This window comes from Microbacterium sp. NPDC078814 (assembly GCF_040702645.1).
Taxonomy (GTDB): Bacteria; Actinomycetota; Actinomycetes; order Actinomycetales; family Microbacteriaceae; genus Microbacterium.
This window is the reverse complement of record NZ_JBFBLT010000003.1, coordinates 1-56173: the sequence shown is the minus strand read 5'-3', so window position 1 is coordinate 56173 and position 56173 is coordinate 1. Positions and strand designations below refer to the sequence as shown.

General features: G+C 71.4%; 53 protein-coding genes and 1 riboswitch (1 of these 54 cut by a window edge). Of the genes, 37 read left to right on the top strand and 16 right to left on the bottom strand.

All coding sequences use genetic code 11. The features are described from left to right. Positions 1–942: the 5' portion of an Nramp family divalent metal transporter gene (locus AB0300_RS06460; protein ID WP_366215687.1), read on the bottom strand. The gene continues 342 nt to the left of window position 1, outside the view; 942 of the gene's 1284 nt are visible here — the first part of the coding sequence; it begins with the start codon at positions 940–942; its stop codon lies off the left edge, out of view. A gap of 128 nt (positions 943–1070) precedes the next feature. On the opposite strand from AB0300_RS06460, the gene AB0300_RS06455 reads away from it, so the two are divergent. Next, positions 1071–1736 carry a TrmH family RNA methyltransferase gene (locus tag AB0300_RS06455; protein ID WP_366215686.1) on the top strand — a complete coding sequence of 222 codons (666 nt, stop codon included), beginning with the start codon at positions 1071–1073 and terminating at the stop codon, positions 1734–1736. Positions 1737–1763: 27 nt separating this feature from the next. Here AB0300_RS06455 and AB0300_RS06450 read toward each other — a convergent pair whose 3' ends face one another. Both AB0300_RS06450 and AB0300_RS06445 read right to left on the bottom strand, forming a co-directional pair. After that, positions 1764–2123 (bottom strand): hypothetical protein, encoded by a 360-nt coding sequence (locus AB0300_RS06450; RefSeq protein WP_313622526.1) that lies wholly within the window; start codon positions 2121–2123, stop codon positions 1764–1766. A gap of 119 nt (positions 2124–2242) precedes the next feature. Beyond that, positions 2243–3565, bottom strand: coding sequence for an MATE family efflux transporter (locus AB0300_RS06445; protein ID WP_303709185.1), 1323 nt, complete (start codon positions 3563–3565; stop codon positions 2243–2245). 94 nt (positions 3566–3659) lie between these two features. Between AB0300_RS06445 and AB0300_RS06440 the strand changes: the two genes are divergently transcribed. The 4 genes from AB0300_RS06440 to AB0300_RS06425 all read left to right on the top strand — a co-directional run bounded on the left by AB0300_RS06440 (position 3660) and on the right by AB0300_RS06425 (position 7937). Further along, entirely contained in the window at positions 3660–4208 is a 549-nt protein-coding gene (locus AB0300_RS06440) for a DUF1992 domain-containing protein (protein WP_126894240.1), read from the top strand. A gap of 45 nt (positions 4209–4253) precedes the next feature. Beyond that, on the top strand, positions 4254–6239 hold the full coding sequence (locus tag AB0300_RS06435; protein WP_025104890.1) for a M13-type metalloendopeptidase: 1986 nt from the start codon (positions 4254–4256) through the stop codon (positions 6237–6239). A 111-nt stretch (positions 6240–6350) separates the two neighbouring features. Next, positions 6351–7316 carry a serine hydrolase gene (locus AB0300_RS06430; RefSeq protein WP_366215685.1) on the top strand — a complete coding sequence of 322 codons (966 nt, stop codon included), beginning with the start codon at positions 6351–6353 and terminating at the stop codon, positions 7314–7316. Between the two features lie 222 nt (positions 7317–7538). Beyond that, complete coding sequence (locus AB0300_RS06425) at positions 7539–7937, top strand: hypothetical protein (protein WP_366215684.1); 399 nt, start codon at positions 7539–7541, stop codon at positions 7935–7937. Between the two features lie 89 nt (positions 7938–8026). On the opposite strand, the gene AB0300_RS06420 is transcribed toward AB0300_RS06425, so the two are convergent. Then, a complete protein-coding gene (locus AB0300_RS06420) occupies positions 8027–9466 on the bottom strand; it encodes an MFS transporter (RefSeq protein ID WP_366215683.1) in 1440 nt (479 codons plus the stop codon). 56 nt (positions 9467–9522) lie between these two features. Between AB0300_RS06420 and AB0300_RS06415 the strand changes: the two genes are divergently transcribed. Both AB0300_RS06415 and AB0300_RS06410 read left to right on the top strand, forming a co-directional pair. Further along, complete coding sequence (locus tag AB0300_RS06415; protein ID WP_366215682.1) at positions 9523–10143, top strand: hypothetical protein; 621 nt, start codon at positions 9523–9525, stop codon at positions 10141–10143. 48 nt (positions 10144–10191) lie between these two features. Continuing rightward, a complete protein-coding gene (locus tag AB0300_RS06410) occupies positions 10192–10881 on the top strand; it encodes a GNAT family N-acetyltransferase (RefSeq protein ID WP_025104885.1) in 690 nt (229 codons plus the stop codon). A 12-nt stretch (positions 10882–10893) separates the two neighbouring features. On the opposite strand, the gene AB0300_RS06405 is transcribed toward AB0300_RS06410, so the two are convergent. After that, positions 10894–12363 carry an oligopeptide:H+ symporter gene (locus AB0300_RS06405; protein ID WP_025104884.1) on the bottom strand — a complete coding sequence of 490 codons (1470 nt, stop codon included), beginning with the start codon at positions 12361–12363 and terminating at the stop codon, positions 10894–10896. 116 nt (positions 12364–12479) lie between these two features. On the opposite strand from AB0300_RS06405, the gene AB0300_RS06400 reads away from it, so the two are divergent. The 3 genes from AB0300_RS06400 to AB0300_RS06390 all read left to right on the top strand — a co-directional run bounded on the left by AB0300_RS06400 (position 12480) and on the right by AB0300_RS06390 (position 16553). Continuing rightward, complete coding sequence (locus AB0300_RS06400) at positions 12480–13865, top strand: glycine--tRNA ligase (RefSeq protein WP_025104883.1); 1386 nt, start codon at positions 12480–12482, stop codon at positions 13863–13865. A 46-nt stretch (positions 13866–13911) separates the two neighbouring features. Continuing rightward, positions 13912–14595 carry a hypothetical protein gene (locus AB0300_RS06395; protein ID WP_366215681.1) on the top strand — a complete coding sequence of 228 codons (684 nt, stop codon included), beginning with the start codon at positions 13912–13914 and terminating at the stop codon, positions 14593–14595. Between the two features lie 278 nt (positions 14596–14873). Further along, positions 14874–16553: an ABC-F family ATP-binding cassette domain-containing protein gene (locus AB0300_RS06390; protein WP_366215680.1), complete on the top strand. Its 1680-nt coding sequence runs from the start codon at positions 14874–14876 to the stop codon at positions 16551–16553. A gap of 90 nt (positions 16554–16643) precedes the next feature. Here the strand turns inward: AB0300_RS06390 and AB0300_RS06385 are convergent, their stop codons facing one another. From AB0300_RS06385 to AB0300_RS06375, 3 genes are read right to left on the bottom strand one after another with little or no spacing between them, the layout of a single operon-like run. Continuing rightward, on the bottom strand, positions 16644–17069 hold the full coding sequence (locus AB0300_RS06385; RefSeq protein WP_217584635.1) for a DUF1801 domain-containing protein: 426 nt from the start codon (positions 17067–17069) through the stop codon (positions 16644–16646). Next, on the bottom strand, positions 17069–17659 hold the full coding sequence (locus AB0300_RS06380) for an HhH-GPD-type base excision DNA repair protein (protein ID WP_366215679.1): 591 nt from the start codon (positions 17657–17659) through the stop codon (positions 17069–17071). Before AB0300_RS06380 ends, AB0300_RS06385 begins: the two co-directional genes overlap by 1 nt. A gap of 25 nt (positions 17660–17684) precedes the next feature. After that, positions 17685–19001: a glutamyl-tRNA reductase gene (locus AB0300_RS06375; protein WP_366215678.1), complete on the bottom strand. Its 1317-nt coding sequence runs from the start codon at positions 18999–19001 to the stop codon at positions 17685–17687. A gap of 72 nt (positions 19002–19073) precedes the next feature. Between AB0300_RS06375 and hemE the strand changes: the two genes are divergently transcribed. Further along, on the top strand, positions 19074–20096 hold the full coding sequence (hemE, locus tag AB0300_RS06370; protein WP_085605597.1) for a uroporphyrinogen decarboxylase: 1023 nt from the start codon (positions 19074–19076) through the stop codon (positions 20094–20096). Positions 20097–20147: 51 nt separating this feature from the next. On the opposite strand, the gene AB0300_RS06365 is transcribed toward hemE, so the two are convergent. After that, positions 20148–21041: an NAD(P)H-binding protein gene (locus tag AB0300_RS06365; RefSeq protein ID WP_366215677.1), complete on the bottom strand. Its 894-nt coding sequence runs from the start codon at positions 21039–21041 to the stop codon at positions 20148–20150. Positions 21042–21107: 66 nt separating this feature from the next. Here AB0300_RS06365 and AB0300_RS06360 point away from each other — a divergent pair, with 66 nt between their 5' ends. The 11 genes from AB0300_RS06360 to AB0300_RS06310 all read left to right on the top strand — a co-directional run bounded on the left by AB0300_RS06360 (position 21108) and on the right by AB0300_RS06310 (position 29969). Further along, positions 21108–21419: a metalloregulator ArsR/SmtB family transcription factor gene (locus tag AB0300_RS06360; protein ID WP_029989796.1), complete on the top strand. Its 312-nt coding sequence runs from the start codon at positions 21108–21110 to the stop codon at positions 21417–21419. 92 nt (positions 21420–21511) lie between these two features. Next, positions 21512–23020 (top strand): FAD-dependent oxidoreductase, encoded by a 1509-nt coding sequence (locus tag AB0300_RS06355; RefSeq protein ID WP_085605593.1) that lies wholly within the window; start codon positions 21512–21514, stop codon positions 23018–23020. Between the two features lie 169 nt (positions 23021–23189). Then, positions 23190–23603, top strand: coding sequence for a hypothetical protein (locus AB0300_RS06350; RefSeq protein WP_025104874.1), 414 nt, complete (start codon positions 23190–23192; stop codon positions 23601–23603). Position 23604: 1 nt separating this feature from the next. Next, entirely contained in the window at positions 23605–24012 is a 408-nt protein-coding gene (locus AB0300_RS06345; protein ID WP_025104873.1) for a phage holin family protein, read from the top strand. Continuing rightward, on the top strand, positions 23999–24271 hold the full coding sequence (locus AB0300_RS06340; protein WP_025104872.1) for a hypothetical protein: 273 nt from the start codon (positions 23999–24001) through the stop codon (positions 24269–24271). Before AB0300_RS06345 ends, AB0300_RS06340 begins: the two co-directional genes overlap by 14 nt. Before the next feature lie 80 nt (positions 24272–24351). Then, on the top strand, positions 24352–25029 hold the full coding sequence (hemQ, locus tag AB0300_RS06335) for a hydrogen peroxide-dependent heme synthase (protein WP_174235391.1): 678 nt from the start codon (positions 24352–24354) through the stop codon (positions 25027–25029). Positions 25030–25034: 5 nt separating this feature from the next. Beyond that, positions 25035–26036 (top strand): hydroxymethylbilane synthase, encoded by a 1002-nt coding sequence (gene hemC, locus AB0300_RS06330; RefSeq protein WP_062765555.1) that lies wholly within the window; start codon positions 25035–25037, stop codon positions 26034–26036. Continuing rightward, a complete protein-coding gene (locus AB0300_RS06325; RefSeq protein WP_025104869.1) occupies positions 26033–26830 on the top strand; it encodes a uroporphyrinogen-III synthase in 798 nt (265 codons plus the stop codon). Before hemC ends, AB0300_RS06325 begins: the two co-directional genes overlap by 4 nt. Beyond that, complete coding sequence (hemB, locus tag AB0300_RS06320; protein ID WP_126894230.1) at positions 26827–27804, top strand: porphobilinogen synthase; 978 nt, start codon at positions 26827–26829, stop codon at positions 27802–27804. The genes AB0300_RS06325 and hemB overlap by 4 nt, the downstream gene beginning before the upstream one ends. A 91-nt stretch (positions 27805–27895) precedes the next feature. Further along, positions 27896–29218: a glutamate-1-semialdehyde 2,1-aminomutase gene (locus AB0300_RS06315; RefSeq protein WP_366215676.1), complete on the top strand. Its 1323-nt coding sequence runs from the start codon at positions 27896–27898 to the stop codon at positions 29216–29218. Positions 29219–29519: 301 nt separating this feature from the next. Then, positions 29520–29969, top strand: coding sequence for a hypothetical protein (locus AB0300_RS06310; protein WP_025104866.1), 450 nt, complete (start codon positions 29520–29522; stop codon positions 29967–29969). Positions 29970–30024: 55 nt separating this feature from the next. Here AB0300_RS06310 and AB0300_RS06305 read toward each other — a convergent pair whose 3' ends face one another. Beyond that, positions 30025–31974, bottom strand: coding sequence for an ATP-binding cassette domain-containing protein (locus tag AB0300_RS06305; protein WP_366215675.1), 1950 nt, complete (start codon positions 31972–31974; stop codon positions 30025–30027). A gap of 110 nt (positions 31975–32084) precedes the next feature. On the opposite strand from AB0300_RS06305, the gene AB0300_RS06300 reads away from it, so the two are divergent. The 3 genes from AB0300_RS06300 (at position 32085) to AB0300_RS06290 (ending at position 37355) form a co-directional block, all read left to right on the top strand. Then, a complete protein-coding gene (locus AB0300_RS06300) occupies positions 32085–33146 on the top strand; it encodes an enoyl-CoA hydratase/isomerase family protein (protein ID WP_366215674.1) in 1062 nt (353 codons plus the stop codon). A gap of 208 nt (positions 33147–33354) precedes the next feature. Further along, positions 33355–35082, top strand: coding sequence for an ABC transporter ATP-binding protein (locus AB0300_RS06295; RefSeq protein WP_025104863.1), 1728 nt, complete (start codon positions 33355–33357; stop codon positions 35080–35082). Then, positions 35079–37355, top strand: coding sequence for an ABC transporter ATP-binding protein (locus AB0300_RS06290; protein ID WP_366215673.1), 2277 nt, complete (start codon positions 35079–35081; stop codon positions 37353–37355). Before AB0300_RS06295 ends, AB0300_RS06290 begins: the two co-directional genes overlap by 4 nt. A 50-nt stretch (positions 37356–37405) precedes the next feature. Here the strand turns inward: AB0300_RS06290 and AB0300_RS06285 are convergent, their stop codons facing one another. Beyond that, positions 37406–38896 carry a D-alanyl-D-alanine carboxypeptidase gene (locus tag AB0300_RS06285; protein WP_126894227.1) on the bottom strand — a complete coding sequence of 497 codons (1491 nt, stop codon included), beginning with the start codon at positions 38894–38896 and terminating at the stop codon, positions 37406–37408. 77 nt (positions 38897–38973) lie between these two features. Continuing rightward, positions 38974–39083: riboswitch (TPP riboswitch) on the top strand. Between AB0300_RS06285 and AB0300_RS06280 the strand changes: the two genes are divergently transcribed. The 5 genes from AB0300_RS06280 to AB0300_RS06260 all read left to right on the top strand — a co-directional run bounded on the left by AB0300_RS06280 (position 39076) and on the right by AB0300_RS06260 (position 44912). Then, positions 39076–39717, top strand: a complete 642-nt coding sequence (locus AB0300_RS06280) for an ECF transporter S component (RefSeq protein ID WP_025104860.1) — start codon at positions 39076–39078, stop codon at positions 39715–39717. It overlaps the preceding riboswitch by 8 nt. Continuing rightward, positions 39717–41171, top strand: coding sequence for an ABC transporter ATP-binding protein (locus AB0300_RS06275; protein WP_172400087.1), 1455 nt, complete (start codon positions 39717–39719; stop codon positions 41169–41171). The genes AB0300_RS06280 and AB0300_RS06275 overlap by 1 nt, the downstream gene beginning before the upstream one ends. Then, positions 41168–41959 (top strand): energy-coupling factor transporter transmembrane component T, encoded by a 792-nt coding sequence (locus AB0300_RS06270; RefSeq protein WP_025104858.1) that lies wholly within the window; start codon positions 41168–41170, stop codon positions 41957–41959. The genes AB0300_RS06275 and AB0300_RS06270 overlap by 4 nt, the downstream gene beginning before the upstream one ends. A gap of 100 nt (positions 41960–42059) precedes the next feature. Then, positions 42060–43430, top strand: coding sequence for a glutamate decarboxylase (locus AB0300_RS06265; protein WP_126894582.1), 1371 nt, complete (start codon positions 42060–42062; stop codon positions 43428–43430). Positions 43431–43439: 9 nt separating this feature from the next. Continuing rightward, entirely contained in the window at positions 43440–44912 is a 1473-nt protein-coding gene (locus AB0300_RS06260) for an amino acid permease (RefSeq protein ID WP_366215672.1), read from the top strand. Positions 44913–44919: 7 nt separating this feature from the next. Here AB0300_RS06260 and AB0300_RS06255 read toward each other — a convergent pair whose 3' ends face one another. After that, positions 44920–45645 (bottom strand): aminoglycoside 3'-phosphotransferase, encoded by a 726-nt coding sequence (locus AB0300_RS06255; RefSeq protein ID WP_366215671.1) that lies wholly within the window; start codon positions 45643–45645, stop codon positions 44920–44922. Positions 45646–45778: 133 nt separating this feature from the next. Between AB0300_RS06255 and AB0300_RS06250 the strand changes: the two genes are divergently transcribed. Together AB0300_RS06250 and AB0300_RS06245 are read left to right on the top strand one after the other, a co-directional pair. Further along, entirely contained in the window at positions 45779–46537 is a 759-nt protein-coding gene (locus AB0300_RS06250; RefSeq protein WP_062637106.1) for an SDR family NAD(P)-dependent oxidoreductase, read from the top strand. Positions 46538–46616: 79 nt separating this feature from the next. After that, on the top strand, positions 46617–47450 hold the full coding sequence (locus AB0300_RS06245) for an NAD(P)-dependent oxidoreductase (RefSeq protein WP_025104853.1): 834 nt from the start codon (positions 46617–46619) through the stop codon (positions 47448–47450). Positions 47451–47521: 71 nt separating this feature from the next. Here the strand turns inward: AB0300_RS06245 and AB0300_RS06240 are convergent, their stop codons facing one another. The 3 genes from AB0300_RS06240 to AB0300_RS06230 all read right to left on the bottom strand — a co-directional run bounded on the left by AB0300_RS06240 (position 47522) and on the right by AB0300_RS06230 (position 49645). Next, positions 47522–48271, bottom strand: a complete 750-nt coding sequence (locus tag AB0300_RS06240; protein ID WP_025104852.1) for a sulfite exporter TauE/SafE family protein — start codon at positions 48269–48271, stop codon at positions 47522–47524. Further along, complete coding sequence (locus tag AB0300_RS06235) at positions 48268–48855, bottom strand: ankyrin repeat domain-containing protein (RefSeq protein ID WP_366215670.1); 588 nt, start codon at positions 48853–48855, stop codon at positions 48268–48270. Before AB0300_RS06235 ends, AB0300_RS06240 begins: the two co-directional genes overlap by 4 nt. 151 nt (positions 48856–49006) lie before the next feature. Continuing rightward, on the bottom strand, positions 49007–49645 hold the full coding sequence (locus AB0300_RS06230; RefSeq protein ID WP_085605563.1) for a bifunctional 4-hydroxy-2-oxoglutarate aldolase/2-dehydro-3-deoxy-phosphogluconate aldolase: 639 nt from the start codon (positions 49643–49645) through the stop codon (positions 49007–49009). 132 nt (positions 49646–49777) lie between these two features. On the opposite strand from AB0300_RS06230, the gene rlmN reads away from it, so the two are divergent. Both rlmN and AB0300_RS06220 read left to right on the top strand, forming a co-directional pair. Continuing rightward, complete coding sequence (gene rlmN, locus AB0300_RS06225; protein ID WP_366215669.1) at positions 49778–51067, top strand: 23S rRNA (adenine(2503)-C(2))-methyltransferase RlmN; 1290 nt, start codon at positions 49778–49780, stop codon at positions 51065–51067. 122 nt (positions 51068–51189) lie between these two features. After that, a complete protein-coding gene (locus tag AB0300_RS06220) occupies positions 51190–52680 on the top strand; it encodes a DUF4407 domain-containing protein (RefSeq protein ID WP_366215668.1) in 1491 nt (496 codons plus the stop codon). On the opposite strand, the gene AB0300_RS06215 is transcribed toward AB0300_RS06220, so the two are convergent. Beyond that, positions 52668–52982: a hypothetical protein gene (locus AB0300_RS06215; protein WP_366215667.1), complete on the bottom strand. Its 315-nt coding sequence runs from the start codon at positions 52980–52982 to the stop codon at positions 52668–52670. The genes AB0300_RS06220 and AB0300_RS06215 overlap by 13 nt on opposite strands. Before the next feature lie 19 nt (positions 52983–53001). Here AB0300_RS06215 and AB0300_RS06210 point away from each other — a divergent pair, with 19 nt between their 5' ends. The 3 genes from AB0300_RS06210 to AB0300_RS06200 are packed head-to-tail and all read left to right on the top strand — an operon-like array spanning position 53002 to position 56068. Then, positions 53002–54495 (top strand): PLP-dependent aminotransferase family protein, encoded by a 1494-nt coding sequence (locus tag AB0300_RS06210; protein ID WP_249521078.1) that lies wholly within the window; start codon positions 53002–53004, stop codon positions 54493–54495. Positions 54496–54504: 9 nt separating this feature from the next. Then, positions 54505–55002: a hypothetical protein gene (locus AB0300_RS06205; RefSeq protein WP_366215666.1), complete on the top strand. Its 498-nt coding sequence runs from the start codon at positions 54505–54507 to the stop codon at positions 55000–55002. Between the two features lie 52 nt (positions 55003–55054). Further along, complete coding sequence (locus AB0300_RS06200) at positions 55055–56068, top strand: aldo/keto reductase family protein (protein WP_366215665.1); 1014 nt, start codon at positions 55055–55057, stop codon at positions 56066–56068. Positions 56069–56173 lie beyond the last annotated feature (105 nt).

Here is a 56173-nt window from a genome sequence, read left to right as displayed (position 1 = left end):
ACCCGAGGCGAGCAGCCCCACGGCGAAGAAGGTCGCCACGACCGGGCCGAGGCCTGCGGCGAGGGCGGCGTGCGCCCCCTCCAGCGAGTCGGTGCCCGCGACGCCCGCGAGGTTCGCCGCCGCGAGCAGGAGGATTCCGAGGTTCACCGAGCCCGCGATGACCATCGCGATCGTCACATCCCAGCGCGTCGCCGTGAGCAGGCGGCGGATCCGCGAGGTCTCGATCCGGGCCGCCTCCTCGGTCGTCTCGGCACTCGTCGCACCGAACCGGTCGCGGGCCAGAGAGGAGTGCGCGTAGATCGCGTGCGGCATGATCGTCGCGCCGAGGATCGAGGCGGCGAGGAGCACGGACCCCGTGTCCTCGAAGCGCGGCACGAGGCCGCTCACGACGCCGGCCGGGTCGGGTGGCGCGAGGAACAGGCCGGCCATGAAGCCGATCGTGATCACGAACATGAGGCCGATGATCACGAACTCGAACGGTCGGGCGCCGCGACGGTTCTGCACCGCGAGCAGGACCATGGACACGGCCCCGGTGATGAGGCCGCCCCACAGCAGCGGCACGCCGAAGAGAAGGTTCAGGGCGACGGCGCCGCCGATGACCTCGGCGAGGTCCGTCGCCATCGCGACCAGCTCCGCCTGGAGCCAGTAGGCGCGGCGGGCCCAGGGGCGGCGCAGCCGCTGGCCCAGCACCTCCGGGAGGCTCTGGCCGGTGACGACGCCGAGCTTCGCGGACAGGTACTGGATCAGCCAGGCCATCACGTTGCCGGCGACGACCACCCACACGAGCAGATAGCCGTACTGCGCCCCCGCTGTCATGTTGCTGGCGACGTTGCCCGGGTCGAGATAGGCCACACCCGCCACCAGCGCCGGTCCCAGCAGCCACAGCAGGCGCGGCGAAGCGGTGCGAGCAGGGATCACGGAGGCGGCGGAATTTTTAGGCACACCGAAACCGTAGCGTATTTTTCGGCACACCTAAATATCGTGTCGTGATGGCCGGGACTCCTTCGACGATGGGGTGCCGGCTCCTCCGCCCGACGGCGACCAGGCGGAGGCGGCGATAGCCTGGCGGGATGGAAGCGCAGCGCCCCGAGAGCACGGAACCGACCGCCCCCGGGGGGTCCTCGGCGCAGCCCGGATACGGCGTCGGCCCCTGGCCCGGAGGGCTGTCGGCCTGGCCTGAGGGAGAGCAGTACGATCCCGAGCTCCTCGCGCACGGCGACACGCGAAACGTCATCGACCGCTATCGCTACTGGCGCATGGAGGCGATCGTCGCTGATCTCGATACGCGGCGTCATCCGTTCCACGTCGCGATCGAGAACTGGCAGCACGACATGAACATCGGTTCCATCGTGCGCAGCGCCAACGCGTTCCTCGCCGATACGGTGCACATCATCGGCCGCCGTCGCTGGAACAAGCGCGGCGCCATGGTGACCGACCGCTACCAGCACGTCGTGCACCACGAGGACATCGCGACCTTCGCCGCCTGGGCGGCCGCAGAGGGTCTGCCCGTCATCGCGATCGACAACGTCGACGGGGCCGTGCCGGTGGACCGCGCCGACCTGCCGCGCTCGTGCGTGCTCCTCTTCGGTCAGGAGGGGCCGGGCCTGTCGCCGGAGGCACTGGCTGCCGCCTCCGGTCACATCGAGATCACGCAGTACGGCTCGACCCGATCGATCAACGCGAGTGCCGCCGCCGCCGTCATCATGTACGAGTGGTGTCGTCGCCACGCGGAGTGAGCACGACGAGCGGTCGTACCTGCTTCGTCAGGCCGGATCGATGCCGAAAAGGTGCCGCGAGATCGCGCTGACGTCGCGGTCGAGGCCGTCCATGCGCCGGCTCAGACCGTGCACCTCCTTCCGGAGATCCCCGATCTCGGCTTTCACGCCGACGATCTCGCCCCTGATCCCGCCGATCTCGCCCTTGATCCCGCCGATCTCGCCCTTGATCCCGCCGATCTCGCCCTTGATCCCGCCGATCTCCGTGTGGATCCCGCCGATCTCCGTGCGGACCGTGCCGATCTCCGTCTTGATGATCCTCACGAACATCGTCGCCATGAGCGTGATCGTGGCGTACATGCCCGAGGCGAGAACCCCGATCGTCGTCCATACCTGCGCGTCGTTCATCCCCAGCAGCCCTTCAGTGTCGCTCCATGCTGGACCGGAGCGACAGAGTGGCGGGGCGCTGTATTCCGCTGTGCCCGGCGGCAAGGGATAAGTCGTTCTTCGGGTCGCCTGTGGAGGAGCTACGCCGGCGCGGCGAGCCACCGGCCGGAGCGCACTCGCCACCCCAGCGTCGCCAGCCGTGCGAGCAGGTACACCCCGAAGAACGCGACGGCGAGCCACACGAGGCCGGCGGTGCCGTCGACCCCCGTCGCGGCGATGATCGCCAGGGTGGGCAGGAACGGCACGAGGTTCAGACCGCCCGCGATCGCCAGGTACCGGGCGTCGTTCGCTCCCATGAGCACTCCGTCGAGCACGAACACCACGCCCGCGACCGGCTGCGCCACCGCGAGCACGATCAGGGCCGGCTGCACCACCTCTGCCACGCCCTGATCGCCGGTGAAGACGATGCCGAGCACCCCGGAGAGGGCGGCGATGACGGCGCCGACCACGACGCCGAACCACGCTCCCCACGCGACCGTCCGCGCCAGCACTCGCCGCACCTGCTCCTCGTCACCGGCGCCCAGCTCCTTGCCGATCAGCGCCTGCGCGGCGATCGCGAGCGCGTCGAGGGCGAAGGCCGCCGCGGAGAAGATGGTGAACACGATCTGCCACCCGGCGAGCTCCTCGGTGCCGATCCCGGTCGCCACGGCCACGGTCGCGAGCAGGGCGATGCGCAGGCTCACGGTGCGGAGGAACAGCCAGCCGCCCGACGTCGCGGTGTGGCGCAGGCCCTCCCGCTGGGCACGCAACGAGGCGCTGTGCCGGGTCGCGAGGCGCCGGACCACGAGCGCGTACGCCGCGACCATGCCCCACTGCGCCGTCACGGTGCCCGCCGCGGAGCCGGCGATGCCCCAGCCGAGTCCGTAGATGAAGAGCCAGTTCAGCAGGGCATTCGCCGCGAAGCCGAGCCCCGCGATCCACAGCGGCGTCATGGTGTCCTGCATCCCGCGCAGGAGACCGGTGGCGGCGAACACGATGAGCATCGCGGGGAGACCCCACATCGAGATCACGAGGTACTCGTTCGCCTGCGCCGCGACCTCGGCGCTCGCGCCGAACAGGGAGACGAGCCAGGGGGACGAGACGGCGCCGACGACGGCGAGCACGGCACCCAGGCCGAGCGCGAGCCACATGCCGTTGATCCCGACGGAGACCGCCTCTCCCGGACGCCCGGCCCCGAATCGTCGCGCGACCGCGGGGGTCGTGGAGTACGCGAGGAACACCATGAGGCCGACGATCGTCTGCAGCACGGCTCCGGCGATGCCGAGCCCGGCGAGGGGGACAGTGCCGAGATGGCCGACGAGGGCGGCGTCGACGATGAGGAAGGCCGGCTCCGCGATGAGCGCGCCGAGGGCGGGGACCGCCAGGCGCAGGATCTCGCGGTTCAGGGAGGTGCGGGCGGCCATCCTCCGAGCCTATGACCTGTCGTCGACGCCCGAGACCGCCGGCCTCGACCGGACGTAGGGTGAAGGAGGAGCTCCCAGCGGACGGAGGCGCACCATGACGGATCCCCGGGAGGCGGCCGCGCGCTATCGAGCGCGGCAGCAGCAGGGCGATGCTGTCCCCGACGAGGCGGACACCGCCGCGCCGCCCGGTGCCGCGGCCGCGGTGGACCGCGCCGCCTTCGTCGAATCCGCCATCCAGGTCGCCATCCGTCGCGGCGACTTCGACGATCTGCCGGGAGCCGGGAAGCCGCTCGAAGGTCTCGGCGACCACCACGACCCGGACTGGTGGATCCGCCGGAAGATCGAGACCGAGGGCCTGACCGGGCTCGGCCCTCCCGCCATCCTCCTGCGCACGGAGGACCGCGAGCTCGACGGGCAGCTCGACCTCCTCGGTCGCGAGTCCGACGTGCGCGAGGTGCTCGAGGACTTCAACCGGCGTGTGCGCGAGGCCCGACGCCAGCTCCAGGGCGGACCTCCCGTCGTGACCCCGCTGCGCGACGTCGACGCCGAGGTCGTCGCGTGGGCGGAACGCCGGGCCGCGCGGACACCGCTGCCCGAGACGTCGCCGCGGCGCCGACGCTTCGGGCGCCGACGCCGGGACTGAGGTCTTCTGGACACCGTGGGGGACCCCGGCCATAGGCTGGAGCGCATGACCGACGTGCTTCCCGCGGGCCTCGCGCTCGACGACCTCAGCCCCGACATCCGCCCGCAGGACGACCTGTATCGCCACGTGAACGGCGCCTGGATCGCTCGCACCGAGATCCCCGGGGACAAGGCGCGCTGGGGCTCCTTCCATCTGCTGGCCGAGCAGGCCGAGAAGGACGTCCGTGCGATCGTCGAGGAGTCGCAGGAGGCGGAGGAGGGCACCCTCGCCCGCAAGATCGGCGACCTCTTCGCGAGCTTCATGGACACCGACCGCATCGCCGCCGCCGGCGTGACCCCGCTGGCCGAGACGTTCGCCGAGATCGACGCGATCGACGGCATCCCGGCCTTCCTGCGCACCGTGGGCACCTACGACCGGGAGGGCCGGGCGGCGGTGATCGGCCTCTACGTCGACGGCGACCCCGGGAACCCGGAGCGCTACCTCCCGGTGCTCGTGCAGGCCGGGCTCTCGCTGCCGGACGAGAGCTACTTCCGTCTCGACACCTTCGCGGAGACCCGCGCGGCGTACCGGGAGCACCTGGAGCGCCTGCTCTCGCTCGCCGGCGTGACCGATGCCGCGGCGCAGGCCGAGCGCTCCATCGCGCTGGAGACCGAGCTCGCCGGACACCACTGGGACAACGTGCGCAGCCGTGACGCGGTGGCGACCTACAACCTCAAGACGTGGGACGAGCTGCAGGAGCTCGCCGGCGTCGACCTCAGTCCGTGGCGCGAAGCCGTGACGCCGACGAACCCGCAGGCGTTCGACGAGGTCGTCGTCGCGCAGCCGAGCTTCTTCGAGGGGCTGGGCGCTCTGCTCACTCCCGAGCGGCTGGACGACTGGAAGGCCTGGCTGCGTGCGAAGGTCGTGCACGCGGCTGCGCCCTACCTCACCGACGAGCTCGTGCAGGAGAACTTCTCGTTCTACGGCACCCAGCTCACCGGCGTCCCCACGATCCGCGAACGCTGGAAGCGCGGCGTCTCCGTCACCGAAGGGGCCCTGGGCGAGGCGATCGGCAAGGTCTACGTCGAGCGGCACTACCCGCCGACGGCGAAGGCGGCCATGGACGAGCTCGTCGCGAACCTCGTCGAGGCCTATCGGCAGAGCATCGAGACCCTGGAGTGGATGACCGCGGAGACCCGGCAGCGGGCGCTGGCGAAGCTGGACGCGTTCACCCCGAAGATCGGCCACCCCGAGGTGTGGCGTGACTACTCGGCCCTCGTGATCGACCGGACCGATCTCCTCGGCAACGTGCGCCGCGCGGCGATCTTCGAGCACGACCGCAACATCGACAAGGTCGGGAAGCCGATCGACCGCACCGAGTGGCACATGCCGCCGCAGATGGTGAACGCGTACTACAACCCCTCGATGAACGAGATCGTCTTCCCCGCAGCCATCCTCCAGTACCCGTTCTTCGACGCCGGACGGGACGCGGCCGCGAACTACGGCGGGATCGGCGCGGTCATCGGGCATGAGATCGGCCACGGCTTCGACGACCAGGGCAGCCGATACGATGGCGAGGGGCGCCTGCAGGACTGGTGGACCGACGCGGATCGCGCGGCCTTCGAGGAGCGCACGAAGGCGCTCATCGCGCAGTACGACGCCCTCGTGCCGGAGGGACTGGACGCCGAGCATCACGTGAATGGCGCCCTCACCATCGGTGAGAACATCGGCGATCTGGGCGGCCTCGGGATCGCGCTGAAGGCGTACGAGCTGTCGCTGCGGGCCGATCCGTCGGTGCCGGAGCCCGTCGAAGGGCCGGTCATCGACGGCTACACCGGTGTCCAGCGGCTGCTCCTGTCCTGGGCGCAGGTCTGGCAGCAGAAGAGCCGCGAGGCCGAGACGCTGCGCCTGCTGACGATCGACCCGCACTCGCCCAACGAGTTCCGGTGCAACCAGATCGTCCGCAACATCGATGCGTTCTACGACGCCTTCGGCGTCACCGAGAAGGATGCCCTCTGGCTGCCGGAGTCGTCCCGTGTGACCATCTGGTGACGAACCTCCGGACTCTGTGAGGCACGCTCCGGTGGTGGGGTTACGATAGCCCTGCCGCCGGGCGCCCCTTCCCGGATGTGCAGTATCCCTCCCCCTCCTGAAGGACCACGCGTGGGTGCGACCGACCCTGGTGACGCGTTCCGGAACCCCTCGGCTCCCGGAGCGTCCGGGAGCGCGCCCGAGTCGACCAGCGGTCGCCGTTCGCAGCGGCCGGGAGCCCGTCGGCTGCCGCGCCGCGTGGCCGTCGGCCGGCGGTCGTTCACGTCGACGCTGAAGGCCCTCGAAGGCCTCGCGAGCTCCGGGGCGCAGGTGTCGGTGCATGTGGTCGACCTCGACTCCCATGTGCACGTGCTGGCGGGAGACGACCACGTGACCATGCCCGTCGCGGGCCTCGGGGTGGTCCCGCTGCTCATCGAGGTGGCGGCGGCGTTCGAGTCCGGCGCCCTCGACCCGCTCGAGATCGTGGAGCGCACGAGCGTCGAGGCCGTGGAGAGCTCCGGGCTGTGGCGACACCTGCGGGCCCCGGCGCTGCCGCTGGAAGACCTCGCTGTGCTCGCCGCGACGGCCGGCGATCCGATCGCCGTGAACATCCTGCTGGAGAAGGTGGGGCACGACCGGGTGCGGGAGCGCATCGAGGGGCTGGGGCTGCGTCGCACCGCCCTGCTCGACCGGTTCCGCGATCGCCGTGGTCCGGACGACGCCCCGCAGGTCGCGGTGGGGTCGGCGCGCGAGCTGGCCGGGCTGTTCTCCGCGCTCGTGAACTCCCAGGTCGTGGATGCCGCCGTCAGCGCCCAGGTGTCGGAATGGCTCAGCCTCAACCAGGACCTCAGCCTCGTGGCCGCCTCGACCGGGCTCGACCCCTTCGCGCACGAGCACGACGCGCACGGCCTGCTATTCGTGAACAAGACCGGCCGCGACCGGGGAGTGCGCGCTGAGGCGGGCGTGCTCGCGGGGCCGCGGGCCGGTGTCGCCTACTCGATGATCGTGTGCTTCGACGACCTGTCGATCAGCCACCGCCTCCGCGCGCACGACGCCTTCCGCGTGCTCGGCGTCGAGCTCATGGAGTACACGCACTGACCCCGCCTGACCCCGCGCAGGCATCCGCGCCGCATCAGGCGTCCAGAGTGACAACGAGCCTGACCTCCCGCGGTCGCCTGACCTCGCGTGTGCTCCTGTTCCCACGTCCCCGGAATCCCGCGCGCGAACGCAGGCATCCGCGTGGCGTCAGGCGACGGGGGCGCACCCGGCCTGATGTCGCGCGAGCGCCTGATCGTGCGACGTACGGGCTAGCATCGGGGCATGCCTCATGCCTGGACCCCGCACCGCCGCGACGACGGCGAGCTGCTCGGCTGGATCCATCCGGAGGGCGAGGACTGGATAGCCGTCGATGTCCTCGGGCGGAGAGTCTCCGGCCCGGGCGAGTGGCTCGACGCGGAGGCCGCGCTGGAGGACCACGGCATCGCTTGGCTCGCCGATCCGTGGATGCTCGAGGGGGAGGGTGACCGCCCGCTGCGGGTGCGCATCCTCGAGGTGACGCCGGACGAAGAGGGCACGCCGGGGCGCATCGTCGTGAAGGTCGACGACTTCGGGGACATGACCCGTCCCGCGACCGCGCAGTTCACCCTGCCGTGGCCGCTTCCCGCCCGGCTGCGGCCACCGCGTGCCGACGACCCGGATCCGCGCACGATCTCCCGCTGACCCTCCGCCGCAGGTCGCAGATCCGCCGTAGGTCGCACGTTCTGCGGAATCTCTGCGACCTCGATGCGAATCAACGACCGCCGAACGGGTCAGCGCAGGGAGGGGTGCGGCTCTTCGGCGCGCCGTCGCGGGATGAACAGCGACAGGACCACGGCCAGGATGCCGGCGGCGATCGCGAGCCAGAAGCAGACCTCGAACGCGGCCCGCGTCGGCACGGCCACCCCGCCGACGTCCACGCTCATCGCCGCGAGCACCCCGCCCATCACGGCCGAGGCCGTCGAGGTGCCCACGGAGCGGAACAGCGCGTTGAGGCCGTTCGACGCCCCGGTCTCGTTCGCGGGCACGGTGCGCATGATGATCATGGGCATCGCGGCGAAGGTGAACCCGATGCCGACGCCGATGAAGATGTTGGCGACGAAGATGTGCCACACCTCGGTCGACCACAGCAGCACGAAGACGTAGGCGAGCACGATCGCGACGGCCCCGACGGTGAAGAGCGGACGCGGCCCCACGGTGCGCTCCAGCCACCCGGACAGCGGCGAGATCACCATCATGACCAGACCCGCCGGCATGATCACGAGCGACGCGGCCACCATGTCGAGCCCGAATCCGGCGCCGCCCACCGCCGGCATCTCCAGCATCTGCGGGAACGTGACGTTCGAGGCGAACAGGGCGAAGCCCATGCCGATCGCGGCGATATTGGTGAAGAGGACGGCGGGCCGGGCGGCGACGCGGAGGTCGAGCAGCGGATCGTCCGTGCGCAGCTGGTACCAGCCCCACAGCAGCAGCACCGCCACGCCGCCGATCACGCAGACGAGGGTGAGCGGCGCCGTCCAGCCCCACTCGGCGCCGCGCGACACGAACAGCAGCAGACCGGTGAGGCCGATGGCGAGTCCGATGGCCCCGAGCACGTCGAGGCGCCCGGGGGAGCGGAGCACGTCCTCCGGCACCACGGCGAGCACGAGGAGCAGCCCGAGGACTCCGAGGGCGGCGGCGAGCCAGAACAGCATGTGCCAGTCGGCGTTCTCGGCGAGCAGCGCGGCGACGGGCATGCCGATCGCCCCGCCGACGCCCATGGTGGCGCTCATCAGGGCCACCGCGGTGCCGAGGCGCTCGGGCGGCAGCACGTCGCGCATGATGGCGATGCCGAGGGGCACGACGCCGGTCACGGCCCCCTGGAGGGCGCGGCCGATGATGACGCCGACGATCGATCCGGAGAGCGCGGCGATGACCGATCCCACGATGAGGATCGCGAGGAGCGCGATGACCACCCGGCGTTTGCCGTACATGTCGCCGAGACGGCCGGAGATCGGGGTCGCGACGGCGGCCACGAGCAGGGTGATCGTCACCACCCAGGTGGTGTCCTCGCGCGAGGAGTTCAGCAGCTGCGGCAGCTCGGCCTGCAGCGGCACGACGAGGGTGAACATGAACGAGGAGCACAGGCCCGCGAACGCCAGCACCGCGATGATCGCCCACCGCGGAGGGGTACGGGAGAGGCGTTTCCTGGCTCTGTCGTCGTTCGCACCCACCGGCTCAGGCTATCGGCGTTCCCGGAGGGGAGGGGCCGATGTGGTTGCATGGCCGGATGACCGACGACTCCGCGCCCGCGCAGCACCCCGCCGACTCCGCGTACCACCGCCGGCTCCCGATCGGCGAGGTGCTCGACGCCTCGGCGCTCGCGGACGGGGTGCCCTGGGCGTTCGAGATCGTCACGATGCGGCCGCTCGAGCCGATGCTCGTGCCGGAGAAGCCCCGCGCCGGCGAGCACGATCCGGCCGCGTGCGGCCACTGCGGTCCGAGCGTGCACACCATCTGGCACGACGACCTCTGGCAGGTGCGCGCCGGGTGGGACGTCGGCGGTCTGCCCTTCATCGGCGGCGTCGCACCGCGCGAGCACTGGCTCCTGGAGAACGCGCCGCAGGACGTGCTCGCCGCCCTCGGGCCGCTGATGCAGCGCGTGTCCGAGGCGGTGAAGAGCATCCCCGGCGTCGCCCGCTGTCACTTCGGGCGCTGGAACGACGGCTCCGCGCACATGCACATGTGGGCGCTGGGTCGTCCGGCCGGGATGATGCAGGGCCGCGGCGCGGTGCTCGCGTTCTGGGACGGGATCCTGCCGCCGCTGCCGGCGGACATGGCCGAGGAACACCTCCGCATCGTCGCGGAGGCGCTCGCCGCGGGTGGGGGCGAGGCCTTCCCGTACCGGTGAGCCGGAGTCGGTTTCCGCGAACGGGCGGAGGAGGGGCAGACTGGGATCGTGCGAACCATCCGCGATCTCGACACCGTTGAACTCATCCTCGACGCCCAGAGCCTGCTCGACTCCATCCGGGGCCCGCAGCGCGTGGTGGACGCCGGGACCCTCCGTGCCCTGCAGCAGTCGGGCAACTACGTCGTCGGCTTCTTCGACGGCGAGGGCGACGAGGAGCGCATGGTCGGCGCCTCGATCGCCTTCTTCGGCGAACCGGCCCGTCGCGCCATGCACTCGCACATCACGGCTCTGCTGCCCGAGTACCGGGGGCGCGGATGGGGCCGTGAGCTCAAGGAGCACCAGCGGCAGTGGGCGTTCTCCCGCGACGTCGGCCGCATCACCTGGACCTTCGACCCGCTGGTCGCCCGGAACGCGCACTTCTTCCTCACCGTCCTCGGCGCGCGCGCCACGGGCTACTCGGTGAACCGGTACGGCATCTTCGGCGGCGGCGACGCGGGCGACGAGAGCGACCGCCTCGACGTCGAGTGGGCGCTCGCGGACATCGCCAAGCCCCCGGCGGAGGACGCCGTCGTCGAGACGCTGGAGATCCCGGACGACATCGAGGGCATGCGGGAGTCCGACCCGGCGGCCGCGCACGAGTGGCGGCTGCGGCTGCGCGCGCAGATGGAGGGGCTGCTCGGCAGCGGCCTCCACATCGCGGGCTTCGAGACCGGCCGGGGTTACCTCTTCACCGCGTGATCGCCGGGGCCGTCACCGCACGCCCCGCATGAGCCGCAGCACCGGCTTCACGCTCAGCAGCAGTCCGATGCCGACGAGGATCGCGATGCCGCCGAGGATCGAGAAGTACGGCACCTCGTTCTCCGGATCGTAGAACTTCACGAGCTCGCCCGAGATGGCGGTGCCGAGGGCGATCGACAGGAAGAACAGCGCGACCATCTGCGTGTGGAACACGGCCGGGGCGAGCTTCGTCGTCACCGACAGCCCCACGGGCGAGAGCAACAGCTCGGCGACCGTGAACACGAAGAGGATGCCGACGATCGCGAGCAGCGGCGTCGAGTTCGCACCGCCGCCGGAGAACGGCAGGAACAGCAGGAACGCGGAGCCCATGATGATCGCGGCCAGCCCGAACTTGACGGGGGTCGACGGCTGACGCGTCCCCAGCTTCGTCCAGATGGCCGCGAAGACCCCGGACAGGATGATGATGAACACCGGGTTGATCGACTGCACCCACGACACCGGCATCTCCCACCCGAACAGGTCGCGGTCGAGGCGCTTGTCGGAGTAGATCGTCAGCACCGTGAACTGCTGCTGGTACAACGACCAGAACGCGACGCTGGTGAGGAACAGCGGCAGGAAGCCCCAGACACGCGAGCGCTCGGTGGCGTCGATACGGCGACTGCCGAGGATCACCGCGAAGTAGGCGACGGCGGCGACCACCGTGACCACGATCACGATGGTGGCGAGGTTGTCGGCCTGGATGACCCCGGTCAGCACGAGCACCGCGATGACGACGACCGCGCCGACGGCGATGCCGGCGACCAGCGGATAGCGCGAGCGGGGGAGCGGGTTCGGCACCGCGCGCGCGGAGGCGGGCAGGCCGCGGCGGCCGAACGAGTACTGCACGAGACCCAGGGTCATGCCGAGGGCGGCGAGGCCGAATCCCCAGTGGAAGCCCAGGGTCGACTGCAGCAGCCCGGTGAGGATCGGACCGAGGAACGCGCCCAGGTTGATGCCGAGGTAGAACAGCGAGAACCCGGCGTCGCGCCGCACGTCGTCCGGACGGTACAGCGTCCCCACGACCGACGTCGCGTTCGCCTTCAGGCCTCCCGAGCCGAGGGCCACGAGCACGAGTCCGACCCCCACGCCGACGAACCCCGGCAGGAGGGCGAGGGCGAGGTGGCCCGAGACGATGACGATGGCGCTGACGAACAGCACCCGCTCGGAGCCGAACAGCCGATCGGCGAGCCAGGCCCCGAGGATGGTGGACAGGTACACGGAGCCGCCGTACGCGCCGACGATCCCGCCCGCCACCGCCTCCGGAAGGCCGAGACCGCCATCGGCCACCGAGAAGTACAGGTAGATGAGCAGGATGCCCTGCATGCCGTAGAAGCTGAAGCGCTCCCACATCTCCACGCCGAAGATGTGCACGAGCGACCACGGCTGTCCGAAGAAGCGGGTGTCCTCGTCGCGGGAGGCGGGCGGCTGCGCGGTGGTGCTCATGCGTGGGACGGTACTCCTCCCGCGGGTCCCGCGGCCAGGGGTTGCGCTCCGGCCCCGGATAGAATGGGGGTGCCCGTGCTCACGGGCATTCTCCGCATCCGACCATTGGAGCCACCGTGGCCGAACAGTCCCGCCTCGACAAGGTCATCGCCCTCGCCCGCCACCGCGGTTTCGTGTTCCAGGCGGGTGAGATCTACGGCGGTTCCCGGTCGGCCTGGGACTACGGACCCCTCGGCACCGAGCTGAAGGAGAACATCCGGCGGCAGTGGTGGCAGACCTTCGTGCGCGGCCGCGGCGACATGGTCGGTCTCGACTCCAGCATCATCCTGCCGAAGCGCGTGTGGGAGGCCTCGGGTCACGTCGCGACCTTCACCGACCCGCTCGTCGAGTGCCTGCAGTGCCACAAGCGCTTCCGTGCCGACAACCTCATCGAGGACTTCGAGGCGCGCAAGGGTCGCAAGGCCGAGAACGGTCTCGCCGACATCCCCTGCCCGAACTGCGGCACCAAGGGGCAGTACACCGAGCCGAAGGCCTTCTCCGGTCTGGTGAAGACCTACCTCGGCGTCGTCGACGACGAGTCCGGCCTCTACTACCTGCGCCCCGAGACCGCACAGGGCATCTTCGTGAACTTCTCGAACGTGCTCACCGCGAGCCGCAAGAAGCCGCCGTTCGGCATCGGCCAGGTCGGCAAGGCGTTCCGCAACGAGATCACCCCCGGCAACTTCATCTTCCGCACCCGCGAGTTCGAGCAGATGGAGATCGAGTTCTTCACGCCGCCCGCCGAGGCGCCGCAGTGGTTCGACCACTGGGTCGAGGCGTGCTGGAACTGGTTCATCGACCTCGGCATCGACCCGGAGAACATGCGGCAGTTCGACGTGCCGGAGGAGGACCGCGCGCACTACTCGGCCGGCACCATCGACGTCGAGTACCGCTTCGGCTTCGCGGGCAAGGAGTGGGGCGAGCTCATGGGCGTCGCCAACCGCACCGACTACGACCTCTCCAGCCACAGCGAGGCCTCCGGCCAGAGCCTGACGTACTTCGACCAGGCCACGGGCGAGCGCTACACGCCGTACGTGATCGAGCCGTCGTTCGGACTCACTCGCGCGATGATGGCCTTCCTCGTCGACGCGTACGTCGAGGAGCAGGTGCCCAACGCCAAGGGCGGCACCGACACCCGCACCGTGCTCAAGCTCGACCCGCGCCTGGCTCCGGTCAAGGCGGCGGTGCTCCCGCTGTCGCGCAACGAGAACCTGTCGCCGCTCGCCCGCGAGGTGGCCGACACACTCCGCGGTTCGTGGGCCGTCGACTTCGACGACGCCGGTGCGATCGGTCGTCGCTACCGCCGCCAGGACGAGATCGGCACGCCGTTCTGCGTCACGGTCGACTTCGACTCGCTCGACGACCGTGCCGTGACCGTGCGCGACCGCGACACGATGGCGCAGGAGCGCGTCCCCATCGACGAGCTGCACGCCTACCTGGCGGAGCGCCTCCGCGGCGCCTGACGTGACGGCACCGGGGGGAGCCGGCGCACGGGGAGAAGCCTCGCCCGTGCGTCCGGTCGCGGCCATCGTGCTCGGGGCGCTCGCCGTGTCGTGGATGATCCTCACTGTGCTCGACCTGCGGGAGAACGACGGCGCCGGGCCCATCATCGCGATGTTCGGCCTCCCGGCGCTCGCCGCCGCGGTCATCATCCAGATCGTGATGACGCGGCTGGGGGACCGGAAACGCGTGCCGAAGGCCGTGTTCTGGTGGGTGCTGGCGGTGCTCCCGCTGGGGACCCTGGCGGGCTTCGTCGTCGCGATCCTCCGCGACCCGGACTACTTCGTCGCCGACGAAGGCCCCTGGATGCTCCTCTGGGTGCCGGTCTTCATCGTCGTGGGGCTGCTGCTCGGCGCCCTCGTCTGGTTCTTCTTCGTGTTCCCGCTCGTCTCGCTCGTGACGGTGATCCGACTGATCGCGCGCGGGGAGGCGAAGCCCGGCGCCCTCATCATGCCGATCGTGCTGCTGAGCCTCGGCGTGCTGAGCATCGTGGGTGGACTGTCGATCGACACGGACAGCAGCGGTCGCGCGTCGTGGGGCTCGATCATCGCCGCGTTCCTCGGCCTCCCCGGGAACTACGAGGTGATCTGGGAGCCCGGCCTCTGGATCGTCCGCGGCATCGTCCTCGCGATCGTCCTCCTCTTCGCCGTCCCCGCCGCCCTCTCCCGCCTCTCCTCCCGCCCTCGCCGTTGACGCCGAGACCCCGGGTTCTCGCCGAGACCCCGGGGCGCGGGCGGGGGTACGTCGGGGTCTCGCCGGGAAGGCGGGGTCTGGCGGGCGTGGAGTGACCCTGCTATGGTCGCTCCTCGTGGGTACTCTGATTCGCTAGATCGGGACGCCGCGTCGAGAGCTCTTCTCCGCGGTGGGTCCTGAGCGAACGCGCCCGACTCCGGGTGCGGTCGAGGTTCCTGTTCCCCGCGTCATCGACGCAGATCCCGGCGGTGCGCGTGCGCCGCGGGAGAGGATCCCTCATGTTCCCTGTACTCTCGACCCCTTCCGACTCCTCGGCCCGCGCTCATCGCGAGTGCGCGCTACAGGCCGCCTCCGTCCGATTCGCCGACCGACTCGTGCTGGACCGGATCGACCTCGTCGTCGGCCCCGCCGACCGCCTCGCCGTCATCGGCGACAACGGCGCCGGGAAGTCGACGCTGCTCGATCTGCTCGCCGGTGTTCTCGCGCCGACGTCCGGGGAGGTGCGGCTCGACCTTCCCGGCGGGATCGCGCATGCCCGGCAGAACCCGGTGTTCGCGGACGGAGCGACGGTGACTGACGCCATCGACGAGCTCCTCGGCGACCTCCGCGCGCTGGAGCACGACCTCGCCCGTGCGTACGACCTCCTCGCCGCCGCGACCCCTTCCGAGCGTGCGCAGCAGATGGCCGCCGTGGCCCTGTTGCAGGACCGTTTCGAGTCCCGCGGCGGATACGAGGTCGACCGTCGCATCGACACCGCTCTCGAACAGCTCGGGGTGGGCGGGCTGGACCGCGGGCGATCGGTGGTCGCGCTGTCGGGCGGAGAGCGGGCGCGGCTCGCTCTCGCGGTCGCCCTCTCTTCCGGAGCCGAGCTGCTGCTCCTCGACGAGCCCACGAACGACCTCGACGACCGGGCGCTGACCTGGCTCGAGGACCGTCTCGCGGCGCATCGGGGAGCGCTGGTCGTCGTGACGCACGACCGTGACTTCCTGGACCGTTTCGCGACGGCCGTCGTGCAGGTGGAGGACGGTCGGATCCGTCGCTACGGCGATGGTTACGCCGGGTTCCTGCGGGCGCGCGAGGCCGAACGCCGGGCGGCGGTCGCGCGCCACGAGGAGTGGAAGGCCGAGCTCGCCCGGGCCGAGTCCCTGCTCGCCGCCAACGCGTTCCGGCTGCAGGCGATCCCGCGCAAGCTCGAGCTCGACGGCTTCGGTCATGGCGCGTTCCGGGCGCGGAGCCGCGACCACGGTGCCGTCGGGCGCATCCGCATGGCGAAGGAGAGGCTGTCGCGGCTGCGGGACAACCCGTGCCCGGCGCCGCCCGAGCCCCTGCGGTTCACGGTCGCGGCAGAGGGTCCGGAGTCGCTCGGCGGGCCGCTCCTGACGCTCGATGCCGTGGCCCTCCGCGAACCCGGACGACGGCTCGCCGTGTCGGAATGGACGATCGAGGCCGGTTCGCGGTGGCTCGTGATCGGGCCGAACGGAGCCGGGAAGACGACACTCCTCCGTCTCCTCGCCGGCGAGCTCCTCCCCGCATCCGGGACGCTCGTCCGCGGGGACGGGACGCGGATCGCGTTCCTCCGGCAGGAGGTCGACACGCGCCCGCGGGGTTCCGCCGTCGAAGTCTTCGCAGCTCGGACCGGGACGCCGCCGGCGGAAGCGCAGGACGCTCTCCTGGCTCATGGACTCTTCCGCGGGTCGGAGGTGGACCGCGACGTGCGGGCTCTCTCCGTCGGGCAGCGTCGGCGGCTGGATCTCGCGGTCGCCCTGTCGTCGCCATTCGATCTGCTGCTGCTCGATGAGCCGACGAACCATCTCGATCCCGAGCTCGTGGAGCAGCTCGAGCACGCTCTCGCGGACCACCCCGCCGCCGTCGTCACGGTGACGCACGATCGGCGGTGGCGTCGTCACGCGGCGGACGCACAGCGCGTGCAGGTTGACGAGGGGGTGGCCACCACCTGAGACCCCGCCTTCCCGCCGAGACCCCGGACTCCGCACGTCCGCACGCCGGGGTTTCGGCGGGAACCCGGGGTCTCGGCGAGAGTACGAGAGCTACGACGTGACCGTCAGCTGCATGCGCGCGTCGCCGCCGGACTCGACCCAGGCGCGCGAACGCTCGAGGATCCCGCGCAGCACGACGAGGTCGACCTCGTCGAGGTCCTTGAGGTAGAGGCAGCCCACCCCCGTCGTGTGCGGGCCGAGCGCGCCGAGAGCCTCCGCGTGGGCGTCCACCCCGTCGAGGAGGTAGATCGTGGTCGCGGCCTTCCGGGGGGCGAAGCTCAGAATGCCGCTGTCGCCCTCCGTCCCGGTGGGATAGCGGTAATGGCAGGAGCCGAACCCGATGATCGAACCCCAGGTCTGCGGCTCGCGCCCGGTGATGTCCTGCAGGAGAGCGGTCAGCGTCTCGGCATCACGGCGACGCACGGCCGGGGAGGAGCGGGCGATCAGGCCCGCGACGTCGTCCCCGGTCGGCTGCACTACTTTGCCGCCTTCGCCGCGGCCTTCATCGCCTTCTTGTACTCGCGCACCTTCGTCAGCGACTCCGGCGACACGATGTCGGCGACGCTGCGGTACGACCCGTCCTCGCCGTAGGGCGCCGAAGCCTCCCGCCAGCCCTCGCCGGTGAACCCGTACTGCTTGCCGAGGAGGGCGAGGAAGATCTTCGCCTTCTGCTCACCGAAGCAGGGAAGGGCCTTGAGCCGCTTGAGCACCTCGGCGCCGCTCGGCTGGGTCCCTGAGCCTGTCGACGGGCGCGTCCACAGGGCCGCGGCATCCCCGTCCCAGTCGTCGACGAGCGCCTGGCACAGGGTCTGCACCCGCGTCGCCATGGAGCCGGGGAACCGGTGCACCGCGGGGGTCTGGCGGAAGGCCTCCAGGAACTCCTCGGGTGCCATGCCCGCGATCGCCGCAGCATCCGCGGCTCCCGTCCGCTGCTCGATCTTGAGCGGTCCGGTGAACGCGGTCTCCATGGGGATCTGCTGGTCCAGCAGCATGCCGATCAGCAGAGCCGTCGGGTTCTCGGTCAGCAGGGCGTCGGCGGCGGTGTCTCCGGTGATGTGAAGGGCCATGCCTCCAGTCTCCCACTCCGCCGGATCAGGCAGTGGCGGCGTCTTCGACCGCGTCCGCGGCAGGGGTGATCCCGTACAGCGTCGCGAGCGCGGCGGCGAACTCGTCCGCGCGGCCGGCGGCGGCGAGCTCATGAGCCCGCACGGTCGGCGTGTGCAACAGCACGCCCGAGAGGTGCCGCAGCGCCTGCTCGACCTTGCCGTCCTCGTCGCCACGGGCACGGGCGCGGTCGATCTCGCGCTCCAGCAGCTCGAAGATGTGCGAGCGGAAGGCGACGACCGACGGGGTCACGCTCTGGCGGGCACCGACCACGTGGAAGGTCTCCGCGGCTTCGCGGACGACGCTCCGGGCGGCATCCGTCGCCTGCAGCTCCTCCAGCGGGGCGTGCAGGCGGATGGTCTCCAGGTCGAGCAGCGCGACGCCCTCCAGCGCAGCCACGGCCGGGTCGACGTTCCGCGGCATGCCGAGGTCGACCACCAGCCGGCTCGGGACCCCGGTGGTGCCGCTGGTCGCGGCGACGGGGCAGCCCGCGGCGGCGAGGCCGACCGGCAGCTGCAGGTGCTCCGGGCCGAGCACGGGCTCGGTCGCGGTGGTGCAGGTGATCAGCAACGTGGAGTGCGCTGCCGTGCGCGCGTACTCCTCGGCCGGCACCGGGCGGATGTCGTGCTTGGCTGCGAAGATCTCCGCGCGGCCGGAGGGAGAGTAGACGGAGATGTCGACGGCGCCGCGCTCGCGCAGGGTCGCGAGGGTGACGGCCGCGTAGGCGCCCGTGCCGACCAGCAGCACGCGCTCGGCGGACCAGTCGGCGATGCGGCTGTCGGCGAGCTCCAGTGCGAGACGCACGAGCGAGCGACCGGCGCGGCCGAGGGCGGTGACGTTCTTGACCTTGCGCTGCGCCTGGCTCGCGCGCTGGAACAGCCGCTCGAGCTCGGGAGAGGTGGTGCCGTCCTTGCGGGCCGACTTCAGCGCCCGACGGACCTGGCCGGCGATCTCACCCTCACCGGAGACGACGGACTCGAGGCCGGAGGCGACGGAGAAGAGGTGCTCGGCGACGCGGCGACCGGAGTGCACGGCGTAGGCGCCGTCGAGGTCGGCAGCCGGGATGCCGGTGGCGGACTCGACCGCCTCGATGACGGCTTCCACGCCGATGGCGCCGGCCGCGGTCACCGGCTCGTCCATCTCCACGTACGCCTCGAAGCGGTTGCACGTCGCCAGGACCACGGCACCCTGCACGCACGGCGCCATGCCCACGATGGTGGGAGCGACGTCGTCGGGGGTGCGGCTCAGGCGTTCGAGCAGTTCGAAGGAGGCGGTCTTGTGACTCGCCGTCACACACAGCAGCACCCTTCGATTGTACCCGAGCATCCGAACCCGGGACTCGGCTGCTCCCTATACGCCGGATGGGAGGATGGGGGCATGGCACTCTCCGACGCCCCGCTGCTGCGCGCCCTCACCGGCGACCGCCCCGCCACCGCTCCGGTCTGGTTCATGCGCCAGGCCGGCCGCTCCCTGCCCGAGTACCGGGAGCTGCGGGTCGGCACGAGGATGCTCGACGCCTGCCTCACCCCCGACCTCGCCGCCGAGATCACCCTCCAGCCGGTGCGACGGCACGGCGTCGACGCGGCGGTGTTCTTCAGCGACATCGTCATCCCGCTGCGTCTCGCCGGCGTGGAGGTCGAGATCGAGCCCGGCCGCGGCCCCGTCTTCGCGAACCCGGTGCGCACGGTCGCGGACGTCGACCGCATCACGGCCATCGACCCGGAGAGCCTGGACGGCAGCGCCATCGCGGAGGCCGTCGGCATCGTCGTCGCGGAGCTCGGCGACACTCCGGTCATCGGCTTCGCGGGGGCGCCCTTCACCCTCGCCGCGTACCTCGTCGAGGGCGGTCCGTCCAAGGAGCACCTGCGCGCCCGCGGCATGATGCATGCGGAGCCCGAGGCCTGGCACCGTCTCGCGGGCTGGCTGGCGCAGATCTCGCGGCGGTTCCTGGAGACGCAGCGCGATGCCGGCGCCGCGGTCGTGCAGCTCTTCGACAGCTGGGCGGGCTCCCTCAGCCCCGCCGACTACCGCACCTTCGTGGCGCCGCACTCCCGCACGGCTCTGGACGGCATCGGCGTCCCGACCATCCACTTCGGCGTCGGCACCGGGCCCTTCCTCGGCGACATGCGGCTCGACGGCATCGCGGACGGCGTGGGGGTCGACTGGCGGCTGCCCCTCGATGAGGCCGCCGCGATCCTCGGCCCCGACGTGTCGGTGCAGGGCAACATCGACCCCGCGTTCCTCGGCGCGCCGTGGCCGGTGCTCGAGGCGCATGTCCGCGACGTGCTCGAGCGCGGTCGCGCGGCCCGCGGGCACATCCTCAACCTCGGCCACGGCGTGCCCCCGGAGACCGATCCCGACCAGCTCACGCGCATCGTCGAGCTCGTGCACGCCGGCTGACCTCCGTTCGAATCGCCTGCTTTGCGGCATCTGCGGCCCAGATGCAGCCATTCACGCGATTCGAAGCGCGCGCGCCATCCGCAGGTCCGACAGGCCGAAGCGCCCGGTGGGCAGTGCCGCGCGGATGCTGTCGTCGTCGAACGGTCGTGAGGGGCGGATGCCCTCCGGCGGCTCCGGAGCCCACGGCGCCGGCTCGCTCACACCCTCCGCGAGCATCCGCGCCTGCGCCTTCGCCACCAGGGGCACGACCATGGTCCACTCCGTGAACTGCGCGAGCACCCGCACGACCCAGGTCGGCACCGGGAGGAAGGCGGGGCGGCGTCCGGCGACACGGGCGATCCGGCGGATGGCCTCTCCGAGCGTCACCTCGTCCGCGCCCATCACCGCGACCGTCGGTTCCGGGATCCGCCCCTCCAGCGCGGCCACCAGCACGTCCGCGGCGTCCTCGACCGGGACCGGGCGGGCGGTGCGTTCGCGGTAGCCGACCGTCCAGAAGAAGGGGAGGGTGCGGACGGCGCGGGTCACGTGGTCGACCATGTGATCGCCGGGGCCGTAGATCATCCCGGACTTCAGGATCGTGTGCGGCAGTCCGGAGCCGCGGACGATCTCCTCGGCCTCCCACTTCGACTCGTGGTAGCCGGAGCCGCAGTCGGGACGGGCGCGGAGGAAGCTCACCATGACGAGGCGTCGGACACCGGCGCGGCGGGCGGCTTCGACGACGGCGGCCGTCCCCTCCACGTGCACGCGGCGGAAGGTCTGGTCGCCGATCTCCCGGTTGATCCCGGCGCAGTGGGCCACGGCGTCGCACCCGACGAACGCTGCGGTCAGCGCATCGACGTCCGTGATGTCCGTGCCGGAGCGTCGGGAGATCACCACGGGCTCCTCCAGGCGATCGGCGAGGGTGCGACCGACGAATCCACTGCCTCCGGTGATGGCGACCTTCATGGTGTTCTCCTTCGCTAATTAGCTATCTGGCGAAACTGTATCTAGCGAAGGTGCTATATTACAAGCATGGCCGACAGCGCATCCGACATCTTCGCGGCGCTCGCCCATCCCACCCGGCGGCAGATCCTGCAAGACCTCAAGGAGGGGGAGCTCGCCGCCGGGGAGATCGCGTCGCGGTTCTCCGCGAGCGGACCGACCATCTCCCGGCACCTGAGTGTGCTGCGGCAGGCGGGCCTCGTCAGCGAGCGTCGCGACGCCAATCGCATCTTCTACTCGCTCGTCGGCGAACGCCTGGCCCTCTCGGTCGGCGACTTCCTCTCCACCGTCTGCCCCGAGCAGATCGTCCTCCGCGAGGTCCGCAAGCGTAGTCGGGCCTGACCTCCGTTCGAATCGCGCACCTGGCTGCATCCGCGGCGATTATCCGGCCAATCGGGCGATTCGAAGCACAGGGGCGGTGGAAGGATGGAGGCATGAGCCCTGAGCGCCCCGCACCCGCTGAACCGGCCGACCTGGCCGCCCGTGCCGCACAGAAGCACGTCGTCGTGGTGGGAGGCGGCGTCGGCGGACTGGTGGCCGCCCGTGAGTGCGCGAAGGTCGGCATGCGGGTGACGCTGCTCGAGGGGTCCGAGGCCCTGGGCGGCGTGATCCGCAGGGTCGCCCTGGACGGGGTCGTCGTCGACGCCGGGGCGGAGAGCTACGCGACGAAGGGCGGGCACGTCCGCGCCCTCGTGGACGACCTCGGCCTCTCCGACCGCGTCGTGACGCCGCAGGCGGGAGGGGCGTGGCTCGCCGGGCTCCCCGGCGGCGGCGCGGCTCCGCTTCCGGCCGGCGGCATCCTCGGCATCCCCGGCAACCCGTTCCAGGACGACGTCCGCCGCATCATCGGCTGGTCCGGCGCCTGGCGGGCCTACCTCGACCGGGTGCGACCGCCGCTCACGATCGGGCACCAGCTGAGCCTCGGCCGCCTCGTCGCCTCGCGCATGGGGGAGAAGGTGCGCGACCGCCTCGTCGCCCCCGTCACCACGGGCGTCTACTCGGCATCCCCGGACGACGTGGACATCGATGTCGCCGCCCCCGGGCTCAACGCCGCCCTCACCCGCGTCGGATCGCTGTCCGGTGCGGTGCTGGCCCTCCGCGGAGAGGGTGCGTCGCGCGGCGCGAAGACCCCCGGTGCCGCCGTCGAGGGCCTCGTCGGCGGCATGAGCGTGCTCGTCGACGCCCTCGCGGCCGACCTCGACGAACTCGGTGCGACCGTGCGTACTCGCGTCCGGGCCCGTCGCCTCACCACCGACGGCACGACCTGGCGCATCGTGGTCGAGGAGCCCGCCGCAGACGAGCCGATCGAGGGGGAGGAGGCGACCCAGGAGGCGGAGCTCGTCGCCGACGCCGTGATCGTCGCGACCTCCGAGCACGGCGCGCGGGAGCTGCTCGCGGGCGCCGTACCCGCCCTCGCGGCCGCCGACGCCGCGCCCGCCCCCGAGATCGAGATCATCAGTCTGCTGCTCGACGCGCCCGCGCTGCGCACCCCGCCCCGCGGCACCGGCGTGCTCACCGTTCCGCACAGCCACACGGCGAAGGCGCTCACACACTCCACGGCGAAGTGGTCGTGGGTGCGGGAGGCCGCGGGCGACCGCGAGGTGGTCCGCGTCTCCTTCGGTGCGCAGGGGGAACCGGCGGCCACCGCGGCGCTGGAGGACGAGGCCGCGATCGACCTCGCCCGCCGGGAGGCCTCGGCGCTCCTGGGCGTCCCGCTGTCGCCCGCCCAGGTCGTGGCGGGTCATCGTGGGCGCTTCGTTCAGGCGCAACCCGCGTCGATCATCGGCTCGGGGGAGCGGCGTGCCGCAGCGCGTCAGGCCGTGCAGGCCGTGCCAGGACTGGCCGCTGTGGGTGCCTGGCTCGCGGGCACGGGGCTCGCGCAGGTCGTGCCCGACGCTGCGGAGGAGGCGGACCGCCTGCGCCGCGCTCTCCTCTGGGACTGAGCGTCCGCCGAGCACGCGCGAGTGCGCTCGACGCCTCTGTGTCAACCCTCTGATCGATTGATGCCGAAATCGGCATACGGCGTTACGCTGGGTACCTGATCGCGGTGGAGACGCGGGCGATCGGCGTCCCCCGGGACGGACCACAGCCGGAACAACGTGAGGAGACCCCATGAAGGGGAAGATCGGACTCGTCGTCGGACTCGGCGTCGGCTATGTGCTCGGCACCCGCGCAGGACGCGAGCGCTACGAGCAGATCAAGACGCAGTGGCTGAAGGTCTGGAACACCGACCCCGTGCAGGAGCGCGTCGACAAGGTCAAGGGCTTCGTCGGCGACAAGGCCGCCGCGGTCCCGGGAGCCGTCTGGACCGGTGCCGTGAAGATCGTGAAGTCGGTCACCGGGGACGGCACCCCCGGGCAGAAGCTCGATGCCGTCATCGCCTCCGGCAAGGACGCGGCCGAGGAGATCTCGGACGCCGCGGAGGACGCGGTCGACGAGGTCAAGGAGCGCGCCGCCGAGGCCCAGAAGCCCGCCGCGGCGAAGCCGGCCGCGAAGAAGCCCGCCCCGCGGAAGTCCGACGACTGACATGCCCCGCGGATATCGGGATCGCGCCGACGACAGTCTGCTGACGCTGCTCGGCGACCTGCCGGAGCTCGTCACCAATCTCGTCAAGGCCGAGATCGACGCGGCCAAGGCGTGGGTGTCGCGCACGGCGAAGGACGCGGGGGTCGGCTCCGTCTGGTTCCTCGTCGCGCTGTTCTTCCTGTTCTGGGCCGTGCCCGTGATCCTCGTCTTCGCGATCGCGGGACTGTCGTCGTGGTGGCCGGTGTGGCTGTCCGCGCTGGCGGTGTTCGGCATCCTCATCATCGCCGTGCTGCTGTTCGCACTGCTCGGCATCCTGAAGTTCCGCAAGGTGCTCCGTCGCCAGAACCCCGCGCAGGCCGTGGCCGAAGACATCCGAATCGTGAAGGAGGCCGGCGATGAGCACCCCTGAGTCGCTGCCGCGTACCGCGGTCCCCGCGGGAATCGTCGACCCCGTCGCCTCCGCGCGCGCCGAGCTGAAGGCGGCCCTCGCCGCCATCGAGGTCAAGGGGAACATCCCGCGGCGCGTCGAGAAGGCGTCGGCGCGCGCCGCCGTCAAGGCGCGTGCGTTCGCGGACCGCAATCCCGCTGCCGCGATCGCCGCGACGGTCGGGATCGCCGCCGCCGTCGGCGGGGCCGTGTGGGCCATCGCCCGCGCCATCGCGCGCTGAGCCACCCCCCGCACCGCCCTCGGGCGGGGGCAGTATTCCCCTGATTAGCGGCGCCTCCGCAAAGGGGGCAGACTGGGATCATGTCCGACCTGCGCGAAGAGAACCCGTCCGGTTACACCCTCTGGGCCGTCTGGCGACGCAATCCTGACGCCCCCGTCACCGAGAACGATGCGACCGAGCTCGAGTCGATCGTCTCGCACGTCGAGGACTCCGGCGTCACCGTCCGCGGCTTCTACGACGTCTCCGGGCTCAAGGCCGACGCCGACCTCATGGTGTGGCTGCACGGCGCCACCGCCGAGGAGCTGCAGAAGGCTCTCCGCCGCCTGCGCCGCACCGAGATGCTGCGCTCGCTCCTCCCGGTGTGGAACGTCATGGGTGTCCACCGTGACGCGGAGTTCAACCGCGCGCACGTCCCCGGCTTCCTCCGCGGCATCGAGCCCAAGGACTGGCTCTGCCTCTACCCGTTCGTCCGCACGCCGGAGTGGTATCTCGCGCCGGAGAGCGAGCGTCGCGCGATGCTCGCCGACCACGGGCGCAAGGGTGCGGCGTTCACCGGCGTCATCGCGAACACGGTGGCCTCCTTCGCCCTCGGCGACTACGAGTGGCTGCTGCCGCTGGAAGCCGACGAGCTGACCGACCTCGTCGACATGATGCGCGACCTCCGCTACACCGACGCCCGCATGTTCGTGAAGGAGGAGGTGCCCTTCTACACGGGGCGCCGCCTGCGCTTCGACGAGATCGCGGACGTGCTGCAGTAAGCGCCATGAGCACCCCCATCCGTCTCGGCACCCGCCGCAGCGCGCTCGCGCAGGCGCAGTCGGGTCACGTCGCCGCCGCGCTCGAGAAGGTCACCGGCCGCCGCGTCGAGCTCGTCCCGATCACCAGCGAGGGCGACACCAATCGCGCCTCGCTGTCGGAGATCGGCGGCCTCGGCATCTTCGCCACCCGTCTCCGCGAAGCCCTCCTCGCCGGCGAGTGCGATTTCCTCGTGCATTCCCTCAAGGACCTCCCCACCGCGGTGCCGGAGTCGCTCGTCATCGCGGCGACGCCCCGACGGGAGGATGCTCGCGATGTCGTGCTCACCCGACACGGCATCCCCCTGCACGAGCTGCCCGCAGGGAGCGCCGTGGGTACCGGGTCGCCGCGACGTATCGCCCAGGTCCACCGCCGTGCGCCTCGCGCCCACGTCGTGGACATCCGCGGCAACGTCGACTCCCGCCTCGCGCGCGTCACCTCCGGAGAGCTGGACGCCGTGATCCTCGCCGCCGCCGGCCTCTCGCGACTCGGCACGGATTCGCCGCTGCATCGGGAGGAGCTCGGCCTCGCGGAATGGCCGACCGCTCCGGGCCAGGGATCCCTGGCGGTCGAGACACGGGCGGACGCGCCGGAGGAGCTGCGCACGGCGCTGTCGGCGCTGGATCACCGGGAGACGCGGCTCGCGATCACCGTCGAGCGCGCCATCCTGGAGGGACTGGATGCCGGTTGTCAAGCCCCCATGGCGGCGCACGCCGTCGTCCAGGACTCCGAGATCCGCGTCAGGACGGTCGTCTACGCCCCGGACGGCGGTCGGCGGATCGGTCTGGACGTCACGGAAGCCCTGAACGGGGAGTATATTCATCGGAACGGCAGTGGCAATGGTGCGGATGCTGCCGATGGTGCAGACCCGATGCACGCAGCGCGTGAGTTCGGGCTCGCTGTTGCCCGTCGGCTGCTCGATCAAGGGGCGGCCGACCTCGTCCCTCAAGAGCAATCCGAATTGTCATGACCACTTCTGAAAGCAAGCAGGACCGACCGCTGGACGGCTGGCGCATCCTCGTGCCCCGTGGCGGCCCCTGGGGCGACAGCGTCGCCGCGAGCCTCCGCGCTCTCGGCGCCGTCCCCGTCGTCGCCCCGCTCATCAACTTCGCTCCGACCACGGATCAGGCGACCCTCGACCGTGCGCTGGAGCAGCTCGCGGCCGGCGAGTTCGACTGGCTGACCGTCACGAGCGCGACCACGGTGGACGTGCTGTTCGCCCACCGCGCCGTCGTGCCGAAGACCACGAAGATCGCGGCCGTGGGGGAGACGACGGCCGCGGCGCTGCAGGCCGTGGGCTACGAGGTGGCCCTGGTCCCCGAACAGGACAACTCCGCGCAGGGCATGGCGCAGCAGCTCATCGCTCTGGAGCACGAGCCGCGCCGCATCCTGGCGCTGCGCAGCGAGATCGCCAAGCCCGTCCTCAGCATCCTGCTGTCCGAGGCGGGACACGACGTGCACGGCGTCGTCGCCTATCGCACGGTCGGCGTTCCGGTGACGGAGCGCATCCGGCGCGACGTCGAGAACGGCCGGATCAACGCGATCCTCATCACCAGCGGTTCGGTGGCCGAGCAGGTGCGGGAGCAGTTCCCCGAGATCCCGGACGAGACGCTGCTCGCGGCGATCGGCCCGCGGACGGCGAAGGACGCCGAGCGCGCCGGCCTGCCCGTCTCGGTGGTCGCCGATCGGCAGACCATCGATGCGCTGATCGAGGCCGTGTCGCAGTTCACCCTTCCGCATGCGGCAGACGAGTTCGCGCCGTGAGCTTCCCCGACATCCGCCTGCGCCGACTGCGTCAGTCGCGCGCCGTCCGCGACCTCGTGCGCGAGACCTCTCTCGAGCCGCGTCAGCTCGTGCTCCCGCTCTTCGTCCGCGAAGGGATCAGCGAGCCGGTCGCCATCGGGTCGATGCCCGGCGTCGCCCAGCACTCGATCGACTCGCTGCGTTCCGCGGCCGTGGAGGCCGCGGAGGCCGGGATCGGCGGGGTCATGCTGTTCGGCGTTCCCGCCGTGCGCGACGCCCGGGGCTCCGGCGCGGACGACCCGCAGGGCATCCTGAACGTCGCCACCGAGGCGCTGGCGGCCGAGGTCGGCGACGCGCTCGTCGTGCAGACCGACCTCTGCCTCGACGAGTTCACCGATCACGGGCACTGCGGCGTCCTCGCCGCCGACGGCTCGGTGGACAACGACGCGACCCTGGAGCGATACGCCTCGATGGCCCTCGCCCAGGCGCGCGCGGGATCGCAGCTGCTGGGGCTGTCCGGGATGATGGACGGCCAGGTCGCCGTGATCCGTCAGGCGCTCGACGCCGAGGGCTTCACCGACACCCTGATCCTGGCGTATGCCGCGAAGTACGCGAGCGCGTTCTACGGCCCGTTCCGCGAAGCCGTGGACTCGCAGCTCCAGGGCGACCGCCGCACGTATCAGCTCGACCCCGGCAACCGTCGCGAGGGCGTGCGGGAGGCGCTGGTCGACGAGGACGAGGGCGCGGACATCGTCATGGTGAAGCCGGCGATGGCCTTCCTCGACGTGCTGCGCGAGGTGCGCGACGCCGTGACCGTCCCGGTCTGGGCGTACCAGGTGTCGGGCGAGTACGCGATGATCGAGGCCGCCGCCGCGAACGGATGGATCGATCGGCGCGCCGCGGTCCTCGAGTCGCTGCTGTCGATCCGCCGGGCGGGCGCCGACGCGGTGCTGACGTACTGGGCCACCGAAGCAGCCCGCTGGCTGCGCGGCTGAGCCTTCGTCGGCCGGCGGCCTCCGGGGGAGACGCGGCGGGTTAGCCTGGAAGGGATGCCGGGAGAGTTCCGTGCATCACGGAGGAGCCTCGATGACCGACCGCAATGACGACCTTTTCTCTGCCGCCCGTGCGGTGATCCCCGGCGGGGTGAACTCTCCGGTGCGGGCCTACGGGTCGGTCGGCGGGACGCCGCGGTTCATCGCCTCGGCGCGCGGCGCCACCGTGACCGACGCCGCGGGTCGCGAGTACGTCGACCTCGTCGCCTCCTGGGGTCCCGCACTGCTCGGACACGCGCAGCCCGAGGTCGTCGCCGCCGTGCAGGAGGCCGCCACCCGCGGGCTCTCCTTCGGCGCTCCGACCGAGGGGGAGGTCGAGCTCGCCGCGCTCATCGCCGACCGCGTCCGCTTCGGCGAGATCCGTCCCGTGGAGCGCGTCCGTCTCGTCTCGACGGGCACCGAGGCCACCATGACCGCGATCCGCCTCGCCCGCGGTGCGACCGGCCGCGATCTGCTCGTGAAGTTCGCCGGCCACTATCACGGCCACTCCGACGGCCTGCTCGCCGAGGCGGGCTCCGGGGTCGCCACGCTCGCGCTACCCGGTTCTGCCGGCGTGCCCGCACCGATCGCCGCGCAGACGCTCGTGATCCGCTACAACGACCCCGAGGCGCTCGCCGCCGTCTTCGCCGAGCACGGTCCCCGCATCGCGGCCGTCATCGTGGAGGCCTCGGCCGCGAACATGGGCGTGGTGCCCCCGCTCCCGGGCTTCAACCGCCTCATCGCGGAGACCGCGCACGCCCACGGCGCCCTCATGATCCTCGACGAGGTCCTCACCGGCTTCCGGGTGCACCCGGCCGGCTTCTGGGGCCTCCAGGCGCAGGCGGGGGAGGACTACCTTCCCGACATCCTCACCTTCGGCAAGGTCGTCGGCGGCGGTATGCCGCTGGCGGCGCTCGGTGGCCGTGCCGAGGTCATGGACCTCCTGGCGCCCCTCGGCCCCGTCTACCAGGCGGGGACGCTCTCCGGGAACCCGCTGTCCGTGGCCGCGGGCCTGGCCACGCTCCGCCTCGCGACGCCGGAGGTCTACGCGACCGTCGACGCCGCAGCCGCTCGGGTCTCGTCGGCTCTCGACCGCGCACTCGCCGAGGCCGGAGTGACCCACGCCCTCGCCTCCGCCGGCAACCTCTTCAGCGCCTCGTTCCGCGCCTCCGCCCCGCGCGACTACGCCGAGGCGCAGGCGCAGGAGTCGTTCCGGTACGCGGCGTTCTTCCACGCGATGCGCGAGCACGGCGTCGCGCTGCCGCCGAGCGTCTTCGAGGCCTGGTTCCTCACCGCCGCGCACGGCGAGGACGAGCTCCAGCGCATCGAGGCCGCCCTGCCGCACGCCGCCCAGGCCGCCCAGACCGCGCGCCCCTGACCGCTGCCCCCGCTGCTCGTTCGCGTAGTTCGTTCGCGTGAGAACAGGCAGCCGCGCGGGGGCAGGCACCCTTGGACCCCGTTGCCTGATCTCCCACGAACGCCTGCAGGCCCGAAGGCCGTCGGCAACAGGCCTTCGCGCGGAGCCAGGCTTCCGCCCGCGGCAGCGCCTGTTCGTGCGTGGGAGCCTGTCCTCGCGAAGGAGTCGTGAGGGCAGGACTGAGGGAATCCGACAAGGGATCGTTGCGTTCCTGTGAGCAACTTCCAGCCAACCGGGAGGACGGCGCTGGCAGACTGGGGGCATGGTGACGTTGTTGCTGGACCAGACGCAACTCGAGGTCGTGCTCTCGCCCATCGAACGTGCCGCCACCTTCCACCGCGAGAACGTCCGCATCGTGCGCGACACGATCACCAAGGTCCAGCTGACAGACGACGCCTGGACCTGGCTCCGCGGCGTCCCGAATCCGGGTACCCACATCCCGGGCGTGCTGGCCGCCGGAAGCTGGAAGGCCGCGGGGAGCCTCGACTTCGTGCTGATCCGCCGTCGACGTCCGAGCGTGGTCGTCGATCTCGAGGGCGATCCGCAGTACAACCGCCTGATCCTGACCACACGGCACGGCCTGGCGCTGACGCAGGCGCTGCGCCTCCCGGTGTCCGAGGAGCCCACGACGGTCGAGGAGATCGTCGCCACGGCTCCGACCCCGGTGTCGAAGGGCAGTCGGCGCCCGGTCATCCGACCACGTCCGGCCTGATCCCGGATGCAGAACGCCCTCCCGGTCGACCGGGAGGGCGTTCTGCTGCGGGGGCTCAGCCGTGGTGCTCGTCGTGGTGCTCGTCCCCACGGTCGTCCGCGGGGGCGTGCTGCTCCGCCGGGGTCTCCGTGTCGTCTGCAGACTCGTCGCTCGCGATCTCGTCCTGCGGAGCCCCCTCGCCGGACGACGTCTCCTCCGTCGGAGCGAGCGGGTAGTCGCGCGGTTCGTCCTCGTAGTAGGCGCGTGCGGCGGCGGCCAGCATCGAGCTCACGGCGGCCGATCGCGGGTCGTCGTCGGACGCAGGAGAGGCGTCCTCACCCTGCGCTGCGGCTTCGGCGATGTCCTCGGACGGGGCGGTCTCCTCGTCCGCCGACGAGGCGTCCAAGCCGGTGAAGAACTCCACGCCCGCTGGCTCCTCGTCACCGGAGGCGCTGTCGGGCGCGTCGGTGCTCGTGCTGTCGTCCGGTGCATCGGCAGCCGAGCCGACGGCCTCGGTGGGGGTCTCGGCGGGGGTCTCGTCGGTCGTCGACGGCGACTCGGACTCGGACTCGGTCCCGGTCTCGCCCTCGGTCTCGCCCGGAGCGTCCGTCGCCGCCGGCTGCGCGGACGACTCGGTCTCCGCGTCTGCGGACGCGGCTGCGAACAGGGCGGCGAAGGACCGCCGCGGAGACTCGGCGACGGGCGCGGGCGCACCGAAGAGGATGTCGTCGAACGACGGCGAGTCCTCGGCCTCCGCGTCGGCATCCGCATCCGCGGGCTGCGCGTCTGCGGTCGCGTCGACCACGGGCAGGATCCGGGTCGCGTCGTCGGCGGAGACGACGGGAAGGGCCCGGGTCGCATCCTCGTCCGCGGTGGCATCCGCCTCGTCGGTCGGAGCGGTGTCGTCGGCGATCGTCTCGGCGGTGACAGGGCCCGTGGCCTGAGGTGTCAGGTCGTCGGCGAGCGCGGCGGTGCCGCCGGCTGCGAGAGCCGCAGCGGCGGTCCCGGCGGCTTCATCCGTCGACGGGCCGTCCGTCGGAGACTCCTCTGCCGGAGCCTCGGCGGCGGTCGCGGACTCGGGATCCTCCTCGGCGGGAGCCTCCGTCTGATCGAGCGCCGGGGCGGTGTCGAAGCGGCCGCCCCGCATGAGGTCGATGAAGACGTCCTCCAGCGTCGGGCCACGCTGCACGAGCGTGCTGAGAGCGATACCGGCCTCCGCAGCGACGGCGCCGACGCGGCTGGCGTCGGTCCCGCGCACGGTCAGCCCGGAGCGGAGCACCTCGATGTCGAACCCGGCGGCGACCAGCGCGGTCGTGAGGCCGGGGCGATCGGCCGAGTCGACGACCACGGAGCCGCCGGCCGGATCGGCCAGCGTCTCGATGCCGCTCGACAGCACGAGGCGTCCCTTGGAGAGCACGAGCACGTGGTCGGCGACCTGCTCGATCTCGCTGAGCACGTGGGAGGAGACCAGCACCGTGCGCCCTTCGTCGGCGAGGCGACGCATCAGCAGCCGCATCCAGCGGATGCCTTCCGGGTCGAGGCCGTTCGCCGGCTCGTCGAAGACGAGGGCGCCGGGGTCGCCGAGGAGCGCGTGGGCGACGCTGAGGCGCTGGCGCATGCCGAGCGAGAACCCGCCGATGCGCGTGTCCGCCTCGCCCTCCAGGCCGACGAGGGAGATGACCTCGTCGACGCGGGCCAGGCGGATGCCGTTGGCCTTCGCGGCGATGGTGAGCTGACGGCTCGCCGTGCGGCGCGGCCGATAGGCCGTCTCCTCCAGCACGGCGCCGATCGTGCGCAGCGGCTGCCGCAGCTCGGCGTAGGCGGCCCCGCCGATCGTGGCGGTGCCGGACGTGGCGCGCACCTGGCCGAGCAGGATGCGCAGGGTCGTCGTCTTGCCGGCACCGTTGGGGCCGAGGAAGGCGGTGACGGCGCCGGGCTCGACACGGGCGGAGAAATCCGAGACGGCCGTCACCTCGTTGAAGCGCTTCGTCACATTCGTGAACTCGAGCACCTGTCCTTCGGGCATCCGGGACCTCTCGTTGCGATGAACAGTTCCTCCTATCCTGCCGGAAAACCGCCCCGGAACCCGCATTTCGTGCGGAATCCGGCCGCACGCGACGGGGTAGCCTGGCACCCGTGACCGATACCCCCGCCGCGCCCCGTGTCCTCATCCGCACCGAAGGAGCGCTCGGGCGGCTCACGCTCAACCGCCCCGAGGCGATCAATGCGCTCGATGAGGACATGATCGCGACCATCACGGAGGCGCTGGTGGCCTGGCGCGACGACTCCGACGTGCAGATCGTCCTCATCGACGGCGCGGGGGAGCGCGGCATGTGCGCGGGCGGCGACGTGCGTCGCCTGCACGGCCAGATCACGTCCGGCCATCCGGAGCAGTCTGCGGAGTTCTTCCGAGGCGAGTACGCGATGAACGCCATGATCGCGGAGTACCCGAAGCCCGTGGTCGCGCTCGCCGACGGGATCACGATGGGCGGCGGTATCGGTCTGGCAGGGCATGCCGCGATCCGCGTGGTCACCGAACGCTCGAAGCTCGCCATGCCGGAGACCCGGATCGGCTTCACGCCCGACGTCGGCGGCACCTGGCTGCTGGGGCAGGCGCCGGGACGGCTCGGCGAGTACCTCGGCCTCACCGGGGCCACGATGAACGGTGCCGACGCCGTGTACGCGGGCTTCGCGGATCACTTCGTCCCCTCCGACCGCCTCGACGCGCTGCGCGAGGCTCTGGCCTACCGCGCCGACCCGACGAGTCCCAGCGAGATCGTCCTGCTCTTCGACGAGACGCCGGAGCCGTCCTCGCTTCCCGCCGCGCGGGAGTGGATCGACGAGGCGTTCGCCGCCCCGACCGTGCCCGAGATCCTCGAGCGGCTCCGCGCGCTCGGCACCGAGGAAGCGGCGGCCGTCGCCGACCTGCTCGACGATCTGGCTCCGACGGGCCTCGTCGTGACGCTCGACGCCGTGCGGGAGGCCCGGGAGATGACCGGGCTCCGCGCCGCGCTGGAGGGCGAGTACCGGCGGGTGCTCTGGTTCGTGAACGAACACCCCGACCTGGTGGAGGGCATCCGCGCGCAGCTCGTCGACAAGGATCGCAACCCGCGGTGGCAGCCGGCTTCCCTCGCCGAGCTCGGCCCCGACGCCGGGGCGCCTGCCCGCGACTACGTTCCGCAGCCCGCGCTGTTCTGACGCGCGCCTCAGTTCTCTAGGGGCGGCCATTGATCGCCTGCGTGCAGAAAGACGTGGGTGACACGGCACCGGTTCGCTGTGAGCGAAGGTCCTCCCGGAGGGGGATCCGAATGTCGCCGCTTCGTGGCACCCTGTCCTATGGCCGGTCGTCGGTCGGCATCCGTCTGCCGGGAGACCCGCCGCCTCCTCCTTCCGAGAAAGTACGCCTGTGCTGGGAAAACTCCTCCTCCGATATCTGTCACGCTACAAGTGGCTCCTCGTCGCCGTGCTGGTCTTCCAGTTCGCCAGCGCGGCCGCCACCCTCTACCTGCCGTACCTCAACGCCGACATCATCGACAAGGGCGTCGCGCAGGGCGACACCGCGTACATCTGGCGCACCGGCCTGTTCATGCTGGCCGTGTCATTCGGCCAGATCGTGGCCTCGGTCATCGCGACCTTCTTCGCCGCCCGCGCCGCGATGGGCGCCGGCCGTGACATCCGCGCCGACGTGTTCGGCAAGGTGAGCGGCTTCTCCGAGCGCGAGGTCTCGCAGTTCGGTGCCGGATCCCTCATCACCCGCAACACGAACGACGTGCAGCAGGTGCAGATGCTGGCGATGATGGGCGCGACCATGCTCGTCACCGCTCCGCTGCTCGCGATCGGCGGCATCATCTTCGCCGTGCGCACCAGCGCCGAGCTGAGCTGGCTGATCGCCGTCGCCGTCCCCGTGCTCCTCGTCCTCGCGGCGCTCGTCATCGGCCGGATGGTCCCGCTCTTCCGCAGCTACCAGGGCAAGCTCGACAACGTGAACCGCATCATGCGCGAGCAGCTCACCGGCGTGCGCGTGGTGCGGGCCTTCGTCCGGGAGCGCATCGAGGAGGAGCGCTTCCGCGGCGCGAACACCGACATCATGGTCGTCGGCCGCAAAGTCGGCTCGCTGTTCGTGCTGCTGTTCCCGCTCTTCATGCTCATCCTCAACGTGACGGTCGTCGCCGTCATCTGGTTCGGCGGCATCGAGGTCAACAACGGCACCGTGCAGGTGGGCACCCTGTTCGCCTTCATGCAGTACATCGGCCAGATCATGGGCGGCGTCATCATGGCGAGCTTCATGGCGATGATGATCCCGCGCGCCGCGGTCTCCGCCGAGCGCATCGGCGAGGTGCTGAACACGGAGTCCACGATGACCCGCCCGGTGGACGGCGTCACCGTCTTCCCGACCCCGGGTGCCGTCGCGTTCGACGACGTGGAGTTCACGTACCCCGGCGCCGACGCCCCCGTCCTCACCGGCATCAGCTTCGCCGCGGAGCCGGGCGAGACCGTCGCGATCGTCGGCTCCACCGGGTCGGGCAAGACCACGCTCGTCTCGCTCATCCCGCGCCTGTTCGACGTATCCGGCGGATCCGTGCACGTCGGCGGCGTAGACGTCCGCGAGGCCGACGTCGAGGCGCTGTGGGACAGCATCGGCCTGGTGCCGCAGCGTCCCTTCCTCTTCACCGGCACCGTCGCGTCCAACCTGCGCTACGGCCGCGAGGACGCCACCGACGAGGAGCTCTGGCACGCGCTGGAGATCGCCCAGGGTCGCGACTTCGTGGAGGAGATGCCGGACGGCCTCGACTCCCGCATCGCCCAGGGGGGCACGAACGTGTCCGGCGGTCAGCGCCAGCGCCTGGCGATCGCGCGGGCCATCGTGCACCGGCCGCAGGTGCTCGTGTTCGACGACTCCTTCTCCGCGCTCGACCTCACGACGGATGCCCGGCTGCGGCAGGCGCTGTGGCGCGAGCTCCCGCACGTGACGAAGATCGTGGTCGCGCAGCGCGTCTCCACGATCACCGACGCGGACCGCATCGTGGTCCTCGAGGGCGGCACCATGGTCGGCGTCGGCACCCATGAGGAGCTGCTGGAGACCAGCGAGACCTATCGCGAGATCGTCGAGTCGCAGCTGGGGGTGGACGCATGAGCGAGCAGGACCCTTCGACACGCTCAGGGAACCAGGGTCGGCGCCGTCGCGGACGGGGCGCGGCCGCCGCGCCCACGGTCGAGCGGGAGCTCACCGCCGAGGAGCAGTACGAGGCGGAGCTCGCCGAGCAGGCGCGGCAGAACTCCGGCGACTGGGACAGCGTCGCGCCGGGCAAGGCCGACAACTTCGGCCCGAGCTTCGCGCGGATGATCGGGCTGCTCAAGCCCTCCGCGGTGTGGTTCGTCTTCGTGTCGATCCTCGGTGCGATCGGGGTCGTGCTGACCGTCGCCGCCCCGAAGGTGCTCGCCGAGGCGACGAACATCGTCTATCGCGGCTTCATCTCGATCCAGCTCGGTCAGCCCACCGGCGACTTCCCCGGCTTCCCGGCCGGGACCCCGCAGGACGTCGTCGTCGACGCGCTGCGGGACGCCGGGCAGAACGACTTCGCCAACCAGGTGGGCGCGCTCGGCGACTTCCGGGTCGGCGACGGCATCGACTTCGACGCGCTGCGCTGGGTGATCGCCGCGGTTCTCGCGATCTACGTCGTGGCCGCGTTCCTCAGCTGGCTGCAGGGATACGTCATCAATGTCATCATGGTGCGCACCATGTGGCGGCTGCGCGAGGCCGTCGAGGCGAAGATCAACCGGCTCCCGCTGGCGTACTTCGACAAGGTGCAGCGCGGCGAGCTGATCTCGCGGGTGACGAACGACATCGACAACATCACCCAGACCATGCAGCAGTCGCTGTCGGGAGCACTGACCGCCGTGCTGACGGTGATCGGCGTGCTCGTGATGATGTTCTCGATCTCGTGGCAGCTCGCCCTCGTCGCCCTCGTGGCGCTTCCGCTCATGGGCGTGATCTTCGGCGTCATCGGACCGCGGTCGCAGAAGGCCTTCGGCACGCAGTGGCGCAAGGTCGGCCGGCTCAACGCCCGGGTCGAGGAGGCCTTCTCCGGCCACGCGCTGGTCAAGGTGTTCGGCCGCGAGCAGGACGCGCTGGACAAGTTCAAGGCCGAGAACGAGGAGCTCTTCCAGGCGAGCTTCAAGGCGCAGTTCCTCTCGGGCATCATCATGCCCGCGATGACCTTCGTCGGCAGCCTCACCTACGTCGGCATCGCGGTGCTCGGCGGGCTCATGGTCGCGAGCGGGCAGCTCCGGCTCGGCGACGTGCAGGCGTTCATCCAGTACTCGCAGCAGTTCACGCAGCCGCTGTCCGAGCTGGGCGGCATGGCCGCGGTCGTGCAGTCCGGCACCGCCTCGGCGGAGCGGGTGTTCGACCTGCTCGACGCCGATGAGCAGGACGCCGACGGCCCCGACGCCCCTGCTCTCCGCGAAGGGGAGGGCGTGATCGAGTTCGAGAACGTCTCCTTCTCCTACTCGCCGGAGCGTCCGCTCATCACCGATCTGTCGTTCCGGGTGGAGCCGGGGCAGACCGTCGCGATCGTCGGACCCACGGGTGCGGGCAAGACGACGCTCGTGAACCTCATCATGCGGTTCTACGAACTCAGCGGCGGACGGATCACGCTGGACGGTCAGGACATCTCGACCATCACGCGTGACGACCTCCGGTCCCGCACCGGCATGGTGCTCCAGGACCCCTGGCTGTTCGCCGGGAGCATCCGCGAGAACATCCGCTACGGACGCTCGACCGCGACGGACGAGGAGGTGCTGGCCGCCGCGCGGGCGACCTACGTCGACCGCTTCGTGCACGCGCTTCCGGATGGGTACGACACCGTGCTCGACGAGGACGCGTCGAATGTCTCGGCCGGTGAGCGGCAGCTCATCACGATCGCCCGGGCGTTCGTGGCGCAGCCGTCGATCCTCATCCTTGACGAGGCCACCTCGGCGGTCGATACCCGCACCGAGCTGCTGCTGCAGAACGCCATGGCCGCTCTCCGGCAGGGGCGCACCTCGTTCGTCATCGCGCACCGGCTGTCGACCATCCGCGACGCGGACCTCATCCTCGTGATGGAGCACGGCGACATCGTCGAGAAGGGCACGCACGACGAGCTCATCGCCGCCCAGGGCGCGTACTGGCGGCTGTACCAGTCGCAGTTCGAGCAGGCGGCGACCGACCTCGACGCGGAAGCGGCCCTGACCGGGTCGTCTCCGGTCGTGGTGACGGGAGAGGCCGACGCCGAGGTCCGCGCGGAGGAGCAGGCGGCCGATGCCGTGGCGGGTGCCGCCGTCGGTGCCCAGCTTCCCGGAGCGGAGGCGGCCGCCGCGCAGGCGCTCCTCGACGACGGGGCGGACGGCGCGTCGCCTCGTCCCTGATCGTCATCGCCCTGACGCCCCGCTCCGGACTCGGAGCGGGGCGTCAGTCGTCAGGAGCGGTCCGCGTCGATGCCGAACAGCTCGAGGGGATGGGTGAGGCGCCACCACGGGCTCGGGCCGTCCACGTCTTCGGCGAGGACGAGTGCGGTCTCGGTGGTGTCGATGGGGCCGGCCGTGGTGAGGGTGCCGACGTCGCCGTCCGCCTCGCGCTGCTCGCCGAGATCGAACACAGCCGACGCGGTCGCGCTCGCCCCGTTCCACAGCACCACATCCGCGTCCTCACCGGTCACGACGTCGACCTCCTCGCCCCAGGCGGTGCGGACGCGTCCGACCACCGTCCCGGCGGGAACGGCGGGGCCCTGCGCCTGCAGCGCCGCCTCGGTCTGCGCGAAGAGGGCTCGGGTGAGGGCGAGACGCGCCTCGTCGTCCTCCTGGTTCAGCGCCGCGGCGTAGAGGCGGACCGTCGAGTCCCCCACGGAGACGTCCTTCGCCGTCAGCAGGTTCCAGCCGACGAGTGTGCCGGTCTTGATGCCGACGACCCCCGGGTCCGCGAGCATGCCGTTCGTGTTCTCCACCGTGCCGGCCCCCGGCAGCTCGACCGACCGGGTGCCCACGATCTCCGCGAACACGGGATTCTGCATCGCGAGCTCGCCGAGAGCCACGAGCGCCTCCGGGGTGGCGACGTTGCGCGCGTCGAATCCGGACGGCGTGACCACGGTGATCCCGGAGAGCCCGCGCTCGCCGAGCCAGACCTCGGCGGCGGCCGCGAACTCCCGATTGGAGCCCCAGATCTCCGCGGCGAGCCGATCGATGTAGTTGTTGGCCGAACCGAGCAGGGTGCCCTGCAGGAGCTGGTACTCGGTCAGCACCCCGCCCACGGGGACATCCAGCGCGGACTGGTTCGAGATCCGGTAGTCCCAGTACCGGATGCTGTCGGCGTAGGTGAAGGAGAACTCGGGGCCCTGCTCCCCGGGGGCGAGGGGCAGGCGGTCGAGCACCATGAGCGTGCTGACGACCTTGGTGATGCTCGCGATGCTGACCGGGGCGGTCGTGGACGCGGCCGTGGTCATCCCGGCGATGCCCACGGCGCCGTCGCCCACCTCCGGCCAGGCGAGCGCGGCGGTGGGGGCGGCCACCGGGGTGACCTCCACGGCCTGGACGGTGGGGGCGACCTCGTGCAACGGCCAGAGCAGCGTGCTTCCGGCGTAGGAGGCGACGAGCCCGGCGAGGACCCCGAGCGGGACGAGCAGGCCGGGGCCGGCGATCGCCGGACGCAGCGTCGCGTCGCGCAGCAGGCCGGGGGCGGCCTCGGCTTCCGGGGTGGCGTCGAACTCCGGCGTCGACGACCCGGACTCGACCACGTCCGTGTCGACCCAGGTCAGCGCGGTCGCCGGTGTCGAGGCATCGGCCCACGCGACGGTCTCCGTCGTGGTCGCAGGCAGCGTGTCGACGGTCTGCGAGGACGCGGGGGTGGAGTCCTCGGGCCGCGCGTCGACGCCGACGCCGCCGGACGCCTCTTCAGGGGGATCGGAAGCGGTCACTCGCTTACGGTACCGAATGCCGCCAGGAATCCGCCGTGCGCGGCTCGGGACGCGCGGGCGGAAGACGCTAGGATCGACAGCACAACCACGGGAGTCCGGCGGGCCGGGCTGAGAGGGAGCGAATCGCGCTTCGACCGTCGAACCTGATCTGGGTCATGCCAGCGCAGGGAGGAGTTCACATGAGTACGTCCACGTCCGCATCCTCGTCCACGAAGACGACCGGCGCTCCGGCGCGCAGCTATCTGCGGTGGCGCATCGTCGACATCGTCGTCGCCAGCGTGCTCGGCGTCGCCGCCGGCCTGATCTTCCTGGCCTGGAACGTCGGGTACCTCGGCCCCAAGGCCCTGCTCGAGCCGCTGCTCCCCGGGCTCCAGGGGCTCCTGGACGGACCGTGGCTGTTCGCCGGAGTGCTCGGCGGCCTCATCATCCGCAAGGCCGGTGCGGCGATCTACGTCGAACTGCTGGCCGCCGTCGTCTCGGCGCTCATCGGCAACCAGTGGGGTGGCTTCCTCACGCTCGAAGCGGGCCTCGTGCAGGGTCTCGGCGCCGAGCTCGTCTTCCTGCTGTTCTTCTACCGTCGCTGGTCGCTGCCCGTCGCGATCCTCGCCGGTGCCGGCGCTGCGCTCGCGGGAGGCATCAACAACCTCATCCTCTGGTACGCCGGCTCCGGTCCCGCGTTCACCGTGATCTACCTCGTGAGCACCGTGATCTCCGGCGCCGTCATCGCCGGTGCCCTGTCGTGGGTGCTCGCCCGCGGCATCGCGGCGACGGGGGCGCTGGACCGCTTCGGCTCCGGGCGCGAGGCGCGCGTGCGCGTCTGATGGCGGCGCAGGTCGCTCCCGCGGTCGTCGAGGCGCGCGGCTGGGGCTGGCGGCATGCGAGCCGCCGGGCATGGGCGCTGCGCGACGTCTCGTTCCGCATCGAGCCCGGCGAGCGGGTTCTCGTGCTCGGCGCGTCCGGGGCGGGCAAGTCGACCCTGCTGCACGGCCTCGCGGGCGTGCTCGGCGGCGAGGAGGAGGGCGAGAGCGCGGGGGAGCTCCTCGTCGACGACGCTCCGGCGGTGGCGACTCGCGGGCGCGCCGGGCTCGTGCTCCAGGACCCCGACTCCCAGGTGATCCTCGCCCGCGCGGGCGACGACGTCGCGTTCGGGTGCGAGAACCTCGGCGTGCCGCGTGCGGAGATCTGGCCGCGTGTCGAGGCGGCGCTCGCTGCCGTCGGCCTCGACGTGCCGCTCGATCATCCGACCAAGGCGCTGTCGGGCGGCCAGAAGCAACGTCTCGCCCTCGCCGGCATGCTCGCGATGCGCCCCGGCCTCGTCCTCCTCGACGAGCCGACGGCGAACCTCGATCCGGACGGGGTGCGCGAGGTCAGGGAGGCGGTGGAGCGGATGCTCGCCGCGCACCCCGCCACCCTCGTGGTCGTGGAGCATCGACTCGAGGTGTGGTTGCCGCTCCTCACCCGGGTCATCGTGCTCGGTGCCGGCGGGGTGGTCGCGGACGGCCCTCCCGCCGCGGTGCTCGGTGCGCAGGGAGAGCGCCTGGCGGCGGACGGCGTCTGGGTGCCCGGGCGTCCTCCCGCCGAGCCCCCGGCACCGAGGACAGTGCCCGGCGAGGTGCTGCTGTCGGCCCGAGCACTCGCCGTGGCGCGGGTGAAGGGGCGTCCGGTGGCCCGCGGCATCGACCTCGACGTGCGGGCGGGCGAGGCCCTCGCGATCACCGGTCCGAACGGCGCGGGCAAGTCCACGCTGGGCCTGACCCTCGCGGGCCTGCTCCCGCCCGCGGAGGGGGCCGTGATCGCGGCGCCGATGCTCGCGCAGGGTGCCGATCCCGCGCCGATCCGCTGGGCGTCCCGCGACCTCCTCACCCGGATCGGCATGGTCTTCCAGGAGCCGGAGCACCAGCTCCTCGCCACCACTGTGCGGGACGAGCTCGCCATTGGCCCGCGCGCGCTGGGCGTCCCCGAGGACGAGGTCGAGGCCCGCGTCGACGAGCTGCTCGCCCGCCTGCGCCTGTCCGCGCTGGGAGCCGCGAACCCGTACACGCTCTCGGGTGGGGAGAAGCGCCGTCTCACCGTCGCGGCCGCGATCGCCACGCGACCCCGGGTGCTGATCCTCGACGAGCCGACGTTCGGACAGGACGCCCGCACCTGGGCCGAGCTCGTCGCGATGCTCGCCACCCTCCGGGATGAGGGCTCCGCGATCGTCACCGTCACGCACGACCTCGACGTGGCGCGCGCCCTGCACGCCACCCGCTTCGCCCTGGAGGCGCCGGCATGACGGATCTCGCCGACACCCGCGCCCGCGCCGGCGTCGTGGCCCGGATCAACCCGGTCGCGAAGCTCGGCGTGAGCGCGCTCATCGCCGTGCCGTTGATCCTCACGCTGGATCCCGTCTCGGCGGCGGTCGCCCTGGTGCTCGAAGCGGTGCTGTTCCTGTTCGCCGGCATCGGGTGGCGGGAGTTCTGGGTGCGCACCTGGCCGGTCTGGCTCGCAGCGCCGCTCACAGGGCTCACCATCGCCCTGTACGGCGAGACGAGCGGCACGGTCTACGTCGACTGGTTCGTGCTGCGCATCAGCGAGGGGTCGCTCGCGCTCGCCGTCGCCACGATGCTCCGGGTGCTCGCGATCGCCCTGCCCTCGGTGGTGCTCTTCATCACGGTCGATCCGACCGATCTCGCCGACGGCCTCGGGCAGATCCTGCGCCTGCCCGCCCGATTCGTGCTCGGCGCGCTCGCCGGACTGCGCATGGTGGGGCTGTTCCTCGACGACTGGCGGGCTCTGGAACTGGCGCGTCGAGCCCGCGGCGTGGCCGACCGCGGCCGCATCCGGCGCTTCCTCGGGATGGCCTTCGCCCTGCTCGTCCTGTCGATCCGCCGCGGCGCGAAGCTCGCCACCGCGATGGAGGCGAGGGGCTTCGGTGCCCCCGGCCGTCGCACCTGGGCGCGCGAGTCCCGCTTCGGCGCCCCCGAGTGGGCCCTCCTTGCCGTCGGGGCCGCGATCTCCGGGATCGCGATCGCCGCGGCGGTCGCCACCGGCGCCTGGAACTTCATCCTCGGGCCGTCCTGACCTCACCCCTTTCGGACGAGGGCCCCTGGAGGTGACTCGACGGCCGGTCTAGCGTCCGCTGGAGACAGTGCCAATCGACACCGACCGAAAGGGACGTCCCATGAGCATCTCCTCCGCCGACGACCAGCCGCTGTTCACGCGGCCGGGTGAGGCCACCGTCGCACCGCGACACGTCATCCCGGATTCCGAGTCGCTTCCCGCGACGGCGAAGCAGATCGTCGAGGACGAGACCATCCTCGACGGCAACGCGCGCCTCAACCTCGCCACCTTCGTCAGCACCTGGATGGATGACGAGGCGAAGCAGGTCTACATGGCCTCCTTCGACAAGAACATGATCGACAAGGACGAGTATCCGCAGACCGCCGCCATCGAGGACAACTGCTGGCACATGCTCGCGAACCTGTGGAAGGCGCCGGACGCCTCCCGCAGCATCGGCACGTCGACCATCGGCTCCTCCGAGGCGTGCATGCTCGGCGGTCTCGCGTTCAAGCGTCGCTGGCAGCAGGCCCGGCGTGCCGCCGGCAAGGACGCCTCCACGCCGAACCTCGTGATGTCGAGCGCGGTGCAGGTGTGCTGGGAGAAGTTCTGCAACTACTTCGACGTCGAACCGCGCTACGTGCCCATCAGCGAGGAGCACAAGACGCTCGACGGCCATGACCTCGAGAAGTACGTGGACGAGAACACCATCGGGGTGGTCGCCATCATGGGCGTCACCTACACCGGTATGTACGAGCCGGTGGCCGAGATCGCCGCGGCGCTCGACGCGATCCAGGAGAAGACGGGTCTCGACATCCCGATCCACGTGGACGGCGCCTCGGGCGCGATGATCGCCCCGTTCCTCCAGCCCGACCTGGTCTGGGACTTCCGACTGGAGCGCGTGCATTCCATCAGCACCTCGGGACACAAGTACGGTCTCGTGTACCCGGGTCTCGGGTGGGTGGTCTGGCGCGACGCGCACTGGCTGCCGGAGGACCTGGTGTTCAAGGTGAGCTATCTCGGCGGGGAGATGCCGACCTTCGCCCTGAACTTCTCCCGCCCTGGCGCTCAGGTGCTGCTGCAGTACTACCTGTTCCTCCGCCTCGGGTTCGAGGGCTACCGGGCCGTGCAGCAGGCCTCGCAGGACGTGGCGAGGTTCCTCTCCGCGGGCATCGCGAAGCTCGATGCGTTCGAGCTGTGGAACGACGGCAGCGACATCCCCGTCTTCGCCTGGCGCCTGAAGGACGGGCACACCGACAAGTGGACGCTCTACCACCTCCAGGACCGCCTCCGGATGCGCGGCTGGCTCGTGCCCGCCTATCCCATGCCCGCGGACCTCGAAGACCTCACCGTGCAGCGGATCGTCGTGCGCAACGGGCTCAGCATGGACCTGGCCGCCGAACTGCTCGACGCCATCACCGCCGAGGTGGCCCACCTCGACGCGCTCACGGCTCCCATGCCGTCCGACCACCCCGACTCGGCGTTCCACCACTAGGGGGCCGACATGTCCGCCCCGCAGTCCGGTGCCGCCGGCGCCGCCTCCACGCCGCGCATCTCCCGTCCCGCCGTCGCCGTCCTCGGCGTCGGGCAGCTCGCCCTGCTCACCCTCGTGGTCGTGGCGAGCCTGCGATCGCTGCCGGCGATGGCGATCTACGGCCTCGGCAGCGTCACGCTCTACATCATCCCGGCGATCCTCTTCCTCATCCCCACGGCCCTCGTCGCGGCCGAACTCGCGACGGGGTGGAAGGGCGGCGTGTACGTCTGGGTGCGCGAGGCCCTCGGCAACCGCTGGGGGTTCACCGCGGTGTGGCTGCAGTGGATCCAGAACGTGGTCTGGTTCCCGACGCAGCTCGCGTTCGTGGCCGGCACCCTCGCCTTCGTCTTCCTCGACCCCTCGCTGTCCAGCTCCGGGTTCTTCACCGCCGTCGTCATCATCGTCTTCTACTGGGGCTCCACCCTGGTCACCCTCCGCGGCGGCGACCTCTTCGCGAAGCTCGGCTCGTGGGGCGGCATCATCGGCACCCTGTTCCCGGCGGTGCTGCTCATCGTGTTCGGGGCGGTGTGGGTGTTCAGCGGAGAGAAGAGTCAGGTGCCGCTGGATGCCTCGGCGATGATCCCGCCGTTCACGGGGCTGGCCTCCATCGTGCTGATCGTGTCGAACGTGCTCGCCTACGCCGGTATGGAGGTGAATGCCGTCCACGTGAACCAGATGAAGGATCCCGGCAAGGGCTACCCGCGCTCGGTGTTCCTCGCCGCCGGCCTCATCCTGCTCGTCTTCATCCTGCCCACCATCGCGATCGCGGTCGCGGTGCCGGAGAAGGAACTCGGGCTGACGAACGGCATCATGCTCGCGTTCGGGGAGTACTTCGACCACTGGGACATGGGGTGGGCGACGGCCGTCGTGTCCGCGCTCATCGCCGCCGGTGCCCTCGCCTCGGTGGTGACCTGGGTCGCCGGTCCGTCCAAGGGTGTGCTGGCGGCGGCGGAGACGGGTCTGCTCCCGCCGCTGCTGCAGAAGCGCAACAAGGCCGGGGTCCAGTCGGGCATCCTCATGCTCCAGGGCACGATCGTCACGATCCTCGCGGCGATCTTCATCATCGTGCCGAACGTCAGCGCGGCCTTCGTCGCCCTCATCGACATGGCCGCCGCCCTGTACCTCATCATGTACATGCTCATGTTCGCCTCGGCGATGGTGCTGCGGCGGAAGGCGCCCGACGTCCACCGGGCCTATCGCGTGAAGGCCCTGCCGTTCGTCGCCGGGGTCGGTTTCGTCGCCTGCCTCGCCGCGTTCGTGCTCGCCTTCATCCCGCCCCAGGGGTTCACCGCCTTCCCGGCCGCCGCGTACCCGTGGATCGTCGGTCTGGTGATCGTCGTGCTCGGCGTGCCGCCGCTGCTGTTCTATGCGCTGCGCAAACCGTCGTGGGATCGGCGGCCGCCCGACGGCAGCCTCCTCAGCGACGCGCATCCCGAGGCGTGAGCGCGGCTCAGGTCTCGTTCCAGAGCCGTCGGTAGTACTCCAGCCGCGGGGGATCGGGGTCGACGCCGTAGGCGGCGATGAGCGTGTCCTCCCACCCGGGACCGAAGTTCCACAGCGTGCTCATGGCGGCCACGGCGATGTCGGCCCACCGGTCGGCGACGCCGAGCGCGGCGAGGTCGACGTGGGCCACCGGACGGCCGTCGTCGTCGAGCAGGGTGTTGGGGAGGCACGCGTCGCCGTGGCAGACCACGAGCCGGTCGATCGACGGGGGCTCCTGCAGGTCCGTCGGCACCAGCGTGCCACGGGCGGCGGCGTTCGCGATGCGCTCCTCGGGGCTCCAGGTCCACGGGCACTCCGCGACGGGGAGCGCATCGTGCAGGAGGCGCAGGCCGAGCCCGACCGCGCGCACGGCGGCCTCCGGAGAGGCGGCCCACCGCGGATCCACGGCACTGCTGCCGGACAGGGCCGCCGTCACGAGCCACTCGTGTGCCTCGTCCTCGCCCTGGGAGAGCACCTCGGGCACCGTGGTCCAGGTGCGGGCCCAGCGCATCCGCTCGGCCTCGTCGCGCATGTTCGCCTCGGGATCGCGGGGACCCCATTTGATGTAGCGGCCGTCGTCGGTGCGGAAGGTCAGGCCGCCGATCGCGTTGCGCCACGCGGGGGTCAGTGCGGCCCCGGCGGCGAGTTCGCGCACCCGGGCGGGGACCTCGACGGAGGCGGCGGGGATGCTCACCTCTCCATCCTGCCGGAACCTCGGTGTCGTAGGCTCGGGTCGACGCGGCGGGCCTGCGGTGACACCAAGAACCGCATAGGCTGGGACTGCGTTCCATGCATGTCGCACGACGACGTTCGAAGGAGAACATCAGATGCAGATCAGCGGACAGGGTGCCCTCGTCACCGGCGGCGCCTCCGGACTCGGGCTGGCCACCGCCCGTCGGCTCACGGCCGCAGGCGCGCACGTCACGATCATCGACCTCGCCTCGTCGAAGGGGGAGGAGATCGCCGCAGAGCTCGGCGGTCTCTTCGTGCCCGCGGATGTGACGAGCGTCGACGAGGTCAAGGCCGCCGTCGCCGCGGCACAGGCCGCCGCGCCGCTGCGGGTGGTCGTGAACTGCGCCGGCATCGCCCCGCCCGCCAAGGTGCTCGACCGGGACGGCACGCCCGCCGTCCTCGCCGACTTCGAGCGGATCGTCCGCATCAACCTCGTCGGCACATTCAACGTGATCTCCCAGGCCGCCGCCGTCATCGCCGCGAACGAGCTGCACGACGAGGAGCGGGGGGTCATCGTCAACACCGCGAGCGTCGCCGCGTTCGACGGACAGATCGGGCAGCCGGCGTACTCGGCGTCCAAGGGCGGCGTGCACGCCATGACCCTGCCGATCGCCCGCGAGCTCGCCCGTCACGCCATCCGCGTGTGCACGATCGCCCCCGGCATCATGGAGACCCCGATGCTCATGGGCCTGCCGCAGGAGGCGCAGGACTCGCTCGGACAGCAGGTGCCGTTCCCCGCTCGCCTCGGACGCCCCGACGAGTACGCCGCCCTCGTGCAGCAGATCGTCGAGAACGGCTACCTCAACGGCGAGACCATCCGCCTCGACGGCGCCATCCGCATGGCCCCGCGGTGACCCCTCCCGGCTTCGAATCGCCTGAATGACCCGATTCGACCCGGAAATCCAGCCAATCAAGCGATTCGAAACGAGAACCATGAGCACACTCGCCGGAAAGACCATCCTCATGTCGGGCGGCAGCCGCGGGATCGGCCTCGCGATCGCCCTGCGCGCGGCCGCGGACGGTGCGAACATCGCGATGCTCGCCAAGACCGACTCCCCGCACCCGAAGCTCGAGGGCACCGTGCACAGCGCGGCCGAGCAGATCCGCGCCGCCGGCGGCCAGGCGCTGCCGATCGTGGGCGACGTGCGGGACGACGACCACATCACCGAGGCCGTCATGAAGACCCAGGGCGAGTTCGGCGGGATCGACATCGTCCTCAACAACGCCAGCGTCATCGACCTCTCCCGGTCGCTCGACCTCTCCGCGAAGAAGTACGACCTGATGCAGGATGTGAACGTCCGCGGCACCTTCATGCTCTCCCGGGCCGCGGTGCCCATCCTCAAGGACGCCGAGAACCCGCACATCCTCTCGCTCTCGCCGCCCCTGAATCCCACCCCGAAGTGGCTGGGCGCGCACACCGGGTACACGCTCGCGAAGTACGGGATGACGATGGTCACGCTCGGGCTCGCGGCGGAGTTCGCGGCCGACGGCATCGCCGCCAACACGCTGTGGCCGCGCACGACGATCGCGACCGCCGCGGTGCAGAACCTCCTCGGCGGCGACAAGGTGATGGCCGCGAGCCGGACGGCTGACATCTACGCCGACGCCGCCTACGCCGTGCTCACCCAGCCGGCGCGCACGTACACGGGACAGTCGCTGATCGTGGAGGACGTGCTCGAGGCGAACGGCGTCACCGACTTCTCGGGCTACGCCGCGGTGCCGGGGACTCCGGACAGCGCGCTGTTCCCGGACATCTTCCTGGACTGACGCGCTTCGACAGGCTCAGCGACCCACGGTGGGTCCCTGAGCCTGTCGAAGGGGCTGAGCCTGTCGAAGGGCTAGAGCAGCAGATACACGGCGCCGAGGATCGTCAGCACGATCACGATGCGGTCGAAGAGCCGCTGGTCCAGGCGCCGCGCCACCCGCAGCCCGAGCCTCGCGCCGAGCACCACGAGCGGCGCGAGGATCGCATCGGTGAGCAGCACGGGCCCGGTGAACAGCCCGATGCCGGCGAGGAACGGCACCTTGATCACGTTGATGATCGCGAAGAACCAGGCGGAGGTGCCCAGGAACACCTGGACGGGCGTGCGCGTGGCGAGGAAGTACATCGACATGACCGGCCCGCCCGCGTTGGCCACCATGGTCGTGAAACCGCCGAGCGTGCCGTAGACGCCGGCCAGCAGCGCGCCGCCCCGCGCCGCCGCCTCCTGCTCCGCCCGCGCCTGCCGCCATCGCCGCCACAGCGTCACGGCGATCATGAGCAGCAGGATCACGCCGATGGCGCGGCGCACGACTCCGTCTCCGGTCAGGGCGAGGAAGGCGAAGCCCAGGAGGAGTCCCGCCACGACCGCGGGTGCGAGGCGCAGCAGCGTGGGCCAGTGCGCGTGCCGTCGATAGGCGAGGAGCGCGAACACGTCGCCCACCATCAGCAGCAGGAGCGTCGCGGCCGTGGAGGTGCGTGCGGGGAGGACGGCGGCGAACAGGGCGATCGCGAGGATGCTGCCGCCCGGAAGAGCGGTCTTCGAGATCCCGATGACGACCGCGGCCACGCCGAGCGCCGCCCAGGCCCAGGGATCGAGCGCTGTCACCGCCGGAGCTCGGCGGCGATGGCGTCGTACCCGCGGTCGGTCGCGAGGTCGACCGGCAGCACCCCGTCGCCGTCGCGGATGGTCGCGTCGGCCCCGCCGTCGAGGAGAGCGCGCACCACCTCGACGTAGCGGGCGGAGCCGTCGCCGAGCACGATCGCCTCGTGCAGGGCGGTCCAGCCGAGGTTGTTGATGTGATCCGGATCGACCCCCGCCTCCAGCAGGATCTCCACCGTCGGCAGCAGGCCGCGCTCGGACGCGGGGATCAGTGCGGTGCCGCCGAAGCGGTTCGTGCTGCGGAGGTCCGCTCCGTGCGCCAGGGTCATCCGCAGGATCCCGTCATGCCCGCGGGCGCCGGCGTAGAGGTAGGCGGAGTCCTGGATGTCGTCCTTCGCGTTCACGTCGGCGCCGGCCTCGATCAGGAGCCGTGCCGCGTCGACGTGGTTCGCCTTGGTGGCCGTGATCAGGGGGGTCATGCCGCCGTCGCCACGGGCCTCGATGTCGGCGTCCGCGTCGAGCGCGCGGCGGACGGCGTCAGCGTCCCCCGCGGCGGCCGCGGCGAGCAGGTCGGACGTGGCGTCGGTCATGGGAACCTCCGGGATCCGTGCCGTGTGGGGCGACGAGGGTGCAGCGGTGCAGGCTGGGGCGAGAAGCAGTGCCCCCGCGAGCACGCCGACCGCCGCACTCCGTCGCATCCGCATGCATCCGGTATACCAAATGATCCCGGAGGTCGGCGGCTCAGCTCCGCGTGGCAGCGAGGGCGGCGGCGAAGCGCGCGGCGCGCTCCTCGATGTCCGCCCAGTCCGCGTTCGCGATCGCGGTGCCGTTCGCGAGGTCGCCACCGGCCCCCACGGCGACCGCGCCGGCCGCGAACCAGTCGGCGAGGTTGTCGGGCTTCACGCCGCCCGTGGGCATCAGCGGGGCGTCGGGGAAGGGTCCGCGCAGCGCACCGAGGTAGGAGGGGCCGCCGAGGGAGGCGGGGAAGATCTTCACGACGTCGACCCCGAGTTCGAGGGCGCCCATGACCTCGGTCGGGGTCATCGCGCCGGTCATCACGACGCGGCCGGTGTCGAGCATGGCGCGCGTGAGGTCGGGGAGGGTTCCCGGGCTGACGAGGAACGCGGCACCCGCGTCGGCGGCCTGGGTCGCCTGCTCCGCCGTCGTGACGGTGCCGGCGCCGATGTACGCGGCGTCTCCATGGCGGGCGATGAGCTCGCGGATCACGGCCGGCGCGTCGGGGGTCGAGAAGGTCACCTCGATACCGGAGACTCCGCCGCGGATGATCGCCTCCGAGGCCTCCAGAGCCAGCTCCGGCGACGGGGCGCGGAGGACGGCGAGGATGCCGGTGGTGCGGGCGCGGGCGAGACGGTCGGACATGCTGCTCCTTGATCGAGGGGGATGCGCCCATTCTTCCGCACCGCAACTTGTCATTACAAGTAGCCTCGGCCCCGCTCCGTGACAGGGATCGTGCCCAGCCGCCTCCCACCCGCATCCCGGTACCCTGGAGGGATGGCCGAGAACCCCCGCACACCCGAGACGCGCCCCGCGACCGCGCCCGCGTCGTCCCGTTCGGGGGCGATCCGCGAGACCCGCGCCCCGCAGGTGCGCCCCGCGACCGAGGGCTGGACCCAGAAGAAGGACGCCGAGGGGCGCCCCCTGCTGCAGTTCGCGAGCCCGAAGCGCGGCAAGCCGCCGGTCCACCTCGCCGACCTCACCCCGGCCGAGCGCATCGAGAAGGTGAAGGAGATCGGACTCCCCGGGTTCCGCGCCAAGCAGCTCGCCACGCACTACTTCCGCCACTACACGTCCGACCCGGCGGAGATGACGGACCTCCCCGCCGGCATCCGCGACGAGCTCGTCGCCGGCATGCTCCCGCCCCTCATGACCGAGGTGCGGCGGCTGGAGACCGACCGCGGGGACACCATCAAGTTCCTCTGGCGTCTGCACGACGGCGCGCTCGTCGAGTCGGTCCTCATGCGCTACCCCGGCCGCATCACGCTGTGCGTGTCGAGCCAGGCCGGCTGCGGCATGAACTGCCCGTTCTGTGCCACGGGTCAGGCGGGGCTGACGCGCAACATGTCCACCGCCGAGATCATCGAGCAGATCGTCCGGGCCAACCGGGCCATCGCGAACGGCGAGCTGGGCGGCAAGAAGCGCGACGACCACAGCATGGAGCGCGTCTCGAACATCGTCTTCATGGGCATGGGGGAGCCGCTGGCCAACTACAAGCGCGTCATGGACGCGGTGCGCACCATGGTCGCCCCGCAGCCCGACGGTCTCGGCATGAGCGCCCGCGGCATCACGGTGTCGACGGTGGGGCTCGTGCCCGCGATCAGGAAGCTGGCCGACGAGAACATCCCCGTCACGTTCGCCCTGTCGCTGCACGCCCCCGACGACCACCTGCGCGACGAGCTCATCCCCGTGAACTCGCGGTGGAAGGTCGACGAGGCGCTCGACGCGGCCTACGACTACTACGCCAAGACCGGGCGCCGCGTGTCCATCGAGTACGCCCTCATCAAGGACATGAACGACCACGCCTGGCGGGCCGACCTGTTGGCGGAGAAGCTGAACCAGCGCGGTCGCGGATGGGTGCACGTGAACCCGATCCCGCTGAACCCGACGCCGGGCTCGATCTGGACCTCGTCGGAGAAGGACGTCACGGACGAGTTCGTGCGACGGCTGAACGACGCCGGCATCCCGACGACCCTCCGCGACACCCGCGGCAAGGAGATCGACGGCGCCTGCGGACAGCTCGTCGCGACGACCGAGGACGAGGCTGCCGCCGCGGCGATGGCCTGACCCCGGTTCGAATCGCTTACCTGGCTCCACATCCGGCCCGGATGCCGCCATTCGCGCGACTCGAAGGCCCGTCCAAGGGATCTTCCACGGTATGCACAGGCGGAGTTTCGTAGATTATCGGGATGCCCTATTCCGCCCACCGCCCGGGTCGCTTCGACTCGCAGGGTCGGATCATCCTCGACGGCGACCCGAACGCCGAGACGGATGACCTCGACTTCCTGCGCGAGTACGAGCCGACCGGCGACACGCCCGCGCAGTCCGACGTCGCGTCCGACGACCCGACGCCCGAGCCGGTGACGGCGCCCGACGCCCCGGTCGACGCGGAGCCCGTCCCCGACCGGAAGGCGCGTCCGCCGCGCGTCCGGAAACCGCGTCGTCGTCGCACCGCCGCCGAGCGCCTCCGTGCTCTCGCGATCCTCGGCGGGGCCGAGGGCGAGATCCTCGACCGTGTCCCCGGCGAGACCCCGCGCTTCGTGCAGATGTTCTTCGTGCTCGCCGGGACCGCCCTCGTCAGCGCGATCTCCATGCTCTTCGCCCTCACCACGGGCGTGCGCGCGGCGGTCTGGCTCGCCATCCCGCTCGCGATCGTGTGGGCGCTCATCATCTTCAACCTCGACCGCTTCCTGACCTCGACCATGACGTCGACCCGCAACGTCTGGAAGCTCATCGGTCTGGCGATCCCCCGCGTCACCATGGCCGCGATCATCGGTTTCGTCGTCGCGGAGCCACTCGTTCTGCAGATCTTCCACAACGACATCTCGCGCGAGGTCGCCGCGACCAACATCGTCCAGGCGCAGGCCGACCAGGAGGCGCTCGAGACCGGCCCCGAGAAGAAGGCGCTGGATGCGGCGTCCGAGCGAGTCGCGGCGCTCGAGAACCAGGCGGCGACGGGCATCGTCGCGGGGACCGAGTCGTCGTCGGCGACCGAGTCCGCCGCCCAGTCCACGGTCGACGGCCTGACGGCCAAGCTCACCGAGCAGCAGGCGGTGATCGACCAGGCGCGGACGCTGTACCAGTGCGAGCTCACGGGCGAGGGTGCGGGCACCGTCCCCGGCTGCACCGGCGTGAACGGCGAGGGCGCGAGCTCTCAGGCCGCCCAGGCCCAGCTCGCCGAGGCCCAGCAGACCTACGACGCGCTCGCGGCCCAGCTCCGCACCGCGAACGAGGAGCTCGCCGCTGCCGGAAGCGCCGCCAAGGAGAACACCACGGCCTCGGAGTCGCAGAACCGTCAGCAGGCGCAGGACGAGCTCCCCGCCGCGCGCGACACGTACGAGCAGGCGCTCGCGGCCTACAACGCCCGCGCGGATTCCGTGGCGCAGGGCAACGCCGGGGCGGTGGGGCTGCTGAGTCAGATCAGCGGCCTCAACCGCCTGAGCGAGAAGGAGCCCGCGATCCTCTGGGCGCACATCCTCATCGCGGCGCTGTTCTTCATGATCGAGCTGCTGCCGGTGCTGGTGAAGGTGCTCACGAGCTACGGCGACCCGAGCCTGTACGAGAAGGCGCTGGCCATCCGCAAGCAGGTCGCGCTGGACAGGGTCACGGCGGAGGGCTTCCGTGACCGCGCCGACATCGTCACCACTCCCGCCTCCGGCGCCGGGGCTCAGGCCACCTGACTCGTTTCGAATCGCTCACTGTGCTCCATCTCCGCCGGATCCGGAGCAAAGTGAGCGATTCGAACGGGGGCGAGGCCTCCGGACCGCGACGCCGCCGCGAGAGAACGGATCAAGGCCACCGTGGACGGGGAGCTCGGCCACGGGGTGCCGGTCACGGCGGCCTCGATGCGGGCGAGCGGTTCGCGGAGGGCCGGGTCGTGCGTGCGGGCGTCGTCCTGGAGCCATGCGAGGAGCTCGCCGATGGTCCAATCCTGCTGAATTGGACCGAGATCGAGCCCGAAGCTGGTCGTGGAAGCTGTCATTGGTCCAGAATCGGCTCTCATGGACACCCTCGACAGGGCCAATGCGACGCCGGTGGCCCACGGATCGGCCCCCGGTCCCCTCGTGCAGGGCGGTGAGGTCGCTGCGGGCGCTCTCGCCGCACGCCTCGGCCGCTGGGCCCACGGCGACGGCACCCTCTCCACCCGCCTCGCCGCGGCGATCGCCGCCCTGATCGGCGGGGGTGAGCTGCGTCCCGCCGACCGCCTGCCTGCCGAACGCGCCCTCTCCGCGGCGGTCGCGGTCTCGCGGGGCACGGTCGTGTCGGCCTATGCGTCCCTCGCCGAGCAGGGCCTCGTCGAGCGCCGGCAGGGGAGCGGGACCACGGTCGCGGGGGCGAGGACGACCCCCGCGGCGGACCGCCGTCCCGGCCGCGGCGAGGCCCTGTTCTCGGCTCTCCCCAACGCGATCGACCTGCTCCGCACGGTGCCACAGATCCCGGACCTCGGTGTGCAGCTCATCCGCGACCACCAACCGCGGCTCGACCTCGCCCTGCTCCCGGAGACCGACCCCGCGGGGCTCCCCGCGCTCCGCGAACTCATCGCCGACATGTACCGCGCCGAGGGGACGCCGACCACGCCCGAGCAGATCCTCGTGACCCACGGCGCGCAGCAGGCCATCAGCCTCGTCGTCAACGCGCTCGTGGAGCCCGGCGACGTCGTGCTCGCGGAGGAGATCACCTGGCCGGGCGTGACCGACTCCGTGGGGCTGCGCGGCGGCACCGTGCACGGCGTGCCGATGGGCGCGGACGGCCTCGACGTCGACGCGCTGGAGCAGGCGATGGCCCGGCTGCGTCCCGTGCTCGTCGCGCTCAACCCGCACCACCAGAACCCGACGGGGACGCGACTTCCCGCGGCGGCGCGCCACCGCGTGGCCGAGCTCGCCGCGCAGTACGGGGTCCCCGTGATCGAGGATCGCGTCGTCGCCGGTATCTCGTTCGACGGGGTCGTGCCGCCCACGCTCGCCTCGGAGCGGCCGGACGCCCCGGTGCTCGTCGTCGAATCCGTGTCGAAGTGGGCCTGGGCCGGGCTGCGGATCGGGTGGCTGCGGGCCGACCCGGTGCTGGTCCGGCGGCTCCGCGGCGCCCGGCAGCTCGCCGACCAGTCCACGAGCGTGCCCGGCCAGCTCCTCGCACTCGACCTCATCGCGCACGCGACGGAGCTCCGCCGCGCCAACAGCCGCGTGCACCAGCAGCGGCTCCTCCTGCTGCACGAACTGATGGCCGCGCACCTCCCCGACTGGACCTCCGACGCCCCTCGGGGCGGACTCGCGCTGTGGGCGGCGCTGCCTCGGGGCTCCGCATCGGCTCTCGCGCGGGTCGCCGCGGCGCATGGCGTCTCGATCGCGGGCACCGGGGCCTTCGCGGTCTCGGCCGCCGCGCCGGACGACCACGTGCGCCTGCCGTTCACCGCTCCGGACGACGTGCTCACCGAGGGGGTGCGCCGCTTGGGCGACGCCTGGCGCGAGTACCGGGAGACTCTCAGCAGCCCTGCCTAGGGTGACCGCATGACACCGGTGCCGCGTCCCACCCTCTGGATCTGCGTCGCGGGCGTGCTCGCCGTCACCGCGTACGCCGCCCTCGCCGCGGTGCAGATCCTCGTGCTGAATCCGCTCGCCGCGGCTCCGGGCGACCTCTCGCTCGACGAGGTCCGGGCCGCGATGTCGAACGCCGGGGAGAGCCTCATGGCTCCGACCGTCCTCGGGATCCTCGGCGCGGGCGTGTGCCTGGGAGTCGGGACGGCCGTCGTCTGCCTCCTCACGCGGGCTCCGGCGGTGGTGGCCGGCATGACCTTCCTCGCGCTGCTCATGGGCGGGGCTCCGGCCTACTTCGTCACGTCGTTCGGCCCGGGCATGGGGCTCGCCGACACCTTCGGCATCAGCGGCGCCGACGCCTCCCCGTGGGCCCTGCCCCTGTACGCGGTCAGTGCGCTCGCCGCGGTCGGGGTGCTGGTCGGGGCCGCGCTCACGTCCCGCCGCCGCGGACCGGCGCCCGCCACCGCCTGACGATCACGGTTGATCCGGCCCACCGGTCCGCCGGCGGGACTAGCGTTGGTCCATGGTCAACTATCGCTATCTCGGCAACAGCGGTCTCAAGGTCTCGGAGATCACCTACGGCAACTGGGTCACGCACGCCTCGCAGGTCGAGGACGACGCCGCGGTCAAGACCGTGCACGCCGCCCTGGACGCCGGCATCACCACGTTCGACACCGCGGACACCTACGCCAACACGGCCGCCGAGGTCGTGCTCGGCAAGGCTCTGGAGGGCCAGCGTCGCGAGAGCCTCGAGATCTTCACCAAGGTCTACTTCCCGACCGGCCCCAAGGGTCCGAATGACACCGGCCTGAGCCGGAAGCACATCATGGAGTCGATCAACGGCTCGCTGCAGCGCCTCGGCACCGACTACGTCGATCTCTACCAGGCACACCGCTTCGACTACGAGACCCCGCTCGAGGAGACGTTCCAGGCCTTCGCCGACGTCGTCCGGCAGGGCAAGGCGCTCTACATCGGCGTCTCGGAGTGGACGGCGGAGCAGCTCCGCGAAGGGCACGCGCTGGCGAAGCAGCTCGGCATCCAGCTCATCTCCAACCAGCCCCAGTACTCCATGCTGTGGCGGGTCATCGAGGGCAAGGTCGTCCCGACGTCGGAGGAGCTCGGCATCTCGCAGATCGTCTGGTCGCCGATGGCGCAGGGCGTGCTGAGTGGGAAGTACCTCCCGGGCCAGCCGGTGCCGGAGGGGTCGCGGGCGACGGATCAGAACTCGGGCGCGGGCTTCATCAAGAGCTTCCTGCAGGACGAGATCCTCACCGCGGTGCAGCGTCTCAAGCCGATCGCGGAGCAGGCGGGGCTGTCGATGCCGCAGCTCGCGATCGCGTGGGTGCTGCAGAACCCGAACGTCGCGGCGGCCCTCGTCGGCGCCTCCCGTCCGGAGCAGCTCGCCGACACGGTCAAGGCCTCCGGCGTGACGCTCGACGCCGACACCATGACCGCGATCGACGAGGCCCTCGGCGACACGGTCAACCGCGACGCCGAGCACACGTACTCGGTGTCGCCGAAGTCCCGGCTCGTCTAGGCCTTCGAATCGCGCCGATTGTAGCAGTACAGGCAGGGAATGGTGGGATTTCGGGGTTTCGGGGGGGTATAAAAATTGAGGCGCCGCCCCGGGGGCCCGGCGCGA

Coding starts and splice junctions, on each gene's coding strand:
- AB0300_RS06455 (WP_366215686.1), top strand. CDS start 1,071: ATGGAAGCGCAGCGCCCCGAGAGCACGGAACCGACCGCCCCCGGGGGG.
- AB0300_RS06450 (WP_313622526.1), bottom strand. CDS start 2,123: ATGAACGACGCGCAGGTATGGACGACGATCGGGGTTCTCGCCTCGGGC.
- AB0300_RS06445 (WP_303709185.1), bottom strand. CDS start 3,565: ATGGCCGCCCGCACCTCCCTGAACCGCGAGATCCTGCGCCTGGCGGTC.
- AB0300_RS06440 (WP_126894240.1), top strand. CDS start 3,660: ATGACGGATCCCCGGGAGGCGGCCGCGCGCTATCGAGCGCGGCAGCAG.
- AB0300_RS06435 (WP_025104890.1), top strand. CDS start 4,254: ATGACCGACGTGCTTCCCGCGGGCCTCGCGCTCGACGACCTCAGCCCC.
- AB0300_RS06425 (WP_366215684.1), top strand. CDS start 7,539: ATGCCTCATGCCTGGACCCCGCACCGCCGCGACGACGGCGAGCTGCTC.
- AB0300_RS06415 (WP_366215682.1), top strand. CDS start 9,523: ATGACCGACGACTCCGCGCCCGCGCAGCACCCCGCCGACTCCGCGTAC.
- AB0300_RS06405 (WP_025104884.1), bottom strand. CDS start 12,363: ATGAGCACCACCGCGCAGCCGCCCGCCTCCCGCGACGAGGACACCCGC.
- AB0300_RS06390 (WP_366215680.1), top strand. CDS start 14,874: ATGTTCCCTGTACTCTCGACCCCTTCCGACTCCTCGGCCCGCGCTCAT.
- AB0300_RS06380 (WP_366215679.1), bottom strand. CDS start 17,659: ATGGCCCTTCACATCACCGGAGACACCGCCGCCGACGCCCTGCTGACC.
- hemE (WP_085605597.1), top strand. CDS start 19,074: ATGGCACTCTCCGACGCCCCGCTGCTGCGCGCCCTCACCGGCGACCGC.
- AB0300_RS06365 (WP_366215677.1), bottom strand. CDS start 21,041: ATGAAGGTCGCCATCACCGGAGGCAGTGGATTCGTCGGTCGCACCCTC.
- AB0300_RS06360 (WP_029989796.1), top strand. CDS start 21,108: ATGGCCGACAGCGCATCCGACATCTTCGCGGCGCTCGCCCATCCCACC.
- AB0300_RS06355 (WP_085605593.1), top strand. CDS start 21,512: ATGAGCCCTGAGCGCCCCGCACCCGCTGAACCGGCCGACCTGGCCGCC.
- AB0300_RS06350 (WP_025104874.1), top strand. CDS start 23,190: ATGAAGGGGAAGATCGGACTCGTCGTCGGACTCGGCGTCGGCTATGTG.
- AB0300_RS06345 (WP_025104873.1), top strand. CDS start 23,605: ATGCCCCGCGGATATCGGGATCGCGCCGACGACAGTCTGCTGACGCTG.
- AB0300_RS06340 (WP_025104872.1), top strand. CDS start 23,999: ATGAGCACCCCTGAGTCGCTGCCGCGTACCGCGGTCCCCGCGGGAATC.
- hemQ (WP_174235391.1), top strand. CDS start 24,352: ATGTCCGACCTGCGCGAAGAGAACCCGTCCGGTTACACCCTCTGGGCC.
- hemC (WP_062765555.1), top strand. CDS start 25,035: ATGAGCACCCCCATCCGTCTCGGCACCCGCCGCAGCGCGCTCGCGCAG.
- AB0300_RS06325 (WP_025104869.1), top strand. CDS start 26,033: ATGACCACTTCTGAAAGCAAGCAGGACCGACCGCTGGACGGCTGGCGC.
- AB0300_RS06315 (WP_366215676.1), top strand. CDS start 27,896: ATGACCGACCGCAATGACGACCTTTTCTCTGCCGCCCGTGCGGTGATC.
- AB0300_RS06310 (WP_025104866.1), top strand. CDS start 29,520: ATGGTGACGTTGTTGCTGGACCAGACGCAACTCGAGGTCGTGCTCTCG.
- AB0300_RS06305 (WP_366215675.1), bottom strand. CDS start 31,974: ATGCCCGAAGGACAGGTGCTCGAGTTCACGAATGTGACGAAGCGCTTC.
- AB0300_RS06290 (WP_366215673.1), top strand. CDS start 35,079: ATGAGCGAGCAGGACCCTTCGACACGCTCAGGGAACCAGGGTCGGCGC.
- AB0300_RS06280 (WP_025104860.1), top strand. CDS start 39,076: ATGAGTACGTCCACGTCCGCATCCTCGTCCACGAAGACGACCGGCGCT.
- AB0300_RS06275 (WP_172400087.1), top strand. CDS start 39,717: ATGGCGGCGCAGGTCGCTCCCGCGGTCGTCGAGGCGCGCGGCTGGGGC.
- AB0300_RS06270 (WP_025104858.1), top strand. CDS start 41,168: ATGACGGATCTCGCCGACACCCGCGCCCGCGCCGGCGTCGTGGCCCGG.
- AB0300_RS06265 (WP_126894582.1), top strand. CDS start 42,060: ATGAGCATCTCCTCCGCCGACGACCAGCCGCTGTTCACGCGGCCGGGT.
- AB0300_RS06260 (WP_366215672.1), top strand. CDS start 43,440: ATGTCCGCCCCGCAGTCCGGTGCCGCCGGCGCCGCCTCCACGCCGCGC.
- AB0300_RS06250 (WP_062637106.1), top strand. CDS start 45,779: ATGCAGATCAGCGGACAGGGTGCCCTCGTCACCGGCGGCGCCTCCGGA.
- AB0300_RS06245 (WP_025104853.1), top strand. CDS start 46,617: ATGAGCACACTCGCCGGAAAGACCATCCTCATGTCGGGCGGCAGCCGC.
- AB0300_RS06235 (WP_366215670.1), bottom strand. CDS start 48,855: ATGACCGACGCCACGTCCGACCTGCTCGCCGCGGCCGCCGCGGGGGAC.
- AB0300_RS06230 (WP_085605563.1), bottom strand. CDS start 49,645: ATGTCCGACCGTCTCGCCCGCGCCCGCACCACCGGCATCCTCGCCGTC.
- rlmN (WP_366215669.1), top strand. CDS start 49,778: ATGGCCGAGAACCCCCGCACACCCGAGACGCGCCCCGCGACCGCGCCC.
- AB0300_RS06220 (WP_366215668.1), top strand. CDS start 51,190: ATGCCCTATTCCGCCCACCGCCCGGGTCGCTTCGACTCGCAGGGTCGG.
- AB0300_RS06215 (WP_366215667.1), bottom strand. CDS start 52,982: ATGACAGCTTCCACGACCAGCTTCGGGCTCGATCTCGGTCCAATTCAG.
- AB0300_RS06210 (WP_249521078.1), top strand. CDS start 53,002: ATGGACACCCTCGACAGGGCCAATGCGACGCCGGTGGCCCACGGATCG.
- AB0300_RS06205 (WP_366215666.1), top strand. CDS start 54,505: ATGACACCGGTGCCGCGTCCCACCCTCTGGATCTGCGTCGCGGGCGTG.
- AB0300_RS06200 (WP_366215665.1), top strand. CDS start 55,055: ATGGTCAACTATCGCTATCTCGGCAACAGCGGTCTCAAGGTCTCGGAG.